The organism is Streptomyces sp. NPDC020996 (genome assembly GCF_040641355.1).
Taxonomy (GTDB): Bacteria; Actinomycetota; Actinomycetes; order Streptomycetales; family Streptomycetaceae; genus Streptomyces.
On record NZ_JBFADM010000006.1, the window covers coordinates 135,354 to 191,670 of the forward strand.

Here is a 56,317-nt window from a genome sequence, read left to right on the forward strand (position 1 = left end):
GCCTTCTTCGGCGCGGCGACCGCTTTCCGCGCGGGTTTCCTGCCGACCTTCACCGCGGCTTTCCCGGCGGCCTTCCCACTGGCCTTTCCGGTGGCCTTCCCAGTGGCCTTCTCGGGAGCCTTCCCACTGGCCTTCCCGGCGGCCTTCCCAGTGGCCTTCTCGGTGGGCTTTTCCATCGGCGCCCTTTTCGTCACCTTTGTCGCTTTCTTCGCATTGCCGGGGTCCTGTTCGCCCACAGCGGAATCACGAGATACGACCATCCGCCCAGCCCCCTTGGCCTGTGCTCTACCGGCGATTTGGACACCCGGTCAGCCTAGAGCCCGGCACCGGCATCCGCCCCGGACCCAGAAGATCAGCCCCCAATCGGACCCCTGCCGCCCACCCCGGGACCTGCGTGCGGCATCCTTGTGACAGATCACACTGTTTGGACCGTCCGGCAAAATGGGCACCACGGTCCCCTGGTACCAAGGGGGAACAAGATCCCCTGAGCAGGTCGACAAGGAGAGAACTCGTGGACGACGTTCTGCGGCGGAACCCGCTCTTCGCGGCGCTCGACGACGAGCAGGCCGCGGAGCTCCGCGCCTCCATGAGTGAGGTGACCCTGGCGCGGGGTGACTCACTCTTCCACGAGGGCGACCCCGGTGACCGGCTCTACGTGGTCACCGAGGGCAAGGTCAAGCTGCACCGCACCTCCCCCGACGGCCGAGAGAACATGCTCGCGGTGGTCGGCCCCGGCGAACTGATCGGCGAGCTGTCCCTGTTCGACCCGGGCCCCCGTACGGCCACGGCGACGGCGCTGACCGAGGTCAAGCTGCTCGGCCTCGGCCACGGGGACCTCCAGCCGTGGCTGAACGCCCGCCCCGAGGTGGCCGCCGCGCTGCTGCGCGCCGTCGCCCGGCGCCTGCGCAAGACCAACGACGCCATGTCCGACCTGGTGTTCTCGGACGTTCCGGGCCGTGTCGCGCGCGCCCTGCTCGACCTCTCCCGCCGCTTCGGCGTGCAGTCGGAGGAGGGCATCCACGTCGTGCACGACCTGACGCAGGAGGAGCTGGCGCAGCTGGTCGGCGCCTCGCGCGAGACGGTCAACAAGGCACTGGCCGACTTCGCACAGCGCGGATGGCTCCGCCTGGAGGCGCGGGCCGTGATCCTGCTGGACGTCGAGCGGCTGGCCAAGCGCTCCCGCTGACGCCAGCTGTCGGCTGTCGGCTGTCGGCTCCCGACCGTACGGTGCGGAAGGGCCCGTCTCTCCTGAGACGGGCCCTTCCGCGTGCACCCTGCTGTCCGGCTCAGGACTGACCGGATCAGGCGGGCTGGATCAGCCCGTGCTCCTCCAGGTACTCCAGCTGCGCCCGGACCGACAGCTCCGCCGCCGGCCACAGCGAGCGGTCCACGTCGGCGTACACGTGGGCGACCACCTCGGCGGGGGCGCGGTGGCCGTTCTCCACGGCCGTCTCGATCTGGGCCAGGCGGTGGGCGCGGTGCGCGAGGTAGTACTCCACCGCGCCCTGGGCGTCCTCCAGGACCGGGCCGTGGCCCGGCAGGACCGTGTGCACGCCGTCGTCGACCGTGAGCGACCGCAGGCGGCGCAGGGAGTCCAGGTAGTCGCCCAGACGGCCGTCGGGGTGCGCCACGACCGTCGTGCCGCGGCCCAGGACCGTGTCACCGGTCAGCACCGCCCGGTCCGCCGGGAGGTGGAAGCACAGGGAGTCGGAGGTGTGCCCGGGCGTGGGGACGACCCGCAGTTCCAGGCCGCCGACGACGACCACCTGCCCGGCCGCCAGCCCCTCCTCGCCCAGCCGCAGCGCCGGGTCGAGGGCCCGCACCTTGGTGCCGGTCAGCTCGGCGAAGCGCGCGGCGCCCTCGGCGTGGTCCGGGTGGCCGTGGGTCAGCAGGGTGAGCGCGACACGCCGGCCGGCCCGCTCGGCGGTCTCGACGACGTTGCGCAGGTGGCCGTCGTCCAGCGGGCCCGGGTCGATGACCACCGCGAGGTCGGAGTCCGGCTCGGCGAGGATCCAGGTGTTCGTGCCGTCGAGGGTCATCGCCGAGGCGTTGGGCGCCAGGACGTTGACGGCCCGGGCAGTGGCGGGGCCCGTGAGGACCCCGCCCCGCGGCTGGCCGGGAAGGGCGCTTGCGTCCGTCATGCGGAGGCTCCACCGGTCGTGTGGTCGGCCGGAAGGCCGCTCGGGATGTGCTTGGTGAACTCGTCGTGGCCCGGCCAGGACAGCTCGATCCGGCCGTCCAGCAGCCGGGCCCGCGCCAGCACGGGCGTCAGGTCCCGGCCGGGTGCGGCGGCGAGCGCCTCGGCGGCCGTGGCGTACGGCGCCAGCTGGCGCAGGGTCGCGATGGTGGGCGGCATCATCAGCAGCTCGCCCCGGTCGTAGGAGGAAGCGGCCTCCTCGGGCCGGATCCACACCGTGCGGTCGGCCTCCGTGGAGGCGTTGCGGGTGCGCTGACCGTGCGGCAGGGCGGCGACGAAGAAGAAGGTGTCGTAGCGGCGGGGCTCGAACTCGGGGGTGATCCAGCGGGTCCAGGCCCCGAGCAGGTCCGAGCGCAGCACCAGGCCGCGGCGGTCCAGGAACTCCGCGAAGGACAGCTCACGGGCGACCAGCGCGGCACGGTCGGCCTCCCAGTCGGGGCCGGTGGTGTCGCCGGCCACCGAGTCGGCGGTCTCACCGGCGAGCAGGACGCCGGCCTCCTCGTACGTCTCCCGCACGGCCGCGCAGACGATCGCCTGCGCCGCGGTATCGTCCACCCCGAGCCGGTCGGCCCACCACGCGCGCGTGGGGCCCGCCCAGCGGACGTGCCGCTCGTCGTCGCGCGGGTCGACGCCGCCGCCCGGATACGCGTACGCGCCCCCGGCGAAGGCCATGGAGGCGCGTCTGCGCAGCATGTGGACGGCGGGACCGGCGCCGGTGTCCTTCAGGAGCATGACGGTGGCCGCCCGCTTGGGGGCGGCGGGCGTGAGGGTGCCCTCCGCGAGCGCGCGGATGCGTTCCGGCCAGTCCTGCGGAAACCACTGCCCATTCGCCATGGCCGGAGGCTATCCCGTGACGCGCGATTGTTCGAGAGGTCCCCGAGGTCAGAGCACCGGCCGACGCTGTGCCCGCGCGGGACCACCGGCTACGGCACCGCACCCGCCGACCACGCACCGGCTCCGCGTCCACCGCGCACCGGCGACGCCGACCACGCACCTCCGCCTGCGTCCGCACCGGCCCCGCCGACCACGGCACCTCCGCCCACGTCCGCACCGGCCCCGCGGGCCACCGCACCGGCTCCGCCGGCTACGGCTCCAGCTCGACCAGGATCTCGACCTCCACCGGGGCGTCCAGCGGCAGCACCGCCACGCCCACCGCGCTGCGCGCGTGCACGCCCTTGTCGCCGAGGACCTCGCCGAGCAGCTCGCTCGCACCGTTGATCACGCCGGGCTGGCCGGTGAAGTCGGCGGCCGAGGCGACGAAGCCGACGACCTTCACCACGCGCGCGATGCGGTCCAGGTCACCGGTGACGGACTTCACGGCGGCCAGGGCGTTCAGCGCGCAGGTGCGGGCCAGGCCCTTGGCCTCCTCCGGGGTGACCTCGGCGCCGACCTTGCCGGTGACGGGCAGCTTGCCCTCCACCATCGGCAGCTGGCCGGACGTGTAGACGTACCCGCCGGACTGGACGGCCGGCTGGTAGGCGGCGAGCGGCGGGACGACCTCCGGCAGGGTCAGGCCGAGCTCGGCCAGCCTCGCCTCGACGGCGCCCACTACTGCTTCTCCCGCTTCAGGTAGGCCACGAGCTGCTCGGGGTTGTTCGGCCCGGGCACGACCTGGACGAGTTCCCAGCCGTCCTCGCCCCAGGTGTCCAGGATCTGCTTCGTGGCGTGGACGAGCAGTGGCACCGTTGCGTATTCCCACTTGGTCATGTGGGCGACTCTAGCCGTACCCGGGCGGGGGGCAGACGCCCGGCCACGGCCGCGTTGTCCACAGGCCGCCGCGTAGTCCGCGCACAGAATGGTTACGCTCGAATACGTGAGCAGGCTCCAGGTCGTCAGCGGTAAGGGCGGGACCGGAAAGACGACGGTCGCCGCCGCCCTCGCGCTGGCCCTCGCGACCGAGGGGAAGCGGACGCTTCTCGTCGAGGTCGAGGGCCGGCAGGGCATCGCGCAGCTCTTCGAGACGGAAGCGCTGCCTTATGAGGAGCGGAAGATCGCCGTCGCTCCCGGGGGCGGGGAGGTGTACGCCCTCGCCATAGATCCCGAACAGGCCCTCCTGGACTATCTCCAGATGTTCTACAAGCTGGGGAGCGCCGGGCGGGCCCTGAAGAAGCTCGGCGCGATCGACTTCGCCACCACCATCGCGCCGGGTGTGCGAGACGTGCTGCTGACCGGCAAGGCGTGCGAGGCGGTGCGCCGCCGCGACAAGCGCGGCCGGTTCGTCTACGACTACATCGTCATGGACGCGCCGCCCACCGGACGCATCACCCGCTTCCTGAACGTCAACGACGAGGTGGCGGGCCTGGCGAAGATCGGCCCGATACACAATCAGGCGCAGGCGGTGATGCGGGTGCTGAAGTCGGCGGAGACGGCCGTGCACCTGGTGACGCTGCTGGAGGAGATGCCGGTCCAGGAGACCGCCGACGGCATCTCCGAACTGCGTTCGGCGCGGCTGCCGGTGGGCCGGATCATGGTGAACATGGTGCGGCCGGAGGTGTTGGACGCGGCCGATCTGGAACTCGTACGGGGTGTGCCGCGCTCCTCCGTCGCGCGGTCGCTGTCCGCCGCCGGGCTGGGCGGGGCGCGCCGCGGCGGGAACGCGGAGAAGCTGGTGGACCCGCTGCTGCAACTGGCCGGGGAGTACGCCGAGCGGTATGCGCTGGAGCACGAACAGCGGGCCGCACTTGGTGAACTGGGCCTGCCGCTGCACGAACTGCCGCTGCTCGCCGAGGGCATGGACCTGGCGGGTCTGTACGAACTGGCAACCGAACTGCGGAATCAGGGGATCGCATGAGTCCGGACCCGGCCCACACCCCGAAGGGCACGCCCGACCCCGAGCGCGCGCCCGATCCTGAGGGCACGCCCGACCCCGACGGCTCCCGCGCTGCCGAGGGCGCGCGCCACCACCTCGCCCCCGCCCGCGTGCTCGACCTCGACCCGCTGCTCGACGACCCGCAGACGCGCATCGTGGTGTGCTGCGGCTCGGGCGGCGTCGGCAAGACCACCACCGCCGCGGCGCTGGGTCTCAGGGCCGCCGAGCGCGGCCGCAAGGTGGTCGTCCTGACCATCGACCCGGCCCGCCGGCTCGCCCAGTCCATGGGCATCGACTCCCTCGACAACACCCCGCGCCGCGTGAAGGGCGTCGACGGTGACGGCGAGCTGCACGCCATGATGCTCGACATGAAGCGCACGTTCGACGAGATCGTCGAGGCGCACACGGACCCCGAGCGGGCCGCCGCGATCCTGTCGAACCCCTTCTACCAGTCGCTCTCGGCGGGCTTCGCGGGCACGCAGGAGTACATGGCGATGGAGAAACTGGGCCAGCTCCGCGCGTTGGACGAGTGGGACCTGATCGTCGTCGACACGCCGCCGTCCCGCTCGGCGCTCGACTTCCTGGACGCGCCCAAGCGGCTGGGCTCGTTCCTGGACGGCAAGCTGATCCGGGTCCTGCTCGCGCCCGCCCGGGCCGGCGGCCGCGCGGGCATGAAGTTCCTGAACGTCGGGATGTCGATGATGACCGGCGTGCTGGGCAAGCTGCTGGGCGGCCAGCTGCTCAAGGACGTGCAGACGTTCGTGGCGGCGATGGACTCCATGTTCGGCGGTTTCCGCAAGCGCGCGGACGCCACCTACCAGTTGCTGCAGGCGCCCGGCACGGCGTTCCTGGTGGTCGCGGCCCCCGAGCGGGACGCCCTGCGGGAGGCCGCGTACTTCGTGGAACGGCTCGCGGCCGAGCGGATGCCGCTCGCGGGCCTGGTACTCAACCGGGTCCACGGCAGCGGCGCCGAACGGCTTTCGGCCGAGCGGGCGCTCGCCGCCGCGGAAAATCTTGTGGAGTCCCGCATTGTGGATCAGGACGGCGGGAAAGCAGTACTTCGTAACTCTCCCGACACGTACGGCAGTTCAGAATCTCCCGCTACGGCACCCGACGCGCCTGACGCGCCCGACGCCTCCGCATCCCCCACGGAGCAGGGCGAGGGGCAGGGCGTCGACCGGCTCACCGCGGGCCTGCTCAGGCTGCATGCCGAACGCATGCAGCTGATCGCCCGCGAGCAGCGCACGCGTGACCGGTTCACCGCGCTCCACCCCGAGGTGGCGGTGGCCGAAGTGGCCGCGCTCCCCGGTGACGTGCACGACCTGGCGGGGCTGCGGGACATCGGTGACCGGCTCGCGGCCGACCGGCCGGAGCCGCCCGAGCCCGCCGACGACTGATCCGGGGCCCTCAGCCGACCGCGCCGAGGAGTCCGTCCCCTCAGCGTTGCAGCGTCCGCCCCTTCAGCGTCCGCCCCTCCGGCGTCCGTCGCCTCAGTCGGTCGGGCGGGCCGAGGAACCCTCAGCCCACCGCCGCGTAGTTCTCGTACACCTGGTCGTCGTCGAGCGGGACGATGCCCGCACCGCGCTCGTACTCGCTACGAGCCGTCTCCAGCAGCCGGCGCCACGATGTGACGGTCGGCCGCCTGCGCAGCAGGGCGCGGCGCTCGCGCTCGGTCATGCCTCCCCACACACCGAACTCGACGCGGTTGTCGAGCGCGTCGGCCAGACATTCGGTGCGTACCGGGCATCCGGTGCACACCGCCTTGGCCCTGTTCTGCGCTGCTCCCTGAACGAACAGTTCATCCGGATCGGTAGTGCGGCAGGCAGCCTGCGCACTCCAGTCGGTTACCCAGCCCATACCGGCGCCGTCCTCTCCCGAATCGAGGCTCCCCCACGGCGGCAGCGGCATATTCACCGCCGCCAGTTGAGGACGTTACGGAAGGTGGGCACAGCGCAACACCCCCTTCGGGCCCAATCTTGAATGGCCCGAACGGACTATGCGCAAGCGGCAGATCACCCGGGGGAGTGACCTGGTGATATGCGTGATCATCCCGGCAAAGCAGGACAGTTCTGTCGAGTCACAACGGACGCCGAGTGACACACAAGGCGGATTCGGACACGCCCCCACCAGAAAGCCGGGGAACTTCCGGAACGATTCGGGGTCGCCGGACGTATTGATACGTGGCCCTACTGCTGTGACAGTTGAGAGCAGCTTAGGCCAACGCCTGTCCGCGTGTCCGGCGAATGGGAAGGTAGCGCCCTGCTTCGCGCTGCCGTCACGCGCCGGTCGCACGACTGCCGGGATGTCGCGATCCGGCGCGCACACGTCCCGCGGGCGCCCGCTCCGTCGGAAGGCCCAGAACTACGGATTAGGCTGCCCCCATGCCAAACAAGCGCTCGGGCGGTGGCCTGTCGGCAACGCAGCAGGCCGCCAAGTTCCTCGGTGTCAGTGTCCTCTCGGGAGCGGTGCTGGCCGGCATCGCGCTGCCCGCCGTCGGCACGCTGGGACTGGCGGCCAAGGGATCCGTGGAGAGCTTCGACGAGCTCCCGGCCAACCTGAAGACGCCGCCGCTGAGCCAGCGCACCACCATCCTCGACGCCGACGGCGGCCAGATCGCCACCGTCTACTCGCGCGACCGCACGGTGGTGAGCCTCAAGGACATCTCGCCGTACATGCAGAAGGCGATAGTCGCGATCGAGGACTCGCGCTACTACCAGCACGGCGCGGTCGACCTGAAGGGCATCCTGCGCGCCGTCAACAAGAACGCGCAGAGCGGCGGCGTCTCCGAAGGCGCCTCGACGCTCACCCAGCAGTACGTGAAGAACGTCTTCGTGGAGGAGGCAGGCGACGACCCGACGAAGGTCGCGCAGGCCACCCAGCAGACCCTCGGCCGCAAGATCAAGGAACTGAAGTACGCGATCCAGGTCGAGGAGGAGCTCGGCAAGAAGAAGATCCTCGAGAACTACCTGAACATCACGTTCTTCGGCGAGCAGGCCTACGGCGTCGAGGCCGCCTCCCAGCGTTACTTCTCCAAGCACGCCAAGGACCTGAAGCTGCAGGAGGCGGCGCTGCTCGCGGGCATCGTCCAGTCCCCGAGCCGCTACGACCCCGTCAACGACGAGGCGGAGGCCACCAAGCGCCGCAACACCGTGCTGCAGCGCATGGCCGAACTCGGCGACATCTCCCCGGCCCAGGCGGCCAAGGCGCAGAAGTCGCCGCTGGGCCTGAACCCCAGCCAGCCGAAGAACGGCTGCATCACCGCGGTCAAGGGCGCCGGCTTCTTCTGCGACTACGTGCGCGAGGTGTTCCTCAACGACCCGGTCTTCGGCAAGAGCCGGCAGGCCCGGGCGAAGGTCTGGAACCAGGGCGGGCTGACGATCCGCACGACGCTCGACCCGCAGTCCCAGGAGTCGGTGCAGGCCTCGCTCAAGAACCACGTCAACAAGAGCGACGCGGTGGCCGCCGCCGCCACCATCGTCGAGCCCGGCACCGGCAAGGTCCTGGCCATGGGCCAGTCCAAGCCGTACGGCTACAGCAAGAACGAGACCGAGATCAACTACTCGGTGGGCCACGGCATGGGCGGCTCCAACTACGGCTTCCCGACCGGTTCGACGTTCAAGCCCTTCGTCGCGGCGGCCGCGCTCGAGCAGGGGCGGCCGGCCACCCAGGAGTACTCGTCGCCGTACGAGATGCCGTACCCGGAGCCCGTGCAGACGTGCAGCGGCAAGCCCTGGATGAACCAGGGCGGTGAGACCGTCCCCAACGAGAGCAGGTCGGAGGTCGGCCCGTACCGGCTGAAGGAGGCGATGGCCAAGTCGGTCAACACCTACTTCGTGCAGATGGTCGCCGACATCGGCCTGTGCCCGGTGATGAAGATGACCGAGGGCCTGCACGTCGTGCAGGGCAGCGGCGACAAGCTCCCGGAGGTGCCCGCGATCGCCCTGGGCTCCAAGGGCATCGCCCCGCTGACGATGGCGAGCGCGTACGCCGCCTTCGCCTCCCGGGGCATGTACTGCACGCCCGTCGCCATCGAGTCGATCACCCAGAAGATCGGCGACCGGCAGAAGTCGCTGGACGTGCCGAAGTCGACGTGCTCGCGGGCGATGAGCGAGAAGACCGCGGACACGGTCAACACCCTGCTGCAGGGCGTGATCGACTCCGGTACGGGCCAGCAGGCGGGCCTCACCGACCGCGCCAACGCCGGTAAGACCGGTACCACGGACGAGCGCAAGAACGCCTGGTTCGTCGGCTACACGCCGAACCTGTCGGGCGCGGTCTGGGTCGGCAGCGCCAGCCAGCAGGTCAAGATGGTGAACATCAACATCGGCGGCGTCTACCACGACAAGGTCTACGGCGGCTCGGTCCCTGGCCCCATCTGGCGCGACGCGATGACCGGCGCCCTGTCGGGCAAGGAGGCCCCGTCCTTCAACCTCGTCGACATACCGGACCCCGACAGGGGCGACAAGGGCGGCCACGGCAACGACAACGGCGGCAACGACGGGAACAACGGCGACCAGGGGAACAACGACGGCGGTAACGACGGCTTCCTCGGCGGCCTGACGACCAACGGCGGCACGAACGGCGGCACCGACTTCCCCACGCCCACGATCACCCTGCCGGGCACCTTCTTCCAGGGCCAGACGAACGGAAACGGCAACGGGGGCGGACGCGGCTGACGCGGCCCTCCTCCGGAACGGCCGACGGCCCCCTCCTCCCGCACACGACCGTCCACCGGTCGTACGGGAAGAGGGGGCCGTCGGCTGTCACGCGACACGGAAGTGTGTCGTATGTGCCCCGTTCCGCGGGGCGGTCGTCGTCGCCCCGCGTGCTCAGCCGGCCAGCAGCTTCTTCACCGCGGCGGCGACGCGGCCGCCCTCGGCCTGCCCGGCGACCTTGGGGTTCACGATCTTCATGACGGCGCCCATGGCCCGCGGCCCCTCGGCACCGGCCGCCTTCGCCTCCGCGACGGCCTGGGCGACGATCGCGTCCAGCTCCTCGTCGCTGAGCGGCTTGGGCAGGTACGCGGCGAGCACCTCGCCCTCCGCCTTCTCCCGCTCGGCCGACTCGGCGCGACCACCCTGTGCGAAGGCCTCGGCGGCCTCGCGGCGCTTCTTCGCCTCCTTGGTGATCACCTTGAGCACCTCGTCGTCGGAGAGCTCGCGCTTCTCCTTGCCCGCGACCTCCTCCTTGGTGATCGCGGCGAGCGTCAGCCGGAGCGTCGAGGAGCGGAGCTCGTCGCGCTCCTTGATCGCGGCGTTGAGGTCTTCGTGCAGCTTCGACTTGAGCGTGGTGGTCATGACGCGATTGTCGCAGGTGCGTACGGCCCGACGCCCGCTGATTTCAGGGGCGGTGGGCCTGACGGGTGCCCCGGATCTGACACGATGGACGCATGCGCGCGCGATACGGAGTACCTCTGTCCATCGCGGCGGCTGGCGCCGCCGGTCTGGTGTACGCAGCGGGTTTTGAGGCCCGCTCCTTCCGCCTGCGACGGGTGACGATCCCCGTCCTGCCGTCCGGGATGCGCCCGCTGCGCGTGCTCCAGGTCTCCGACATCCACATGGTCGGCGGCCAGCGCAAGAAGCAGCGCTGGCTGCGCTCGCTGGCCGGCCTGCGCCCCGACTTCGTGATCAACACCGGCGACAACCTGTCCGACACGGAAGGCGTCCCGGAGGTCCTGGACGCCCTCGGCCCGCTGATGGAGTTCCCGGGCGCGTACGTCTTCGGCTCCAACGACTACTACGGCCCCATGTTCCGCAACCCCGCCCGCTACCTCGTCGAGAAGGTCCGCGGCCGGCACGGCCTGAACGGCAACCCGCCCGTCGTGGGCGTGGTCCACAACCCGTGGGAGGACCTGCGGGACGCCTTCGACGCGGCGGGCTGGCTGAACCTGACCAACACGCGCGGGCAGCTCAAGATCGAGGGCATGTCGGTCGAGCTGACGGGTCTGGACGACCCGCACATCAAGCGCGACCGCTACGCGCAGGTGGCCGGCGGCCCGTCGGGCGGGGCAGACTTCTCGATGGGCGTGGTGCACGCGCCGTACCTGCGGGTGCTGGACGCGTTCACGGCGGACGCCTACCCCCTGATCCTGGCCGGCCACACGCACGGCGGCCAGCTCTGCATCCCCTTCTACGGCGCCCTCGTCACCAACTGCGACCTGGACACCGACCGCGTGAAGGGCCTCTCCACGCACACCGCGGAGGGCCGCCGTTCCTACCTCCACGTCTCGGCGGGCTGCGGCACCAACCGCTACACCCCGGTCCGCTTCGCCTGCCCCCCGGAGGCGACGCTGCTGACGCTGGTGGGACGCGAGTAGCCCGTTCCGCCGACGACACGGCGGCACGACGGCACGGAGTGGATGTTGCGACTGTAACCCGGACACCCCGCCCAAATAGCCCCACACCCCACCATTGCCTAACTTGAGGGCATGACCGCCCCGATCCCCAAGGACATACCGGACCTGCCCGCGATCCCCGGCATGCCCGTGCCGCAGTCCTCCCTCGTCCCCGCGACAGCGGTGGTGACCCCCGTACGCCGCCCCCTGGTCGCCGCGTACCGCCTGCTGATCGCCCTGGCGGCGGCAGCGGCGGTCACGGTGGACCTGTGGTTCGGCAGCCCGGCACGGCTCCTGAGCCACTTCACGATCCAGAGCGAGATCCTGCTGGCCGTCGTCTTCACGCTCCAGGCCCGCCGAGCGTGGACGGCCCGCCACCCGCTCCCGTCGTCCTGGACGGGCGCGACGCTGCTCTACGTCACGATCGCGGGCTCGGTGTACCACCTGCTGCTGACGGACGCGGCGAGCCCGTTCTCGATGACGGGCACGACCCCGCTGACCGGCTGGCAGTGGACCGCGAACCAGATCCTGCACACGGCGATCCCCGCCGCGGTACTGCTGGACTGGCTGCTCCTCACACCCCCCGGCCGCCTGCACCTGCGCCAGACCGCCACGTGGATGCTCTACCCCCTGACCTACCTGGCCTTCTCCCTCGCCCGCGGCGAACTGCTCCCGGCCGGCACGCCGGCCCGCTACCTCTACCCCTTCCTCGACGTCGACGCCCACGGCTACCGCAGCGTCCTCGCCGACGCCCTCCTGTTCGGCCTCGCCTTCTGCACCCTCGCCGCCCTCCTCGTGGCCGTCGACCACACCCGCCCGGACCTGATCCGCCACCGCGGCAAAACCGGATTTCGTCTATAGCCACCGGTGGGCTAAAGTTAACGACGTCGCCGCGACGAGCAGGACTGCAGCGACACCGGGGTGTAGCGCAGCTTGGCAGCGCGCTTCGTTCGGGACGAAGAGGTCGTGGGTTCAAATCCCGCCACCCCGACGCCGTAGTACCAGGTCAGGGGCCTGATCCGCTTAGCGGGTCGGGCCCCTGGTTCGTTTTCTGTCGCTCTTGGGAGCCATTTGGGAGCGGACTTCGGGATCCGGCTGCCGAGCGACTCCCATTCCGCTCCCGCGGAGACGGCACGAGACGCATCAAGGGAAGCCGACGAGCACAGGAGCCGGTGAGGTCCGGCCACGACCTCCACCTCATGCCGTTTCGTGATCGTTGTCGCGGTCGCCTCCACTCCCTGGAACCCGCCCCCGACGAGGACCCCATCCGCGTCCTTGCCGCCCTGGCCGCCGCATTCCGGTCGGCGCCCGCATGCACCTCCTGCACCGCAGCCAAGCTACCTGCACGTGACAGTGATCACGATGCTCGAGGCGGCGACACGGGAAAACGAGAGGACTCATAGATCGTACGTTCGATACCTTGCCCTGCGACCGTCACTATCCGTCGCAGGGGGAACAACGTTGCGCATACGCAGGAGACTTGCGGCCCTCATATCCACCGCAGCTGTGGGCATAGCTCTGCCCCTCGCCGGAGCTGCGCCTGCACAGGCTGACGCCCCGAAGACCGCCTGCAACACGATGTACAGCGCCCAGATCACCTTCTGGGCCATGACCTGCAGCCGGCCAGGCCAGCCCACGATCGGAGGCTTCGCCACCTGGCGGAACGTACCGATCGCCTACGACCAGATCAGCACCAACGCGACTGTACAGACGTCGAATTACCTGCGTCTCACGCCCAACACTCAAGGCAACGAGTTCGGCCGGAACATCGAGATCGGCCTGTACGCCGAGAAGACCGGCAAGACCACGATGAAGTACGGGCCCCGCTGGACCGAACTCGGCAAGAACGGCGGACGCACCAAGGCCATCACCGCCGGGGTGAACCCCACCAAGCAGGACAAGCGCAACCACACCTACATGCTGGTCCGCCAGGCCACCGGGAACCAGTGGGACGTCCTGTACGACTTCAACACGGTGGGCAGCACCACCGACCAGCTCAAGGTCGTCGGAGGCAACACCAACCGCATCGACGTCGGACTTGAGGTCACGGGCCCGCAGTACACGAACGTCCCGGACATCGCCAGCCGCATGCAGTTCATGGACGGCAACAAGTCCTGGCACCAGGTAGCCACGAAGAACGTTGCCAAGGTGCTGTCGCTACCCACCTGCAGCAGCACGAACAAGCCGCCGTACTGCTTCAAGAGCAAGCTGACGGACAACACCGACTTCACCCAGTGGACGGCGAGCAAGCCGCGCAAGCCCGCGCCCTCCGTCACCCCCACACGGGCCGCGGCTGGGCTGTCGTCGTGGGCTTCCCTGCGGCAGTCAGAGGGCATACCGGCCGACGTCAACGGCGTCGACCAGAACGCTTTGTCGGCGTGCCTGGACCGGGACCCCGACAGCTGCCTCCAGAAAGTGCCCGGTCTGGCCGAGTGCGTACGCACTGCCGACGTGTGCAACGCCATCGCCCGGCATGCCAAGCCGCAGGCAACGACCGCCCGGGCCGACGACGACGCGCCCAGCGCAACATCCCTCCGCGAGCGTGCCGCGCGCTCCTTCGCCGTCGACCCGCAGCAGATCAGTCTGACCCGGTCGTCCACCACCGACGAACGCGCACTGAGCTCCGGCTCGGAGGCGACCTGGACCGTCACCTCCCGGCAGATGACCACCGGGCTGGAGCACGACCACCGGCTCTACCGGGGCTTCACGGCCGTGTACTCGGCCCGGACCGGCCAGCTCCTCGAGGCGTGCTGGGGCCAGATGTGCCCTTCCTGACCGGACGGAACCAGCAAATGCTCGCCCGCCCAGGACGTCGTAGGGAATCCCTGCCGACGCCTCCTCCAGACCCTGAGACTTCACCCGCTTCGCAAGGAGCATTCCGTATGCAATATGTCAACCACCGAATAGGACGCATGCGTTGGGCCCGCGCAGCGATAGCCGCCTGCACCGTGACCCTCCTGGCCACCACCGCGGCGACCGCCGCACCCAAGTCAGCGGATGACGCAGGGCACGCGGCCTCCGGACGTTTCGTCGCCGCGTCGTCCGTTCCCAAGTCGGAACTCCGGAACCTGAATCGCCCCGTACCGCTTGCGGCCTATCAGCGCTCGCACGGCGGACGCGGCCCACTCGCGCACGCGCTCCGGCGGACGCCCGCCGATGAACAGACGGACCTTCGCCAGCAGTGCGAACAGCAGGCTGCAGCCGCGAAGACCCAGGCCGGCTGGATCAAGAGCCGCTTCGAGAGCTGCCAGAAGAAGCCGTACGACCTGGTCCTGCGCGACAAGAACGGCACCGAAGCGATCGGCCGACTCTGGTTCGACATGTGGACCCTCGGTTTCTCCTACGACGGCAGCCGCAGGGTCGACTACGTGGCCAGCGTCGAGAACATCCGCGTCCAGACCGCGGGGACCGAGGACGCCACCAAATGGAGCATCAGCCAGTTCTTCCGGGACAGCGTCAACGCCAGCTCCAGTGACCCGAATCCGCAGGTCATCAAACCGGGCACGGAGAAACGGGACGAACTTCTCGGCGCCTGGGACACAAAACCCACGTGGACGCTCTCCTACACCTCGCCCGATCTGGGCCCCCAGTACAACAACGGCAACCAGCAGAAGGTCGCCGCCACCGTCTTTATGGATCTCACCGTCTCTTCGCCCAGCGTCTCCCCGTACCAAGAGGTCGATGCCTATCACTCCGCCATCCGCTTCGACTACGCCGGACCCGTTGCAGGCAAGTTCATGGGTACCGTCTTCACCGGAGCCCGCGTGCAGCTCGTCATGAGCCGCAAGGACTCCGCCGTGAAGGAGAGCGCACTACACATCTACGACGCCATGAAGCGCCCGGAACGCACCTTCCCGTCCTTCGCGGGCAAGACCGTTCCCGGAGAGAAAGAACCGCTTCACAGGCTGGTCAACAAGGACAAGCAGGACGCGAACCGGACCAAGTCCATCAAGGAGTGCAAGAAGGTGTGGGGCGACTACTCGGGAAGCGGGCTTGAATGCGACGAGTACCCCTTCGCCAGCACCAAGGAAGGCTCGACCAAGGGTGACAATCGCTATTCCGTCCGCCTGATCGACGGCAAGGACAACCGGGCCGGCGGTAAGCGGCTCGACGAGATGTACACCACCAACCGTGTCCTGGACGGCGACGCCTTCTACGTGAAGATCACCGGCTGACAGAGAGGTTCTCCCATGGCACTCCTCGGCGAACACAGCGTCACCGCACGGCCCGACCGCCGGGTCGTCGAGGTCTACGACGCCGACGCCTACCTCGGCGACGAAGCAGCCATGGAGGCAGCCGAGGTACAGGTGGTGGCGGGCAACGGCTACCACCTGTACCTGCTCAGCCTCCAGTCCGACATCGACGTACGGGTCGCCATCCGCATCTGGGACACAGTCCCCAAACCCCCCGCCGACGCCGAAGGCCACACCCCGCTCAGCATCGAGTCCGCTACCGGCGTCCTTGTCGTCAGTCAGCTGACGATGGGGCCCGCGGGCGAGGTGACCCTGCCACGCCCAGGCGTGTACGAGGGGTATGCATGGTGGTCCGGGCGGGAAGCGGCGTCCGCGTACTACGACGCAACCCTCGACAGCATCGCCGACGACTGGACCCCCGAGCAGATCCGAGCAGCCTGGGACCAATGCCCGGCCGATGAACGCTACGTCCTCGACTTGGCCTTCGTACGGGAACCTGCCGCCGAGGACGAGGAGGACGACGACTGACGGTCTGGGCTGACGGCAGCGAGCTCCGCTGCGCACTCCTTGTAAGCCGGGTGAGGGCCCTTGTCGGGACAGCGCCCCGCCGCTGCTCGCTGCGGCTGGACACCGAAGACCAGGGGAACAACACGTTGATCAACCCAGGCGCCGTCCTCGAGGTCGCCGGGGGCCGGTGGGCGGCCCTCTTCCGTGTCCACCGGGCTTCAGCAGCTCCGCGGTGTCGAGATGGTCGAGGGGCTCGGCGCGCATCGCGAGGCGGGCCATCGGGCCGTGGACAGCGGTGGCCCCGCGGCCTGCGCGCTACGACGTGACGCACCGAGTCCACTCGGCCGTGACGGCTGGACGCGCAAGGGCCCGGCGACGAGCCCGGTGTGGGCCGGTAGGCGGAAACGGTTACGGCAACCAGGGGATGCCGTAACGCGGCGAGGGCCGTTCCGCCCCGGCACGGCGGTAACCATATCCAGCGCTCCCAAGACGTCGCCTCCGAAGACGTTGCCATCGGGAGCAGCCGCCTTCCGGGACCCAGGGGAGTCACCCATGTTCACCCGCAGATCTTCCGCGCTCGCCGCGCAGGCCCTGTGCACCGCAGCTCTCGCGACAGTGCTGGCCAGCGCCACGCCGGCCTCGGCGCAGACGACCGTCGCCTGCAGCGAGAGCGCTCTGTCCACCGCGATCGCCAACGCCAACTCCACCGGCGACGACACCCTCCTCCTGGCGCCGGGCTGCGTCTATCCCCTGACCGCACCGCTGCCGACGATCACCGGCAATCTCGTCATCGACGGCAACCACAGCACCATCACCCGTTCGTCCGCTGCCCACTTCGGAATCCTCAGGGTGGGCTCGGGCGGCAACCTCACCATTCATGACGTGGCCCTCACGAACGGGGACGCGCCCGACTTCGGCGGCGGTATCGCGAACTACGGTCGACTGACCGTGATCCGCAGCATCATCCGCGACAACCACGCCAACTTCTCGGGTGGCATCGGCGGGGTGTCGGGGACGACGACGCGGATCGAGAGCAGTTCCATCACCGGCAACACCGCCAACGTCAACGGCGGCGGCGTCGCCAACGACGGCGACATGACCATCGTCGGCAGCCGGGTCATCGGCAACACCGCCGTCAGCGGCGTCGGCGGAGGCGCGGCCAACGACGGCACGCTGCAGATCGTGCGGAGCAACGTCAACGAGAACCGGGCCCGCCGCGCCGGAGGCGTCGCCAATGTGAGCGGTGGCAGCACCACCATCACCGACACCAACGTCAACAACAACACGGCCACCGTGGCCGCGCCGGGCGGTGTGCTGAACACTGGCGGAACCGTCGTACTGAACTCCAGCCGGGTCAGGGGCAACCAGCCCACCAACTGCGCCGGCAGCGACATCCCCGTCCCGAACTGCGTGGGCTGACGCAACCCCGGTCGCGGATTCGCGTCCGCCGCCCCGACAGAGTGACACCGGTCAGGTGCCCGACCCGCGGAAGCGGGCCGGGCACCTGACCGGTTCTTGTCGCTGCTCCGGGAGGAGACAACGGTCGTCGTCACACCGCGCCGGTGTCCGTCCGCGAGTCAGTGAGCCGGACGGTCGGTGCGGGTGCCGTGGGTTCTGGTGCGGGGCAGGCGCAGGGCCAGCAGGAGGCCGATGAGGGCCAGGGTGGCCATGCCCAGGGAGGCGGCGGTCAGGGCCTGGCCTCTGGCTCGGGTGTTGATGCGTACGAGTTCGTCGGCCGCGGTGCCCGTGATGCCCCGGGACTCAACCTTCGCGCGTACCTCGTCGTCGGAGGCGGCGGTGATCTGGACCTGGTGTTCGAGGGTCTGCTGGACGTACTGCTTCTGGCCGGAGGACAGGACCGTGCTGGCGTTCGTCCCCGCCTCGAAGGCGAACAGCAGCGAGGTGGTCATCAACGCGCCGGCGAGCGCGACTCCGAAGGAGCTGCCGAGGTAGCCGGCGGTGCGGCTGAGGCCCGTCACGTCGCTCACCTGCTCCGGCGGGGACGCCGACTGGACGAGGTCGGTCGCCGTCGTGGCCAGGCCCCGGCCGATGCCGACGAGGAGGAGACCCGGGGCCAGCGCCAGGCCGATGGCCGACAGATACTGCCGGTGCGGGTCGAACATGAAGGCGACTGCGACGCAGCCGGCGGCCATGGAGAGGAACGCCCAGATCTGGGCCGTGCGGTGGGTGATCCGGCCGTTCCCGACGAGTGCGGCGGCCACCGGGGCCGCCGCCGTCAGGCCCACCGGCACCGCGATCAGCGTGACCCCGCTGCCCAGCGCGTCGAACCCGGCCGTCGTCTGCAGGAAGACCGGCACCAGGAAGAGCATGCCGGTGGGCACCAGGATCTGCATGACCATGGTCAGGGTTCCGGCCCGGATCGTGCGGTTGCGCAGCACCGACAGCCGTACCAGCGGGTCCCTGCCGTGCTTGATCAGGTGCCGCTCCCATACGGCGAACACGACCAGGACCACCAGCCCGGCGCCGGCGAACAGGGGCACGGGGGACACCTGGCCGCGGTGCAGCACGGTGGCGCCGAAGACCTCGAAGTCCTCCCGGGCCTCGATCAGGCCGTAGCGGCTCCCCAGCAGGGTGGCGACGACCAGCAGCCCGAAGCCGGCGGCGGACAGCACCGCTCCCAGGACGTCGAAGCGCTGTCCGGGGCGCGCCGGGAAGCGCTCGGGGCTCACCTTCCGCCGCATGAGCACCAGCACGACCAGCGTGATGACCGTCTCCAGGAGGAACGACAGCCGCCAGTCGAGGTAAGTGGTGATCAGGCCCCCCAGCACGGGGCCGACCCCTGACGCGATGCCCGCGGTGATGCCCAGGGCCGACAGGACTTTCGTCCGGGTGGCTCCGGTGAAGGCCCCGGTCAGCATCGACACCAGCGCCGGGAGCATCAGCGCCACGCCGATCCCCTGCAGGAGGGACCAGCCGAACAGCATGAACCGCAGCGTCGGGCCGAGGGCGGTGATCAGTGCGCCCAGGGCGAAGATCTGGCCGCCGACGACGAAGGCCCGCGCGTAGCCGTGGCGTGCGCCGAGCTTGCTACCGGTGATCAGGCACGCGGCAACCACCAGCGCGTACAGGGACATCGCCGACTGCACGCCGGTCAGCGAGGTGTGCAGGTCCCTGACCATCGCCGACAACGCCACGTTCATGGCGGTCGAGGTGTAGTTGATCAGGAAGTTCTCGACGGAGAGCAGGACGAACAGCGTCCTGACGTCCTGTGCGGCTCCCGCGTCGGCCTCTGCGCCGGTCCGCCTCGCTCTCTTTCGCCGTTTCACGGTGCCCTTCTGTCGTCCGAGCATGGGGGCGGCGTCTCGCTCCGGTAGTCCAGGGTGCACGTCGTGCGCCGTTCGTTACCGCGGGACGCGCCAGCGTCGGCGTAGGCGTAGGCGTAGGCGTCGCACCGGGCGGCCGGCTGCCGGGCGTAGCCGTCGGCCCCGGGCCGAGGTGCGGCCTTCGGCGGGGTGTGCTGAGGTGAAGTGAGGTGAGGTGAGGTGACAGGTGCCGGACACGGGGACCCGGGACGAACCCACAGCCGCTTCCCGGAAGGGCTTCGCCCGTGCTGAGAGTGGGAACCTTCCTGACGCCCGCCGGCCGCGGCGGGCCGGGGGCGGCGCCCGCGCACCCGGAGGCCGACAGGATCCCGGCCGGCGACCACGCGCTGCTCATGGAACTGCTGGCGGATCTCACGGACGTCGAGTTCCGCCACGGTCTGGACATCGGCCGGTCCTGGATCCGCAACGGCAAGGTCCACTGCGGCGACGTCTGCCTCAACGACCTCGACCTGAACCTCTGGCACGCCTGGCTGTCCCGGGACCCCGGCTGCTACGCCATGGAGGCGCTGCGCACCCTCAGCCTCGACATCCCGGTGGTCCCCGATCCGGTGCGTTTCTCGACCGGCCTCGACAAGTACCGGGCGCACCTGCGGCTGTCCCGGGCCGGCCTCCCCGCGCCCGACACGATCCTGCTGGACCGGCGCGACACGGCCGCCGCCGCACCCGTCGTCGCGGAGTGGGGCCGTGCCCTGCTGAAGCCCAGGCGCGGGTCCTTCGGACAGGGGGTCCTGCTGATCGAGGACTTCGCCACCCTGCGCGACCTCGCGGACTACCTGGACAGCACCCTCGCGGCGACCACGGAGAGCACCTTCCTCCTGGAGCGCTTCTACCCCAACGACCCCGCGGACTGGACCGGCACCACCTTCGTCAACGGCACGCTCATGTACGGCTATCGCAAGCGCGGGCACCGTTTCGCCCGGCTGTCCGCGGACGCGGTGAAGGTGTACGACGCCGAGGGGGCCGGCGGCGAGGTGGACGGCTGCGAGGTTCCCCCGGCGCACGCCCGGCTCGCGCAGCGTGCCCAGCAGGCTCTGGGCCTGCCGCTGGTCGGCTTCGACCTGATCGTGTGCGACGGGCGGCCCGTCATCGTGGACGAGAACACCTTTCCCGGCCTCTACCCCGAACTGTTCGCCGCCGCCGGGCGATCGCTCGGCCGTGAACTCTTCGGTCTCGTCCACGACCTCGTCGACGTCGTCAAGGAGTCGAGGGAGTCGAGGGAATCGAGGGAGTCGAGGGAGTCGAGGGAGTCGAGGGAATCGAGGGAGTCGAGGGAGTCGAGGGAGCCGAAGGAGACATCGGGCGGCGTCCCGGTCAGGTCGACACTCCCATGACGATGCCCAGCAGGGTGAGCGCGAAGAAGGCCGTGCCCCACACCAGCGCCTGGCGAATGCAGCGGTACTTGGTCCAGGCGGTCTGCGACAGGGCCGCCAGCTGGCTCAGGTCCCGCGACACGGGGTCGGTACGACGGACCGTCCGTTCGAGGTGCGCGGCCGACATCGCCAGCCTCGTGTCGCCGAAGTAGTGGGTGCGGGACGCGCGGGGGTCTCCGAGCCGCGGGGTCACGGCCAGGCCGAGCAGGACGAGCGCCGGGGCGCAGGCGGCGCAGCCAGCCCAGAGGAGGAGTTGCGGGACGACCGGGTACTGCCGCGGGGCGATGACGCCGCTGCCGATCGCGCCGAGCAGGGCGGTCAGGGCGGCACCCAGGGAGGCCAGCATCAGGCCGGCCTTGTTGTCGGCCTTGACGAGTTCCTCGCGCGCCTCGGACAGCAGGACCCTGGCGAGTGCCGCGCCCCCGTCGGGCGCGCCCCCGTCGGACGCGGTGCGGGCGTCCGGGCTCGATGTCGGGGCCGGGTCTGGCGCTGGGGCCGGGGCCGGGGCTGGGGCCGTTCCGGTGTCGCCTTGCGGTGTGGTCATGCCTTCCCCGTCCTTTCCGTCGATGGCAGGCGGCTGCCCCGGCGTACGTGCGGGGCGGCCGCCGTGCTCACTGCTGTTCCCGGTACGTGCTCCTCGTGGTCGTGCCGTTCCTGGGGCGGTGGACGCCTCAGACCGTCGACGAGCGGCGGATCTCGTCCTCCAGTGCGTTCACCGCCTGCCGGACCCGGATGTTCATCTCCGCCGTGTGTTCGCGCAACGCCGCTTCCGACTCGGCGCGGTGGCGCCGGACCTTCTGCTCGATGGCGTCCTGGGCGATCTCGAGGTCCGCCATGACCCGGCGCTCGGCGAGCCGGATCTCCTCGCTGTGGATCTTGACGGCACTGTTGCTCTCGCTGGTGAGCATCCGGTCGTACGCCGTCTCGCCGCTCAGGTACTTCACCAGCACCGGCAGTGCGTCGAGGAGGACGAACAGCAGGCGGACGAGCCAGATGCCCATGAAGAGAACCGGGTTCCCGCTCGCCAGTTCGTCAAGCGCCCGGATTCTCTCCAGGACGCCGATCTCCTTCTGTTTGGCGCGTTCCTGGTCCAGCCGCTGCTGGATGCCGTCGGCCCGGGCCTTGAGGAACGCGCCGCGGGACGAGGTCAGTTGGGACTCGATCTTCGAGATGCGGCTGTTCATGCCGGCCAGCCGCTTCTCGTTCTCGCTGGTGCGGTGGGTGGTCCGGTAGTCCCGTGCCTTGTCCCGCAGGCGCTCGCATTCGGACGTCCGCTGGTAGAGGCCGGTGGCGGCGATGCGGATCAGCCGGCGGCACTCGTCCCGCACCTCGGAGTCGATGGCCTCCAGCCTGGTGGTGTCCTTGTCCACCCGCTTCTGCAGGGAATCGGCGTCCGAGCGCAGGGACGCCAGTTCCTCGGCCCGTTCGCCGGGCGTCGCGCCGAAGGAGAGGACGTATCCCTTGTCGCAGCCCTCCGGCGTCACCACCGTCATGGTGGACGGTACGGGGTTGCAGCGGACCAGGTTGGTGCGCAACTCGTCGATGACGCCGGTGCGTTCGTCGGCGATGCGCTCCTCGACCGCGGTCTGGAAGATGCGCAGCACGAGCGGCTCGGCGATCACCGCGCCGAGCATCAGGGCGATCAGCAGGCGCATGAGAAGCGGGCCGAGCCGTCGCCGCGCGTTCGGCTGCGGAGTGACCAGCCAGCGGTCGAGGTTGAGCACGAACAGCATCCAGATGGCCGTCGGTACGACGGCCGCGAAGGAGACCCTGCCGATCGCCTCGGTCGCGAAGTTCCACATGGAGAACGCGGCGATGACGGAGGTGCCGAGCACCACCCCGCCGAGTGCCGTGTACTTGCTCCGCTCGTACCTGATCCTGCCGAGCAGTTCCTCGTCCACGCCGGTCAGGGCGCGCAGCCGTCGCGCGGCGTCGAGGTCGAAGCCGGCGGACGGGCGGCGGACGGTGCTCCGGGGACGGGCGGTACTGGCGGTACTGGCGGTACGGGCGGCGGCCTTGTTCCCGCCCTCGCCGTCGCCGTCGCCGTCGCCATCGCCCGACCGGTAGTGCCCGGGACGGGCGGCGGCCACGCCGGGCACAGCCCCGCCGATCGTGGCCCCACCGGTCACGGCCCCGCCGGTCACGGCCCCGCCGTCCGTGGTGCGGCCGTCCACGGCGTCGAAGGTCGTGCCGGACGTCGTGTCCGAGGCCGTGACCGGGTTCGTCAGGAAGTCAGTCAACGAGATCGTCCTCGTCCATGACGAAGCCACCCCGCGGGTCCCGGGAGCCGCCCCGGCCCGGCGCCGTGCGGTCGGGGCGGGGCCGCCCCGACTCGACCATGCGGCCGTCGGCGCCGTCGCCGACGCCGGGCAGGCCGCGCCCGGCCTGCCCGGCCGGGCCACCCGTCTCCCGCAGTACCTGTTCCAGAACCTGGTGATAGTCGACGTAATCGCTGCCGCTCATCTGCCGCAGCAGCGTCAGCACCATGTCGCGGCGCATCTGCGCCTCCGCCGTCTCCCGTGCGTGCGCGTGCGCCCGGTCCGCCGTGTCGGCCTTGTCGCGGCGGGCCGACTCCTCGTCGGCGATCCGGTGGATACGGGCCGCCGCCTCGGTGACGTCGATCTCGTCCCGGACGATGCCGAAGGCGTCCACGTGGTCGGACCCCTGGGCGAGCAGTTCCGCGATCTGCAGCGCGTCCTGCGTCTCGAAGGCACGCTTGCCGCGCCGCAGTTCCCAGTCGCGCCGGGCGTCGCGCAGCTTCTGCTCCCAGTCCCGCAGGTCGTCCGAGGCGTGCACCTCGGCGCTGACGAACTCGACGCTCGTTCCCGCGACCCGCGGCGGCACTATCGCGCTGTAGGCGGTCATCCGGTGGGTGACCTCGGTCCGCACCGCGTTGACCTCCTCCACGCGGTGCCCGGCGCTCACCCTCGGCAGGTCGCTGTCGCCCATCAGGTAGGCGCGCAGCGGGACGGTGACGTCGATGATGCCCTGCCGGGCGATGACCGTCGGGTCGGTCACCTGGCAGGTGAACGACGCCCGCATCGTGAAGGTGTCCGCCTCGCTCACCGACGGGAGCTGTCGCTCCACCTCGACCAGGCGCGCCCGGGTGTCGACGAGGCTGACCGACGACGCCTCGAGCACGTCGGGGTGGGACGGGTCGAACACCATCCCCTCGGGGAAGGTGCGGTAGTTCCCGCCGACCCGGAAGACGTAGACCGCGCCGGGCGGCAGCGGCGGCACGTCCTCGCGGCGGCGGCGCCGAGACCACCAGGTGCCCTGGACGGTGGCCAGGACGTGCTCGGCGATGACCGGGTAGTTCACTTGCTTCGGCCTCCTCGGGAGGAAGGAAGGGGAGTGGTGGATATGAGGGACCCGGCGGAGCGCCGGGGGTCGGCCGGCGGCCGGCCGCGCAGTGATCCGAGGAGCACCTGCGCGAGCCGGCGGGCGCCGGGGATCGCGTAGTCGGGGTGGCGAAGGGCGACGGACAGGTGGTGGCACAGGGCCGCCCACTGGCGCCGGTTCATGGCGTTGCGCATGGCTTCGCCGAGTTCGCCCACCGCACCGGTGACGGACGGGTCGTCGCGCAGTTCCACGAGCGTTCGGCACAGCGCGCTGACCGCACGGCTCCGGTTGCCGCTGTGCAGGACGTCCGCCCACAGCGCGCCGAGGTGGCGGGCGCTGTCCGGGACGCCGCGCAGCAGTGCGGCGGTGACCGGCTCGGGGGCCTCCAGCCGCGTGGCTTCCAGGAGTTGGACGGCGATCCGCAGCGCGATCGAGCGGTCGCGGGAGCCCGGTGCCGTCCTCGCGATCACCGTCCGGACGTACCGGAGGGTGAACCGGGCGCGTTCCGGGTCCTGTTCGGCGGTCTGCAGCAGCAGGACCAGGGAGCGGCGGGACGCGAACGCGATCCGCTCGCCGCGCTGCGCCAGGAACCACAGGCAGTTGAGCGCCTGGCGGCGGTAGAGCGCGCCCAGGCGGCCGGTCAGCGCCATGGCCGCCGTGATGGCACGTGCGGGGCCGTTGTTGTCCTCCCAGCCGAGGACGATGCTCAGCGCCTGCGGGGCGAGATGCTCCGCGTCGCACATGAACTGGAGCGTCAGCGCGGCGGTGACCCGCTGGCTGCTGAAGCCGTCGGACCACACCTTCAGCAGGTTCTCGTCCACGTCGGCGAGCGCGTACCGGGCCAGCAGGGCGACTCCCCGGGCCACCTCCGTGCGGGTGTCCAGGTCGCCCAGCAGGGCCAGTTCGCCGAGCCACTTGCGCAGCGGGTACCAGAGTGCGTAGCCGTACAGGTCGTGCAGTTCGGCGATGACGAGTTCGCGGACGCGCGGCGAGGTGAAGACCAGCCGCCGCTCGCTGCGGACGCCGTCCCGGCCGGGGCCGGGGCGGTGTTCGGTGGTGACGATGCCCACCGCGCGGTCCCGCCAGCGGGCCCGGGACTGGTCGGCCACCGCGCCGGTCAGCAGGTCCTCGGGCGAGCCGTCCGGCTCCGCGACCGGCGTCTCACCGCTCTGCCGCCAGCTGCGCACATGGGCGGCGAGTGCGGCGCACTGCTCCTCGAACGTCCGCTCCGGGATGCCCTCGAGGAAGGCCAGGGCGGCGAGCGGAAGCAGGTCGTCCGCCGGCGGCTGTCTGCCGAACCACTCCCGGACCCGGTTCTGGTCCCCGTCCCGCAGCATGTCCAGGGCCGCCTCCGCGCCCCCGCGCGACAGGGCCACGGCCGCGGCGACGACGTCCGCCGGACGCCGCTGCTCGCCGACCCACCGCAGCAGTTCCCGCTCGGTGTCCGGTTCGACGGCGGTGAGCGGGAGCTGCCGTGCGCAGTGCTCGAACAGCGCCACCGGGTCCGGCGCCTGCCACGGCACGCAGTGGTCCCGCAGCGCCAGCCGCCGGCGGGTGGCGTCGCCCGCCGTGATCACCAGGTACGAGCCCCGGCGGCGCAGTTCCTCGCTCAGCCGCCCGATCGCGTACGCCTGTACGGCCTCGACGTGCAGCTCGCCGACGTAGTCGAGGATGACGTAGCCCTGTCCGCGCTTGAGGTTCGGCGAGGCGGCCAGCTCGGCGAGGGCGTTGGCGGGCGACAGGCTGCGCAGCTCGGCCCGGCCGCCCAGGACCTTCCTGAGCAGGGCGAGGGCGCCCGCGCCCCGGCCGCTGCCCTCCTGCGCGGTCAGCACCACGAGAGCGTTGCGGCGCAGCTTGCCGAACGCCTCGTCGAAGCAGGGCTGCGGCGGGACGTAGAACCGCAGGACCCGGTCCGTCTCGGCCGGCTCGATGACGCCGGGGGCGAGACCGGGCGACGTGGCGGCGCCGAACCCGAAGGCCGCCCCGGAGGCGTCGACGGCGCCGTAGAAGTTGTTGTTGACGAGCTGGTGGAAGCGGCGCAGGTCGTCGTAGCCACGGTCGTCCTCCGCCTGCTCGTCCGGCTGCTGACGGCTGTCGTGAGCCGCCTCCGGGCCGACGCCCGGGCCGGCGTCCGGGCCGTCGGGCGCCGCACCGGCCTCCCCGGCCTCCGATGCGGCGCCGGCGTCATCGGCATCGTCCGGCGCGGGCGGTGCGGGCGGCGCGGTGTCGTCGCCGGAGGCCGGTACCGGCGGGACGGGCGCTATGGGCGGGACGAGCGGTACGGCCGGCCCGGCGTCCGGGTCCCACATCTCAGCCACCGCCGCCTCCGAAGCCGAAGACGGCGCCCCGGGCGTCCACGTCGCCGGCGACGTTGGTGACGTTGATGTTGTCGGCCCGGTATTCGTTGCTGATCCCCGCACCGCCCGCGGCGGCCGGCCCCGACCGGTCCGCCGCGGGCTCCCCCGGTGCCGGGGCCGCGGGCTTCCCCCTCTCCGCGGCCCCGGGCTCGTGAGAGTCGGTGGTGCGCGCGCCGAGCACGGGCCCGGGCACCCGCAGCCACGCCTCCGCCTGGTACTCCTTCACCTGGACGGTGACGCGGGTGAAGTCCTCGGTGCGCAGGCTGGTGTGGCCGCCCTTCACCACCGAGCGGAAGACGTCGTCGGACAGCAGCAGCACCAGGTCGGCGCCGGGGTGCGCGGCCAGGGCGTCGTAGAGCGCGGGGGCGTTCAGCAGGCGCGCGGTCGCCACCACGGCCGATCCGGCGAAGCCGTTGTCGGCGAGCTCCACGAGCCCCTGGTGGATGACGACCCGCAGCCGCATCCGGGCCTCGGGGACCCGCTGGGCGTTGTACTCGCGCAGTTCGGCGGCGAGATGGCGGACGTAGTCGTCGACCAGTCGCGGTTCCGCGCCGTCCAGGGGGCGGACGGCGAGCTGTTCGTCGCCCTTGCGCTGGATCTGCCACTGCGCGCGGTCCAGGCCGGCGCTCCTGGCCGCGCGGTCCAGCAGCCGCGGCAGGTCGTGCTGGATCTCGGACTGCCTGCGGTCGTTGTTGCCGCCGTAGGCCTGCGCGTCCACGGCTATACAGGTGCAGGGGTGAAACCCGGGCCACTCAGCCACCCGATCATTCCTCTCTGGGCAGGCGTGCAAAGGGCAGACACTGCCCACGAAGTGCTGCCCGAGAGGCTAGGAGAGCCCGCGCGAAGTGATCCCGTAGCACTACGGGTTGTCGGCCACGACTTTGGCGAATTCAAGGAGTTTTGGAACGTCACAGATGGTTATGCTGCGGTAACTGCGCTCCACCAGCCCCATGGACGTCAGCAACGCCAGGTTCTTTTCGGCCGTGTTGAGAGCGAGTCCGGCGAGTGACGCGAGTTCCTTCTGGGTGAGCGTGATGCCGAGGTCGCACCGTGTGCCGTCGCCGTCCGGGACGGGCTGGGCGTAGGCCTGGGACAGCTCGGCGAGGACCCGGGCGAGCCGGGTCAGCGAGTCGTAGGCCCGGAAGTCGATCCGCCGCCGGTTGGCCCAGCGCAGCCGGGCGCACAGCATGTGGAGGATGGCCCGCATGGCGTCCGGGTGGCCGCTGAGGAAGGTCTCCAGCGCCCGCACCTGGATGATCCGCGCGGTCACGTCGCTGCAGGCGATGACCGTCCCGGACCTGGGGCGTTCCTCGAAGGCCGCCATCTCGCCGACCAGGTCGCCCGCGACCCGGACGGCGAGCAGCATGTCGTAACCGCTCTCCGCGCTGGCGACCACCTTCACGACCCCGCTCGTGATCAGCAGGACGTGCCGGCTCTCGTCGCCCTGTTGCAGCAGGGCGCGATGCGTCGGGTAGGTGATCGGGGTGCCCTCACGGAGGAGTTGTTCCCGTGTCCTGGCCTGTAACCGGCCGAGAAAAGTGGACGACGGCCACGCGCGATTCACCAGTACCCCCGACGCTTTCCCCCACGGCGCGGCAGACGCCGTTCACATGCCCGACCATGCTGCCGCCGTGTCGTGTACCGGAAAACAAAGTCGACGGAATGTGGCCTGTTTCCTTGCTTTGCAGCCGGATATGACCGAACACGGGCGCCGTGCGGAAAGAATCGATGCCATTCGCGATCACTACTGGCGGTGGCGGGGCGTGCGCTGGCGCGGTGGGAGCGTCAGCGTGACCTGCCGGACGAGCTGCTGGAAGCACGCCAGCGACGCGATCGCGGGCAGGGCAGCTCCGGTGACTCCGGTGAAGGTCCGGTCCGCCTGGGCCACGCACAGCGTCATCGCGACGGACGAGAACAGCAGCACGATCAGCCAGGAGTGCAGCGCCCGGCGCCGGTGCAGGGCGGTGCGCAGGATGGAGAGCGAGGCCACCGTCCAGGGTCCGTACACGAGGAGGGGCCACCAGGACACCGTCCCGCCGTTCGCGTCGGCCGTGATGCTCTGCAGCGGGCCGTAGGAGACGACCGCTCCGAGGACGTCGACCACCGCGACGATGACGGCGACGAAGGCGACGATCAGCAGGCTGCCGGTCTGCAGCAGCCTCGCCCGGCCGCTCTTCCGGTCCCGTGTCCTGCGGTGCCCGGCGGACGGCCGCCGGATCGGCGGCAACTGAGCGGTGATCTTGGCCAGGTTCTGCATCGGGTCGGCGAAGTCGCCGTCCGGTGCGGAGTCGTTGCGCGGGGGCGGCGCACCGGCCGGCTGCTCCCCCGGCACCGCCTCCTGCAGCAGATACGCGAGTTCCTCGACCGGGTCCCAGCCCGAGTCCGGGGGCACCAGCGACACCCCCGTGTGCAGGGTGTCGCCGGGACGGCCGGGCCAGACGGTGTCCGACTCATAGGTGCCCGCGTACGCATAGTCATCGGAATACCGTTCCCGCCACGGGAAGGAGGGATCGGCATAGTCGTGTTCCATGGATGAAAAACCAGCCCCGTTTACGCGCGGTCTGTGTGCCGACCTGAGTCCTTCTGGACGTTCCACCGCTCGTGGAGTTCCTTCTGGGCCGCCTCCAGCAGCGTCAGGAACTCGCTGAGCAGCGAGTCGACGACCGGAAGCTCGGTCCGCGCACCGGCGCCGGCCACGTCTGCCTGCCTCGCGCCGCGGTGAGGCAGGCCGTGGGGACTCACTTTCGTCATGTCCCGCTAACGCGGCTGCCTGTGCTCCAGATGCGCGGCAAAAGAGTGACATTGGGCGGGAAATCGCCAGTAAGAGATTTTCATCGTAAGACGTGTCATTCGGCCTCGACGGCCAACTCCGCCCACACCGTCTTGCCCACCGGCCGACGGGGCGCCGAGCCCCAGCGCACGGACAGGACGTCCACCAGCAGCAGTCCCCGGCCCGACTCGCCCTCGGGGCACGTCGAGGGCGGGGCCGCCGGAAGCCGCTTGCCGGCGGCCGCGTCCGACACCTCGACGCGGACCAGGCGCGCGGCCGCGTCCAGCGTGACCCGGAGGCCGAAGTCGTGTCCAGGGACCCGGCCGTGCCGCACGGCGTTCGCGGCGAGTTCGCCGACGACCAGCGCGACCGCGCACGAGAGGTCGCACTCCGGCGGGTACCCCCATTCCCCCATACGCCGGACGGCGAGCCGTCGGGCGAGTCGCGCGCCTCGCGGTGAGCACGCGAACTGCTCCGCGAAGCCCGTCGTCCGCCGGGGGTCCTCCGCCGGGGTGGTCGTTGTCGTCAGCACGGCCTGTCCGTCCTTGATCCTGTCGAGCCATACGTCCCGTGCGTACACGGATCGTCACGTTCCGTACTCAAGGGTCGTACGATCGCCCTACGCTCAACAGGTGACACAGGCTTACCTTTCAGGCCATAAGGAACGGAAGTGACGCTTTGGCCAACGGAATTGATCCCAGTGCGTCCATGGCGGCCCTGTTCGGCGCGCGGGTGCGCCGGCTCCGTACGGCGGCCGGCCTGACCCAGGCCGAACTCGGGGCGAAGACGCACGTCGTGAGCACCCGGATCACCCAGATCGAGCGGGCGTCCGGCGCGAAGCCCACGCTGGAGCTGGCGCGTGCGCTGGACGCTGCGCTCGGCGCCGACAACCTGCTGGTGGAGCTGTGGCCGTATGTGTACCGGGAGGCGTTTCCGGACTGGTCACGGAAGTTCATGGAGTACTCGGAGCGGGCGGTCACCATCCGGCAGTACGCGGCCCACGTGGTGCCGGGCCTGTTGCAGACGGAGGACTATGCGCGGGCGGTGCTGAAAGTCGGCCGAACGCTGGGCAGCGAAGAGCAGTTGGAGGAGCGGGTCGCCCTTCGTATGGGGCGACAGGAGCGGCTCGGTACGTCCGACCGGCCCGAGTTGTGGGTGGTCCTCGACGAGGCGGTGCTCCAGCGTCCTGTCGGTGGCCGGGCAGTCATGCGGGAACAGTTGGCGCGACTGCTCACGGCCGGAGCGGAGTCTCATCTCACCGTGCAGGTATTGCCGTTCGACCAGGGTGAGCACGATGTCATGGGTGGCTCGCTGACCGTGCTCACCATGCCGGACGGCTCGGACATCGCCTACACGGAAGGCGCGCACTACGGCCAACTCATCGAGGATCCAGACGAGGTGAAGGGTTTCGCGCTGGCCTACGATCGACTGCGGGCGGCAGCCCTGCCCCCGCTCATGTCACTCGACGTGATCCGATCAGTGATGGAGGACAACCACCGTGGAGCGAATGTCCCGTCCCGATCTGAACGGCGCCGCCTGGCGCAAGAGCAGTTACAGCAATCAGGAGGGGGGCGACTGCGTGGAGGTGGCCGACGGATTCCGGGAGGCCGTCGTCCCCGTCCGTGACAGCAAGGTCCCGCACGGCCCAGCACTGTGCTTCGACGCCGCCTCCTGGGGAGCGTTCATAGGCGAGTTGAAGGCCGGACGGCAGCCCTGACCCTCATGTCCCTCGACATGATCCGGTCCACGATGGAGGGCAACTACCGTGGCGCGAATCTCCCGTCCCGATCTGACCGGCGCCGCCTGGCGCAAGAGCAGCTACAGCAATCAAGCGGGGGGCGACTGCGTGGAGGTGGCCGACGGATTCCCGGGGGCCGTCGTCCCCGTCCGTGACAGCAAGGCCCCGCACGGCCCGGCGCTCTGCTTCGACGCCGCCTCCTGGGGAGCGTTCATAGGCGAGTTGAAGGCCGGGGGCCACCGCCCCTGAGGCACACGCGACGCGCACCCCGCCCATCGCGGGAGCGGTGGCGGGGTGCGTGGGGTTCACCGTGTGGTGAACGGGGACCGGCTCGTCACTTGGCCAGGAAGGCGAGCAGGGCGTCGGTGACCTCCTGGGCGTGGGTCCACAGCAGGCCGTGCGGGGCGCCTTCGATGACGGTGTAGTCGGCCTGCGGAAGCGCGCGGTGGAACGGCTCCGCGGTCGCCTCGATCGGCAGGATGCGGTCGGCGTTGCCGTGCAGGATCAGGGCCGGTACGTCGATCTTGGCGACGTCGGCGCGGAAGTCGGTGGTCCAGGTCGACACGCAGGCCAGCGAGGCGTACCAGGAGGCGCCGGCGGCGACGTTCCAGCTGTTGCGGACCGCCTCCTCGCTGATCCGGGTGCCGAGGTTCTCGTCCAGGTTGTAGAAGTCCTGGTAGAACGCGGTGAAGTAGGCGTAGCGGTCCGCGGTGACGGCCTGCTTGATGCCCTCGAACACGCCGCCGTCGACGCCTTCGGGGTTGTCGTCGGTCTTGAGCAGGAACGGTTCCAGGGAGGCGAGGAAGGCTGCCTTGGCGATCCGGGCGGAGCCGTAGGTGCCCAGGTAGCGGCCGACCTCACCGGTGCCCATGGAGAAGCCGACGAGCACGACGTCGTTCAGGTCGAGGGTCTCCAGGACGGTGTGGAGGTCGGCGGCGAAGGTGTCGTAGTCGTAGCCGGTGGTGGACTGGCTGGAGCGGCCGAAGCCGCGCCGGTCGTAGGTGATGACGCGGTAGCCGGCGTCGAGGAGGGCGGCCGCCTGCTTCTCCCAGGAGTGGCCGTCGAGCGGGTAGCCGTGGATCAGCACGACCGGCTGGCCGGTGCCGTGGTCCTCGTAGTACAGGTCGATCGGGGTGGAGTTCTCCTGGCCGACGGTGATGAAGCCCATGGTGGTGTCGCTGCCTTTCGGTGTGCGTGCGGTGGTGCGGCCTTTGCCGGCCCTGACCTGGTGCGGTGCGTTGTGCGGGTGGTGCGACACCAGGAAAGGTAGCACCCAATTGAGTTGTGTGCAATTGAGTTGTGCTCAATCAATTGGCGGGGCGGCGGGTGGCCGGGGCGGGCTCGGCGCCGTCCGGGGCCGGGCCGGCGGCGGTGGGCGTGGTGTCGCCGTTCTGGCCGCGGGTGGCGATCAGGGACCAGCCGATGGAGACGGTGATGGTGACGGCGATGACGCCGAGGGTCAGCGGGATGGGCAGCTTGCCGACGGGGGTCTCGGACAGGATGAGCTTGACGCCGGCGAAGGCGAGCAGAACCGCGAGCCCGTAGTGCAGGTAGGCGAAGCGGCGCAGGAGTCCGGCAAGGCAGAAGTACAGGCTGCGCAGGCCGAGGACGGCGAAGGCGTTGGCGGTCCACACGATGAAGGTGTTGGTCGTGATGGCCAGGACGGCGGCGACGGAGTCGACGGCGAAGATCAGGTCGGTGGCCTCGATCGCGACCAGCGCCACGAACAGCAGCGTGGCCACGCGGCGTCCGCTGATCGTCGTGAAGAAACGGCCGCCGTGGTACCGCGTATCGGTGGGGACGATCTTCTTGACCAGGCGGACGACGGGGTTGCGTTCGGGGCGGACTTCCGCGTCCTTGGAGACGGCCATCTTGTAGCCGGTCCAGATCAGGAACGCGCCGAACAGGTAGGCGGTCCAGAAGAACAGCTGGAGCAGCTCGGCGCCGACGAAGATGAACACCAGCCGGAAGGCGAGTGCGCCGATGACACCCCAGAACAGGACCTTGTGCTGGTAGGCGTCCGGAACGGCGAAGAAGGAGAAGACCAGCGCGAAGACGAAGACGTTGTCGATGGACAGCGCCTTTTCGATCAGGTAGCCGGCGTAGTAGGTGGACGACGCCTCTCCGCCCTGCCACAGGAGGAGGACCAGGCCGAAGGCCAGGCCGATGGCGATCCACACCGCGGACCAGACGGCCGCCTCCTTGAAGCCGATCACATGGTTGTCGCGGTGGGCGATGAGGTCGACGGCGAGCATGACGGCGATGACGAGGGTGACGGCGGCCCACACCCACAGCGGGACGGTGAACGACAGACCATTCATTGGTTGATCGGCCTCCTCGGACGAGGTCGAAAGGGAGGGGCAAGAAGGAGGGCGGGTGCCGGGCCCTGGCGGGTTCGGGTCACGGAGGGCGTGCCGGGCCCGGGCCGCCGGTTCGGTTCACATGGGCGCTCACCTCACGGTCATGCGGGCTGCCGGGCGGCGGCCGGGCCGCGCCGGGCGAGCGTCCACACGGTGCGCACCCCGGCGGGTGACAACTCGGCCGGTCCCAGGCCGGCACCGGCGACGGGAGCCGTCCAGCGGGCGGGGGCTACGGCGTAGACGAACGGGCCGCCGCGCGGGCGTGCGGCTTCGATCAGGCTGTGCGCGTCCAGCCCCGCCGGGCCCCGGCTGGAGGCCACCACCAGCGGCGAGTGATGCCGCGCCGCCAGGGCCAGCACCTCGCCCGCGGCCCCCGGCCTCATCCGCCCGGCGCCGTCGGCCGGGACTCGGTGGGCGACGGGGATGTAGCCGATGCCCGCGCGGCGCAGCCGGGGCAGTACCCGGTCCAGGACTCCCCGGTCCGTCCGCGCGTCCGCACGGGTCCCGGCGGGGATCTCCGGCGGTGCGGGCAGGACGGCGACCAGCAGCACCGGCGCCTTGTGGGCGGCGGCCAGGCGGACGGCGGCATCCACCACGGCGGCATCGTCGGGCCGGTCGGTGATCACAGCGGTCACCGGGTGCGGCAGGGAGAGGGGCAGTGCCGGGGCGCCGGTGGCCGCGGGGCGGGCCGGGGTCTCGGTGCGGGTGTGGGTGTGGATGTGGATGTGGGGGGACATCGGGACCCCCTTTCAGCGGGGTCGGAGGGGGGTGGGGTGCTTTCAGCGTCACCCGTTCGACCGATTGGCGTCAAGGTTTACATGAAATTTTTTTCGGCAATTGTTTTTCGTGAAATGATGTTGGACATGCGAAGTCGGCTTCGTATGATGAAGGTCATGAGCCAGCCCTCCAGCCCGCGCGGCGACCAGTGGACGTTCCTGACCAACCACGCCCGCGTCCTGATCACGCTCGCCCGCGACCCCGAATCCCGCCTGCGGGACGTAGCCGGTCTGATCGGCATCACCGAACGCGCCGTGCAGCTGATCGTCGCCGACCTCGAAGCGGCCGGATACCTCACCCGCACCCGCGTCGGCCGCCGCAACCGCTACACCATCGACCCCACCGTCGCCCTGCGCCACCCCGCTGAAGCCGACCACCCCGTCGGCGACCTCCTGACCACCTTCCTGCACCGCGAGGACACCCCGGCGACCCCGGTGAGCCTCTCCGAGTCCGTCGCCGCCCGTACGGGTCAGGGGGACGCGCGCCAGTCGTGACCCTCCTCCTACGATGAGGTCGATGACCAGTTCCCGTGCCGTTCGGCAGTCGGTGTGCCCGCCCTCGTGGCGGTGGCGGGGGCTGCTCGTGCTCGGGCTGCTGGCGGGGCTGCTCGGCATGCACGCCCTGGCGCCCGGGGGTGCCGTACCGGGGCAGGCGCACGAGGTGCAGAGACACCCGCAAGGCATGCACATGGCGGACGCGATGCTCATGTCCGGCGAGCACGCCCACGGCGGCTCCGGCGGCGGGTGCCATGTGCTGCACGCGGACCCGACCTGCGCGTCGGGGGCCGTGAGCACGGGGCCGGGGGCGCCCTCGCTCGCGCCCGACCGCACCGCGGCCGCCGCACACGCCGCCGTCCCGCGCCCCCGCGCGGCGACGGGGCCGGACGGCGGGCGCGCCCCGCCGTCACACGCCGAACTCCAAGTCCTGCGGATATAGAGCGCGTCGTCCGGCACCGCCCCGCCACCGTGCGGCGGCCCGGTGCTCCGGCACGGCTCAACCGACTTCAACCGCTCTGACTTCCGCAGGAGTTCACCCATGTCCAAAACCCCCCGCGTCTCCGTCCGCACGCGCGCCCGCCGCGTCGCGCTGATCGCGGCCGGCGCCACCGCCGCGCTCGCCCTCTCCGCATGCGGCAGCAGCAACGCTTCCGACCAGTCCGCCGGCCACTCCGCCAGTCACTCCGCCGCCGCGAGCAGCGGTCAGGCCACAGCCGGGGCGCACAACGCCCAGGACGTCGCCTTCGCGCAGGGCATGATCCCGCACCACCAGCAGGCCATCGAGATGGCGGGACTCGCCGCCGACCGGGCCTCCTCCGCCCAGGTCAAGGACCTCGCCGCGCGCATCGAGAAGGCGCAGGGGCCGGAGATCACCACCATGACCGGATGGCTGAAGTCCTGGGGCGAGGAGGTGCCCGCCTCCGACGACTCCATGTCCGCGATGCCCGGCATGACGCACGGTTCCATGCCCGGCATGATGAGCACCGACGACATGGACAAGCTGCGCGGCATGTCCGGCAAGTCCTTCGACACCATGTTCCTGACCATGATGGTCCAGCACCACGAAGGCGCGGTCACGATGGCGACCACCGAGCAGGACAAGGGCCGTTACGGTCCCGCCATCGCCATGGCCGGCGACATCATCACCACCCAGAAGGCCGAGATCGCCGAGATGAACAAGATGCTCGGCAAGAGCTGACGGCGACGGACGCAGGCGTCGGCGTCAGCTCTGGCGTCGGCGCAGGCGTCAGTTGTTCCACGTCTCGTCATACGGGTCCGCGGGCGTCGGCACCGGCCGGGCCGAGGTGACCCGGAAGAACGGGACGGGACCGCCGTTGACGGGGTCGCGGGTGCGTTCCGCGGTGTACGTGCCCGTGACCTCCAGCCACCTGTCGGGTTGCAGGACCGGCGGGATGCGGCCGGTCAGGCCGATCTTGACCGGCTGGGCGTCGGCGGCGCAGCAGTTGAGGGCCATGCGGACCAGGTAGGGGCGGCCGGCGTGGTCCAGGGCGACGAAGCCGGTCACCTTGATCTCGCGGCCGTCGAGCAGGCGGCCGTGGTCGTAGACCGCGCGGCTCGCGTAGTCGACGACGCTGAGGCGGAGGGGGCCGGTGGCCGGCAGGGAGTCGTAGCCGTACGGCTGTTGCAGCGCCGTGCCGGTGCGCATGGCGCTGTACGAGCCCAGGGCCGGGGGCGCGACCAGGATCAGGGCGAAGAGGGGCAGGACCAGCAGCCAGGAGATCCGGGGTTCGCGGTGGGCGTGCTCGTCGGCGTGCCGCTGCCCGTCTCCGGGCGCGTCCCCGGGTGCGTTCCGTTTCCCCCGCCGCCACTCGTACCAGGCCGTCGCCGTCGCCGCCGCGATCAGTACCGCGCCCGACAGCAGCAGCAGCGGTTGCAGGCCCGCCTTGACGTAGCGCAGGTACAGGTCGGTGAGGCCGGCGTGCAGCAGGGCCGCGCCGGTGAGGAACAGGACCGCCGCCTGTGCCTGCCGGTTCACAGCAGCACCGCCCCGGTCAGGACCGCTCCGGCGATCGCGAGGGCGAAGGTGGCGGGGGCGAAGCGCAGGGCGAAGCCGCGGCCGAACGTGCCCGCCTGCATCGCGAACAGCTTCAGGTCGATCATCGGTCCGACCACCAGGAACGCCAGCTTGGCGGTGAGCGAGAACTGGGTCAGCGACGCCGCCACGAACGCGTCCGCCTCCGAGCAGATCGACAGCAGCACGGCCAGCACCGCCAGCGCCAGCACCGCGACCAGCGGGTTGTCCGCCGCCGAGCGCAGCCAGCTCGCCGGGGCCACCGCCTTCAGCGTCGCCGCGGCCATCGCGCCGACCACCAGGAAACCGCCCGCGTGCATCACGTCGTGCCGGACCGAGCCCCAGAACGCCTCGCCCCTGCTCTGGCCGTCGTGGTGCGGTCGCCCCGGCGGGCGCAGCCAGTCCGTGCGGCCCAGGCGCTGCCACAGCCAGCCCATCGCGCAGGCCACGAGCAGGCTGGCGGCGAAACGGGCCAGGACCATTTCGGGGTTGCGGGGGAAGGCGACCGCCGTCGCCGTCAGCACGATCGGGTTGATCGCCGGGGCGGACAGCAGGAAGGCCAGCGCGGCGGCCGGGGTGACGCCCCGTCGGACCAGCGCGCCGGCGACCGGCACGGACGCGCACTCGCAGCCGGGCAGCACCGCGCCCGCCAGTCCGGCCACCGGGACCGCGAGCGCGGGGCGGGCGGGCAGCGCACGGGCGAAGAAGGACGGCGGCACGAACACGGCGATCGCCGCCGACAGCAGCACGCCGAGCACCAGGAAGGGCAGCGCCTGCACCAGCACGGCGACGAACACCGTCATCCAGCTCTGCATCACCGGGGCCGACAGCGCCCCGCGGACGGGGCCCTGCCCCAGCACCAGCAGGAGCAGAACCATGGTCAGCAGCAGCGGCGACCGCGATTCGGACCGCCGCGCCTCCGGGCGTTCGGCGTCCGCCTCCGCCTCCGCGTCCGGCGGTGCCGGCGGTGCCGGCGGTGCTGCTTTGGTGATGGCCATGGGCGGGGTACCTCCGGTGCTGCGGAAGGACGCGGTTTCCCTCTCCTCGCTTACGGCCGGGCAGTGGCGGCCGTTCAGCGGACCGGCCCGGCGCCAGCGGACCGGCCCGGCGCCAGCGGACCGGCCCGGCGACGGCGGACCGACCCGGCGCCGGTGGAACCTGCCCTGCCGGTAAGGCAGTCTGTCTGCTCGTGGGGAGCGTTCCGAATCAGGGTGGACCGGGCGCGGACGCCAGCGCGCACATGGTGGTGTGCGGGGACGACGGGCTGGCGCACCGGCTGGCCGCCGAACTCAGGGGTGTCTACGGCGAGCAGGTGACGCTGGTCGTGCCGCCCTCCGAACGCGGTGCGCGGCCGCGGACGGTGGGGCGGGCGCGGGCGACGACGGCCGCGCTGCTGGACCGGGTGAGCGCGGCCGTGAACCGGGCCGGCGGCAACGGCGAACCCGCCGACGGCGAGCGCGTCGTGGAGGCCGCCGAGCCGACCGAGTCCGCGCTCGGCGAGGCGGGCGTGGCACGGGCCGCCGCGCTGGCGCTGGTGTACGACGACGACGAGACCAACATCCGCGCCGCCCTCACCGCCCGGCGCCTCAACCCCAGGCTGCGGCTCGTACTGCGGCTCTACAACCGGCGGTTGGGGCAGCACATCGAGGAACTGCTCGACCAGGCGGCCGCGTTGGCCATCCGTGACGCGCACGGCGACGCGTCGACCACCGTGCTGTCCGACGCCGACACGGCGGCGCCCGCGCTGGTCGCCACCGCCGTCGCCGGCACCAGCAAGGTCGTACAGACCGACGGGCTGCTGCTGCGGGCCGTGGAACGGCAGCCGCCGGGGCCCGGGCAGACGGCCGATCCGGGGCTGGCCACGCTGGCGCTGCTGTCCGCCGAAGGCGGCGAGAGCGGCGAGGAGCAGGGGCCGCGGCTGCTGCCCGACGCGGCGGAGGTGCGGGACGCGACCGGACGCGGGACCGTCGTGCTGCAACAGGTGGCGTACGCCGGGCCGTCGCTGCCGCCCGCGCGCGGCGCGGTGCCGTTCGCGTCGCTGTTCTCGCGGCGGCTGCGGTGGTCGCTGGCGGGACTCGTGGGGTGCGTGGTCGCGCTGGCGGTGGCGCTGTCGGTGCTGACCGGGATGCATCCGCTGACCGCGGGCTATCTGACGCTGCTGGACCTGTTCGCCATCGACGATCCGGCCATCGGCCAGTCCGTCGGGCGGAAGATCCTGCAACTGCTGTCCGGACTGGTCGGGTTGCTGCTGCTGCCGGTGCTGCTGGCCGCGGTGCTGGAGGCGCTGGGCACCTTCCGGACCGCGTCCGCGCTGCGCAGGCCGCCGCGCGGGCTGGGCGGGCACGTGGTGCTGCTCGGGCTGGGGAAGATCGGCACGCGGGTGCTGACCCGGCTGCGGGAGCTGCAGATCCCCGTGGTGTGCGTCGAGGCCGACCCCGAGGCGCGGGGCCTGGCGACGGCGCGGCGGCTGCGGGTGCCGGTGGTGCTGGGGGACGTCACGCAGGAGGGCGTCCTGGAGGCCGCCAAGATCCACCGGGCGCACGCGCTGCTCTCGGTGACCAGTTCCGACACGACGAACCTGGAGGCCGCGCTGTACGCGCGGTCCGTGCGGCCCGACCTGCGCGTCGTGCTCCGACTGTACGACGACGACTTCGCGACCGCCGTGTACCGCACCCTGCGGGCCGCGCATCCGCGGGCGTCCACCCGCAGCCGCAGCGTGTCCCACCTGGCGGCGCCCGCTTTCGCCGCCGCGATGATGGGGCGGCAGATCCTCGGGGCCATACCGGTCGAACGGCGGGTGCTGCTGTTCGCGGCCGTGGACGTGGCCGGGCACCCGCAACTGGAGGGGAAGACGGTCGCGCAGGCGTTCCGGGCCGGGGCCTGGCGGGTGCTGGCACTGGACACGGCCCTCTCCGGCGGCCGCCGGGAGGAGCCCGCGGCCGAGGAGGCGTACGAGGACGTGCGCGGGCCGGGGGTGTCGGGGCTGGTGTGGGACCTGCCCGACACCTACGTCCTGCACGGCACGGACCGGGTGGTGCTGGCCGCCACCCGCCGCGGACTGGCGGAACTGCTGGGCCGACGCCCACCGGAACGCACACCCCCGGCAACCACCACGCCCCGGCCCCGCCCGTGACCGGACCCCCGCACCCGCCCCTGCCCGCGCCCCGGCCGCCCGGTGCGGCCCGACGGCCCGGCCCTGCTCGGCGCGCACCGGCCCCGGACGGACGCCGCGCGGGCCGGCGCCCACCGGTCACGTCGTCGGCCGCGCTCCCCCGCCGCCCCGCGCCGTTCGGCGTTCGGGCTCTCCCCAGAGCGCCCGGACGCATGGCTTCGCCCGCCGGAGGGGCGGGCCGTCGAGGCCGCGTGGCGGCAGCCGGACCGCCCGCACCTTGCCCCCGCCCGCCCGGTGCGGCCCGACGGCCGACGGCCCGCGGCCGGGCGCTCCTCGAAGCGCCCGAACGCGTGGCCTCACCCCGGCCGAGGGGCCGGCAGTCGCCGCTGTCGGCGTGTGGCGGCTGCCGGACCGCGAGTCGTCGGCGCCGGCCGGCGCGTCGGCCCGCGTCCCCCGGGGCCGGGTCACTTCAGGTGGCGTTCCGCGAACTCCAGTTCCAGGCGTACCTGCTTGATGCGTTCGTCCACCACCAGTGAGCCGTGACCGGCGTCGTAGCGGTACACCTCGTGGACCGCGCCGCGGGCCTCCAGGCGCTTGACGTAGTTCTCGATCTGGCGGATCGGGCAGCGTGGGTCGTTGACGCCGGCCGAGATGTAGACCGGGGCCTTGACCTGGTCGACGTAGGTGAGCGGGGAGGACGCCTCGAAGCGCTCGGGGACCTCTTCCGGGGTGCCGCCCAGCAGGGTGCGGTCCATCGCCTTCAGCGCTTCCATCTCGTCGTGGTACGCCGTGACGTAGTCGGCGACCGGCACCGCCGCGATGCCCAGCGCCCAGGCGTCGGGCTGGACGCCGAGGCCGAGGAGGGTGAGGTAGCCGCCCCAGGAACCGCCGGTGAGGATCAGCCGGGAGGGGTCGGCGAGACCGGAGTCCACCGCCCACTCCCGTACCGCCGCGATGTCCTCCAGCTCGATCAGGCCGACGCGGTGCTTCAGGGCGTCGGTCCAGGCGCGGCCGTAGCCCGTGGAACCGCGGTAGTTGACGCGGACCACCGCGTAGCCGTGGTCGACCCAGGCCGCCGGGGCGGCCGCGAAGGCGTCGCTGTCGTGCCAGGTCGGGCCGCCGTGGATGTCGAAGACCGTGGGCAGCGGGCCCGTCGCGCCGGCCGGCTTCTGCACCAGGGCGTGGATGCGGCCGCCGGGGCCCTCCACCCACACGTCCTCCACCGGCACCGAGCCCGGCGACTTCATGCCGGGCGGGTCGAGGACGACCCGGCCCGTCGTCGAGCGGACCGCCGGCGGCTCGGCGGCCGACGACCACAGGTACTCCACGCTGCCGTCGGGGCGGGCCGTCGCCCCGGACACCGAACCGGGCGGGGTCGGGACCTTCTCCAGCACGCGGCTCGCCAGGTCGTAGCGGAACAGTTCGCTGCGGGCCTCGAAGCTGTGGACGACGAGCAGCCCGGTGCCGTCCGGGTACCACTCGGCGCTCACGTCCCCGGGCAGCTCCAGGACCAGGTCGGTCTCCTCCCCGGTGGCCACGTCCCACACCAGGGGCTCCCAGCGGCCCCGGCGCTGGTGGCCGACGAGCAGGCGGGTGTCACCGGCGACCGGCGCGAAGCCCAGGACCTCCAGGCCCAGCTCCTCGGTGCCGCCCTTGGTGTCGTCGAGCTCGGCGACCGGTGTGCCGTCGGGGCGCAGGACGCGCAGCGCGGAGTGCATCGCGTCGCCGTGCTCGGTGTGCTCGACGGCGATCAGGGTGCCGTCGTGGGAGAGGTCGCCGACGCCCGCCGACTCGCGGTGCCGGTAGATCTGCACCGGCGGCTCACCCGTGCGCGCCAGGTGGATCGTGGTGCCGTCCTCGTCGGTGGAGCGGCCGACCACCGCGGTACGGCCGTCCCTGCCCAGGGCCAGGCCCGCGGGGTAGGAGGCGTCCAGGCCCGGTGTCGCGGGCTCGTCGGCGCCGCCGGTGAACGGCTGCCTGCGCCAGACGCCGAACTCGTCGCCGTCCTTGTCGTCGAACCACCAGATCCAGGCGCCGTCCGGGGAGAGCACGCCGTCCGTCGTGCCGTTCGGCCGGTCGGTGACCTGGCGCTGCTCGCCCGTGGAGCGGTCCCAGGCGTACAGCTCGTACGTCCCCGTCGCGTTCGACACGAACAGGGACCGGTCGGGCGCGTCCTCCGCCCAGTGCGGGAGCGACACCCGCGGCGCCCGGAAGCGCCTCTCCCAGTCCGGCATCTGCTCGATCGGTTCCTGCTGGTCCTGCTGGTCCCGCTGATCCGGCGCGGCCGACCCGTTGCTCTCAGTCATGGCCCCATACTGCCCGCCCGGCCCGGAAATCCGCTGGCCCGATCCTCAGCCTGTGGACAACTTGCACCGATCGCTTACCCGGACCGGCCCCGGACGGCCCGGACCGGTCCCGGACGGCCCGAACCGGCCGGCAGCGAACCCCCGCGGTTCGGCCGTGCGCGGCGGAGCCGTACCGTTGGAGGCGTGTACCGGTTTCTGCTGACGCCCCGCTGGTGGGGGATCAACGTCTTCGTGCTGCTCGCCATCCCCTTCTGCGTCTTCATGGGGTCGTGGCAGCTGAGCCGGTTCGAGGACCGGGTGCAGGACCACCGGGACGCGACCACGCAGGCCGCCCGGGCCGAGCGGGAGGCGCCCCGCCCGCTGGCCGAGCTGCTGCCGGTGACCAAGGCGACCTCCGGCAAGCAGGCCACCGCGACCGGGCGGTACGGCGAGCAGCTGCTGGTGCCGGGCCGCGAGCTGGACGGCAGGCAGGGCTTCTACGTACTGACCATGCTGCGCACCGACGGCGGCAAGGCGCTGCCCGTGGTGCGGGGCTGGCTGCCCGGCGCCGCGGACGCCGCCAAGGCGCCCCGCCCGCCGAAGGGCGAGGTCACCGTCACCGGCGCGCTCCAGGCGTCCGAGACGCCCGGCGACAACGGGGTCAGCGCGCAGGGCGGGCTGCCGGCCGGGCAGACCGCGGCGATCAGCTCGGCGTCGCTGGTGAACCTGGTGCCGTACGGCGTGTACGACGCCTGGGTCACCCTGCGCACGGCGGACTCCGGGATGAAGGCCGTGCCGGCGACGGCGCCGTCCGGCACGGGGCTGGACCTGAAGGCGTTCCAGAACCTCGGTTACACCGGCGAGTGGTTCGTCTTCGCCGGGTTCGTGGTGTTCATGTGGTTCCGGCTGCTGCGGCGCGAGCTGGAGTTCGCGCGGGACGCGGCGATGGGGCTGGCCCCGGAGGACGAGGAAGCGGGCGTGCCGGTGTGACCCGCGCCCGCTTCCCTCACCGGCATCGAGGACAATCCCCGCGCCGCGGAGTCCCGCGTCACGAGCCTGCCAGCAGCCCCGTGTAGTACACCGTCCCCGCGCAGGCGCCGGTCACCGTCGCCGAGACCGAGGGCGCCCCGGCCTGCGCCGTGTGGGTCACCACGACGCTGCCGTCCGCCGTGCCGTCCTCCGTGAGCAGCTGGGTCGTCACGCCGCTGCCCGTGCCGGTGGTCGTGGCGCCGGAGGTGCTGCCGACGTCCTGACTGGGGCTGGGGGCCGGCGAAGGGGCGCCGGTGTCGCCGCCGGTGGAACCGGAGGAGGGGCAGGTCTCCGAGGGCACCCAGGCGAACTTCACCGCGTAGGCGGCGCCGGGCTGGAGCACCAGCGTGGCGGCCTCGGTGGACGGGTCGGGCAGGCCCGTCGCCGCGTCCCCGGCCGCGTGCCGGGCGGTGCCGATCCGGGCGGGGTCCGCGGCGCCCAGCGCGCTCGCGCCCACCGAGCCGGGGCCGTCGACGGTGCAGGCGGCGGCGGAGCGGTTGACCACGCGGAAGCCGCCGTAGACCGTGCCCGTGGAGTCGGGGGCGGTGGCCGCGTCGGTGGTGGCGCCGAGCTGGTCGGAGGTGCACACCGGGGCGTCCGCCGGTTCGGTGGCCGCCGGGTCGGCGCCGGCGCTGCTGCCGCTGCCGGGGCCGGTGCCCTTGGTCTTGCCGTCGCCCCCGTCGCCGGCCTTGCCCTTGTCCGGGGTCTTGCCGGAGTCGCCGCCGGCCGAGCTGTGTCCGTCGTCGGTGTTCTTGCCCTGTCCGCTGCCGCCCTGTGCCTGCGAGGCCTGGCCGGCGACGGACGGGTTGACGTCGGACCCGGTGGAGTTGGAGACGTGTACCAGGGCCGGGACGGCCGTGCCGAGGAACAGGGCCGCGGCGGCCATGCCGACGGCGGCCTGCCGCTTGCGTGCCCGGCGTGCGGGCACCGCCCGCCGCAGGTGCTCCAGCGTGCCGTCGCGGGGCTCCACCGACTGCACAGCCTGGTGCAGCATGCTGCGCAGATCCAGCTCGTCCGAGTCGAGCCCGTCCAGGCTCTGTTCGTCGGGGCCGTCGTTCACAGTTCCGTTCCCAGCGTGCGATTGCGTGTCGTTGTGCGGGTGCTTCCCCGTCGGCTCGTGCCATGCGTAGGGCTCGTGGCGCTCGTGGGAGTCGCCTCCCCTGCCGTCGCGGTTCATGCCGGCGCCTCCATCGCGATGCGGAGGGCGGCGATGCCGCGTGAGCCGTACGCCTTGACCGAGCCGAGCGATATCCCGAGCGTCTCGGCGACCTGGGCCTCGGTCATGTCCGCGAAGTAGCGCAGCACCAGGACCTCGCGCTGACGGCGCTGCAGGCCCTTCATCGCCTTGATCAGGGAGTCGCGCTCCAGCTGGTCGTACGCGCCCTCCTCGGCGCTCGCCATGTCCGGCATCGGCTTCGACAGCAGCTTGAGGCCGAGGATGCGGCGGCGCAGGGCCGAGCGGGACAGGTTGACGACCGTCTGCCGCAGGTAGGCGAGCGTCTTCTCCGGGTCGCGGACGCGCTTGCGCGCCGAGTGCACCCGGATGAAGGCCTCCTGGACGACGTCCTCGCAGGAGGCGGTGTCGTCGAGCAGGAGCGCCGCGAGACCGAGCAGCGAGCGGTAGTGCGCCCGGTAGGTCTCGGTGAGGTGGTCGACGGTGGTACCGGCCGCCACGGTGTCGTCGGCGCCGTCACGCTGACTCGGGATGCGGGCGGGCCGCGCTGCGGGCATGCGGGCGATCACCGGCATGCCGCCGGGCGCACCGGCCGGCCGGGGCCGCAGGGGGCGCCGCGGCGGCCGCAGGGCCGCGGTGTGCGTCGCCGCGGGGATGTCGAGTACCTCTGCCACGTCTGTTGGACACGTTCACCGCCGTGAGGGTTGTACGTGCCGAGCGTCACTTTCGCTTCGGGCGGCTCCATCGGCCGCCCGTTTTCAGGCAGCACGGCTGACCGTGCGTCAAACGCCCTCATGCCTACCCGCTCTTCCCCTATAGCCTGAATGACCGCGGCGTCCCCACGCCCGGCCACGCATCCCGCACCCCTGAAGGGCGTTCGCAAAGACGCTCCCCGCCCTTCGCGCGGTTGCGAAGAGCGGGGAGGGAAATCTTCGGACGCCGAGGGCTCCCACTTCAAGTGGTCCGGACCATTGCCCGGCTCACATCGAACTCACAGATCCTACAAACCGATTCCGGAATGGCCAGGACTTTTCCGGCCCGCACCCGCGCGCACCGCAGGTGTGCCGCCCACCGGACGTCACGTCAGCTCCGCCGCCACCAGTTCCGCGATCTGCGCGGTGTTGAGCGCCGACCCCTTGCGGAGATTGTCGCCGCAAACGAAGAGTTCGAGCGCGGTGGGGTCGTCGAGGGCCCGGCGGACCCGGCCCACCCAGGTCGGGTCGGTGCCCACGACGTCGGCCGGCGTGGGGAACTCCCCGGCGGCCGGATCGTCGCAGAGGACGACCCCGGGGGCGGTGGCGAGGATCTCCCGCGCCTTGCCGACGGTGACCTCGCCCTCGAAACGGGCGTGCACCGTCAGCGAGTGCGTGGTGATCACCGGCACCCGCACACAGGTCACCGCGACCGGCAGGGCGGGCAGACCGAGGATCTTGCGGGTCTCGTCCCGCACCTTCATCTCCTCCGACGACCAGCCGTCCGCGCGCACCGAACCGGCCCACGGCACGACGTTCAGCGCGACCGGCTCCGGGAAGGGCCCGGTGTCGTCGCCGACGGCCCGCCGCACGTCCCCGGGGCTGGTGCCCAGCTCCGTGCCGGCGACCAGCGCGAGCTGCCGGCGCAGCGTCTCCACCCCGGCCCGCCCGGCCCCGCTGACCGCCTGGTACGAGGAGACGACCAGCTCGCGCAGCCCGAACTCGGCGTGCAGCGCGCCCAGTGCCACGATCATCGACAGGGTCGTGCAGTTGGGGTTGGCGATGATCCCGCGCGGGCGCCTGCGCACCGCGTGCGGATTGACCTCGGGCACGACCAGCGGCACCTCCGGGTCCATCCGGAAGGCGCCGGAGTTGTCGACCACCACCGCGCCCCGGGCGGCGGCGAGCGGCGCCCACCGCGCGGCGACCTCGTCCGGCACGTCGAACATGGCGACGTCGACGCCGTCGAAGACCTCCTCGGTGAGCGCGGTCACCTCGACCTGCTCGCCGCGCACGGCCAGCTTGCGGCCGGCCGAGCGGGGCGAGGCGACCAGGCGGATCTCACCCCAGATGTCCGCATGCTGGGACAGGATCTCGAGCATGACCGTGCCGACGGCCCCGGTCGCTCCCACGACCGCGAGCGTCGGCTTGCCGGTCGGCGCCATCAGCGGCCCGTGCCTCCGTAGACGACGGCCTCGTCGCTGTCGGAGTCGAGCCCGAAGGCGGTGTGCACGGCGCGGACGGCGTCGGGAACGTCGTCCTTGCGGGTCACCACCGAGATGCGGATCTCGGATGTCGAGATCAGCTCGATGTTCACGCCCGCGTCGGACAGCGCCTCGAAGAAGGACGCGGTGACGCCGGGGTTGGTCTTCATGCCCGCGCCGACCAGGGAGATCTTGCCGATCTGGTCGTCGTAGCGCAGCGACTCGAAGCCGATCGCGGTCTTCGCCCGCTTCAGCGCGTCGATGGCCTTGCGGCCCTCGGTCTTGGGCAGCGTGAAGGAGATGTCCGTCAGGCCGGTGGAGGCGGCGGACACGTTCTGCACGACCATGTCGATGTTGATCTCGGCGTCGGCGATCGCGCGGAAGATCGAGGCGGCCTCGCCCGGCTTGTCCGGCACACCGACGACCGTGATCTTGGCCTCGGAGGTGTCGTGCGCGACACCGGAGATGATGGCCTGCTCCACCTTCTTGTCCCCTTGCTCGATCGGCTCGCTGCTGACCCACGTGCCCTGGAGCCCGCTGAAGGAGGAGCGGACGTGGATCGGGATGTTGTAGCGGCGGGCGTACTCCACACACCGGTGGAGCAGCACCTTGGACCCGGAGCTGGCGAGCTCCAGCATGTCCTCGAAGGAGATCCAGTCGATCTTCTTCGCCTTCTTCACCACGCGCGGGTCGGCGGTGAACACGCCGTCGACGTCGGTGTAGATCTCGCACACCTCGGCGTCGAGGGCGGCCGCGAGCGCGACGGCGGTGGTGTCGGAACCGCCACGGCCGAGCGTGGTGATGTCCTTCTTGTCCGCGCTCACGCCCTGGAAGCCGGCGACGATGGCGATGTTGCCCTCGTCGAGGGCCGTGCGGATACGGCCGGGCGTGACGTCGATGATCCGGGCTTTGTTGTGGACCGAGTCGGTGATGACGCCTGCCTGGCTGCCGGTGAACGACTGGGCCTCGTGACCCAGGTTTTTGATCGCCATGGCCAGCAGTGCCATGGAGATACGCTCTCCCGCGGTCAGCAGCATGTCGAACTCGCGCCCGGCAGGCATCGGCGACACCTGCTCGGCGAGATCGATCAGCTCGTCCGTCGTGTCGCCCATCGCGGAAACGACCACGACCACCTGGTGGCCGTTCTTCTTCGCTTCCACGATCCGCTTGGCGACGCGCTTGATGCCCTCGGCATCGGCTACGGAGGAGCCTCCGTACTTCTGCACGACAAGGCCCACGTGCGCTCCTCGCTAGGTCTTCCTCTGTCGGCTCAGTCTAACGAGCGTCCGAAATTCCCTGCCGCGATATCGCATCGTGAGACATCCGGCCGCCCGTCCCGGACGGGCACCTGCCCAGGAGGGAGGGGAGCCACGCGACGAAGTGGGACCTGTCAGAAGTGGGACGTGTCACAAGGACGTGGCACCGGACGTGCTACGGGGCGTGTCGCCACGCGTGTCGCAGGACATGTCCCGGGGCTTGTCGCCACGCGTGTCGCAGGTGGTGCCGGACGTGTCGCAGCAGGTGCCGGACTTGTCGCAGGTGGTGCCGGACGTGTCGCAGGTGGTGCCGGGCGGGGGAGGCTACTTCAGCGGGCGCACGCCCAGGGGGCCGCCGATCTCCTCCGCCATCACCCTGCCGGCCTCGAACTCCAGCGTCTCGTCGCCCATGCCCTGGTCGGTGTCCAGGCCGTCCAGCTCCGCCAGGGGCTGGTCCAGGCGCACGTGGGCGAGGACGGAGTGCAGGGCACGCAGGGTCCCGGAGGCCGTGGCGCCCCAGTTGGAAAAGTAGGAGAACTGCCACCACCACAGGGCCTCGGTGACGCGGCCCGCGCGGTAGTGGGCCATGCCGTGGCGCAGGTCGGTGATGACGTCGGCCAGGTCGTCGGAGATGCGGGCCGGCACCGGGGCCTTGCGGGGCTCGTAGGGGTCGAAGACCTCCGAGTAGACGTCGACCGGGTCCAGCAGCCGGGCGAGGTTCTCGCGGAGCTCGTCCACGTCCGGTTCCGGGCCGAGGTCGGGCTCGTAGCGCTCCTCCGGCACGATGTCCTCGTGCGCGCCGAGCCGGCCGCCGGCCAGCAGCAGCTGGGAGACCTCCAGCAGGAGGAAGGGGACCGCCGAGCCCGGCTCGTCGCCCTTCGCGACCTCCGTGACGGCCACCAGGAAGCTCTCGACCTGATCGGCGATCTGGACCGCGAAGTCGTCCGGGTCGTGCGCCGTGGAGTGCAGCGTCGCGTCGGGCAGCGTGGCTTCGGACAGCGTCGCGCCGGACAGCGTGGCGTCAGTCATCTCAGACATCTAGGAGTCGTCTCCCCTCGAAGGCGCGTCCGAGGGTCACCTCGTCCGCGTATTCCAGGTCGCCACCCACCGGGAGGCCGCTGGCCAGGCGGGTGACCTTCAGGCCCATGGGCTTGATCATGCGGGCGAGGTAGGTGGCGGTCGCCTCGCCCTCCAGGTTCGGGTCCGTGGCCAGGATCAGCTCCGTGACCGTCCCGTCGGCCAGCCGCGCGAGGAGTTCCCGGATCCGCAGGTCGTCCGGGCCCACACCCTCGATGGGGCTGATCGCCCCGCCGAGGACGTGGTACCGGCCGCGGAACTCGCGGGTGCGCTCGATCGCCACGACGTCCTTGGGCTCCTCGACCACGCAGATCACCGACGGGTCGCGGCGGGCGTCACGGCAGATGTTGCACAGCTCCTCCTGCGCGACGTTGCCGCAGGCCGCGCAGAAGCGGACCTTCGCCTTGACCTCCATGAGCGCCTGCGCCAGCCGCCGTACGTCCGTCGGTTCCGCCTGCAGGATGTGGAAGGCGATCCGCTGGGCGCTCTTGGGACCCACGCCGGGCAGCCGCCCCAGCTCGTCGATGAGGTCCTGGACCACGCCTTCGTACAACGGACTGCCGTCCTTCCTGGGGTGCCTTACGGTACGTACGGTAGTTGGCCGCGGCCCCGGTTAGAAGGGCAGTCCGGGGATACCGCTGCCGCCGCCCAGGCCCTGGGCGAGCGGGCCGAGCTTCTGCTGCTGGAGCGTCTGCGCGTTCTCGTTGGCCGCGTGGACCGCCGCGACGATCAGGTCGGCGAGGGTCTCGGTGTCCTCCGGGTCCACCGCCTTCGGGTCGATCTTCAGGGCGCGGAGTTCTCCGGCGCCGGTGACCGTGGCCTTCACCAGACCGCCGCCGGCCTGGCCGTCGACCTCGGTCCGCGCCAGTTCCTCCTGCGCGTTCTGCAGGTCCTGCTGCATCTTCTGGGCCTGCTGCAGCAGTTGCTGCATGTTCGGCTGGCCACCACCGGGGATCACGATCAGCTCCTTGTCCGCACAGGGTCTTGCCGTCCGCCCCGAGCCTACGCGGTCCGCGCACGCACCGCCCCGGCACTCTTTCGGGTGAGTGGATTCCGAGTCCTATACCTGATCAAGACCCTCTTCCGGGCGGAAAGGAGGAGAAAGACGCCTCTTCGCCACCCATTGAGCGGTAGGAAGGGTCCGGCGCGTCAGCCACACGCGTCACGGCGTCAACGCGTTCAACGTGTTCAACGTGTTCAACGCGTCAACGGTGTCAGGCGACGTTCGCTCGGGACCGGCGGGTCCGGGACCGGCAGGGTCCGGGACCGGCGGGTTCGGATCAGTAGGGAGTGCCGGGTGGGTCAGCCGGAGATGCAGCCCGAGGGTCCGTCTCAGGACGAGCGGGACGAAGGGCCCGCCGGGCTGCGGCCGGGCGACCAGACCGGACGGCCCTTTCCCGTCGGGGACTGGGGGGAGCCCGCGGAGCGGCTGCACGAGCTGTACCGCTGGGCGGAGCGCGGCGCGCTGGAGACGGCGGCCTGGTACCTCGCCGACCGGGTCGGCAAGCGGCGGGCGGCGCGGGCGCTGCGGGCCGGCGCCGCGGCGGGCGCGGTCACCGGGGCCGCGCTGCCGCTGCTGGACCTGACCGGGTGGGCCGACGGGGCGGCCGTGTGGGGGTATCCGGCGCTGCTGCTGGCGGTGGCGTGCGTGGCCCTGGACCGGGTCTTCGGGTTCACCTCGGGCTGGATGCGGGACGTCGCGACCGCGCAGGCAGTGCAGCGGCGGCTTCAGGTGCTCCAGTTCGACTGGGCGTCGGAGAACGTGCGGGAGGTGCTCGGTCCGGCCGAGGGCACGGCGAGCGAGGCCGCCGAGCGGTGCCTGGGGGTGCTGCGCCGGTTCTCGGAGGACGTGGCGGAACTGGTGCGCACGGAGACGGCGGGCTGGATGGTGGAGTTCCGCACCGGCCCGGCGCCCATGAGCATCCAGTCGGCGGCCACGACCGGCGGGCGGCCGGAGCCGGTGAACGGCCACGCGCGCTTCCCGCTGCCGCCCGGAGCGGCGAGCGCCCGCCCCAACATGCCCCGCCAGCGCCCGCCCGAACCCCGCTGACGCGGAGCCGGGCGGCCGGCTGCGGGTGAGCCGGGCCCCGCGGGTGCGCCGACGGCCACAGGGCCGCCGCCCCGCGAGTGAGCCGGTCCCGCAGGTCAGCCGACCCGGCGGGTCAACTGGCTACCGCGGGTACGCCGACCACCCTCGCGGATGCGCCGGCCGACCGCGGCGGCACCGGTCACCGCGGCGCCACCGGGCCCTGCGGGTACGCCGGGCCCCACGGCTACGCCGGGCCCCACGGGTGCGCCGGTCACTGCGGGTGCGCCGGTCACTGCTTGGTGTACGTCAGTGACTCGCCGTTGCTCGTGTTCACGCGGTCCAGCGTGCCGTCCGGCCGCAGCGTGATCTCGGTGGCGCCGCCGGGTGAGCAGGAGCCGGAGTCGCCGCCGGAGGTCACGGTGGACGGGCCGATCTCCAGCGGTCCGCCGTCGGCCGGCTTCTCGCTGAGCGCGGCCTGGAACACGCAGTGGTAGTCGCCGCTGCTGGTGGGCCCGTCGGCGGTCAGGGACAGCACCGTGTCGCCCACCTCGCCCTGCTGGATGGTCAGACGCCGGGTGTGCTGGCCGTCGGCGTTGGTGATCGTGGCGGTCCAGGTGCCCAGGTAGCCGGCCGGGATCGTGCCGTCCGGCGAGGCGGAGTCGGATACGGAGGGGGACGGCGACGCGGTCGTCGGCGTGGGCGTGGGCGTGGTCGGGCCGGGCGTGGGGGACGCGCTGCTGGTGGGGGGCGGTGAGTGCTTGTCGTCGGCCTGGTCGTCGCCGCCGTTCAGGAGGGCGTAGACCGTGCCGCCGGCCCCGAGCGCGACCACCAGGGCGATCGCGACCAGGGCCGCGGTGGAGCGGCCGTTCCGGCGCGGGGGTTCCGGCGGGGCGCCCGCGCCGGAGCCCGACGACGGGCCGTACGGCGGAGTGGGACCGTACGGCGGAGTGGGCCCGTACGACGGGGTGGGCCCGTACGACGGAGTGGGCCCGTACGGCGGGGTGGAGCCGAGCGCGCCGTAGGCGCCCGGGGACTGCTGCGGGTAGCCGTAGGCGCCGGACTGCTGCTGGGGATGGCCGTAGGCGCCGGACTGCTGGGGGTAGCCGTAGCCGGGGGGCTGGGGGTGCTGCTGGGGCGCGCCGTAGGCGGGGTGCGCGGGCGCGGCCGGGGTCGTCCGGCCGGCGGCCATCGTCGGGAGGTGGTTCAGCGGCGCGCCGTCGCCCGGCCGTCCCGGCGGGGGCGGAACCGCGAACGGCCCCGGCTGCGACGCCGGCTGCGGCTGCGGCGTCGACTGTGGCTGCGACGCCGGCTGCGGCACCGGCGCCGGGCCGCTGTCGGCGCCGACAGCGGCGGCTGCTGCGGCTGCGGCGGCTGCGGCGGCTTCGCCCGCGGCGGCGGGAGCGGGCCCGGGGTCGGGCCCGGGGTCGGGGTCGGGGTCGGTGGTCGCGGGCTTGCGGAGCGAGATCTCCGCCGTCCGCTGCGGGTCCTCCGAGTCCAGCAACTGCACCGCGCGCCGCCCGAGTTGGGCGACCAGCGCGCCCGGCAGCCACGGATCCCGCGACCGCCCGTCCGAGACGGTGTCGTCGGCCCCGGTGCGGCTGAGGATCCGGTCCAGCGTCGGACGGGCCGCGGGGTCCTTCTTCAGGCAGTCCCGCACCAGGTCGGCGATCCCCTCGGGCACGCCCTCCAGGTCCGGCTCCTCCTCGGCGATGCGGAACATCAGGGCGTGCACCCCGCTGTTGGCGGCGCCGAAGGGGAGGCGGCCGGTGGCGGCGTAGGCCAGCACGGACCCGAGGCAGAAGACGTCGCAGGCCGGGGTGATCCGGTCGCCGCGCACCTGCTCGGGCGCCATGAAGCCGGGCGAGCCGACGAGCGCGCCGGTGCGGGTGAGCCCGCCGTCGGTCACGGTCTCCATGGCCCGCGCGATGCCGAAGTCGATGACCCGGGGCCCGTCGATGGTCACCAGCACGTTGGACGGCTTCAGGTCGCGGTGGACGATCCCGGCGGCGTGGATGTCCTGCAGCGCGTGCGCGAGCCCGGCGGCGAGGATGCGCACCGACCGCTCGGGCAGCGCCCCGTGGTCGTGCCCGACGACCTGCTGGAGGCTCGGCCCGGCGACGTAGCCGGTGGCGACCCACGGCACGGGCGCCTCGGTGTCGGCGTCCAGCACCGGCGCCGTCCAGTGGCCGCCGACCTGCCGCGCGGCCTGCACCTCCTGCCGGAAGCGGGCCCGGAACTCCTCCTGCGCGGCCAGTTCCTCGCGCACCAGCTTCACGGCGACGGTACGCCCCCGGTCCGACCGCGCCAGATACACGTACCCCATGCCGCCGGCGCCGAGCCGCGCCAGCAGCCGGTACGCGCCTATCCGCTGCGGATCCCCCGCCTGCAGCTTCTCCATCGCAGGCCCTCCCCCGTGCCGCCCCTGTGCAACGGCCCCCACGATAGTGCGGCCGTCCCGGGCGGTGGGGCTGGGCCGTCTCTACGGTTCCGTAACAGGAGTGCCGAGCCGGTCGAGCACCTCGGACAGCCGTTCCAGCGCCCGTACCGCGTCGGCGAGGTCGGCCTGCCCGAAGGCCTCCGCCAGCCGGTCGGCGAAGGCCGCGTGGCCGGGACCGATCCGCCCGACCGCCGCCCGCCCCGCCTCGGTGGGCGCGAGGAGCTTGGCGCGGCGGTGGGCGGGGTTGGGCCGGTACTCGGCGAGTCCCCGCTCGACGAGCAGGTCGGCGACGCGCTGGACGCTCTGCCGGGTGATGCCCATCGCGCGGGCGATCCCGGAGACGGGCAGCGGCTCGGCGAGGACCGCGCCGAGCACCTGCCACCAGGCGGTGGTGAGCCCGGCCGGCCGCGCCAGTTCCTCGGCGACGGCGAGGAACTGGCCGTTGAGCCGGAACACCCCGAGGGCGCCGCGGCTGAGCAGTTCCTGGCGCTCCCGGCTCACCGGGCACCGGCCCGCTGCAGCACGGCGTACGCCTCCGGGTCGGAGTCGTGGTAAAGCCGGTACCAGGCGTCCAGGACCTCGCCCTCGTACACCCCGAGCAGCCGCAGGATCTCGCGGGCGAAGGCGACCGGCTCGGTGGGCCCGGCGGTGACCAGGCCGCCGTCGGTGACGGCGTCGGCGTCGACGTACCGCCCGCCGCCGCGGTAGCCGGTGGCGGCGAGGTAGAAGGACACCGCGCTGGTGTGCCCGCGCTGGTCGAGCAGCCCCTCGCGGGCGAGCCCGGCGGTGGCCCCGCAGATCGCGGCGACGGGCACCCCGGCGTCGAGGAACTCCCGCGCCTTGCGCGCGAAGGGCGCGAGCCGGTCGCCCGCGTCCCACAGGTCGGCGCCCGGCAGGATCAGCAGCGAGCTGCCGGACGGCCGTACGTCGTCCAGGACCAGGTCGGGGCGGACGGCCAGCCCCCCGATGCTGCGCACGGTGTCCGCCGAGGCGCCGACCGTCCGCACCTGGTACCCGGCACGGGCGAGTGAAGCGGTCGCGTACCCGGTCTCCCAGTCGGCGAGGGTGTCGTAGACGGCGAGGTGTACGGGGTGACGGTTCACGGGTCCTCCTCGGCACGATGACGCACGATGACACGGCCAATCCTGACAGCAGGCTGTCATTTACGCAGCATGCTGTCAAAAGAGAGCGCGGGCCCCGTCGACAGACTGTCGCGCCGTCCCGCCGACCCGGGGACAGAACGCCGATGTCGCCTTCCCCTCCCGGGCGCCTACGCTCGCCGGCATGACCCCTCAGCCAAACCCCGAGGCCGGCGCGGCCGTGAAGGCCGCGGACCGTGCGCACGTGTTCCACTCCTGGTCCGCGCAGGAACTCATCGACCCGCTCGCCGTCGCCGGCGCCGAGGGCTCGTACTTCTGGGACTACGACGGCAAGCGCTACCTGGACTTCACCAGCGGGCTCGTCTACACGAACATCGGCTACCAGCACCCGAAGGTCGTCGCCGCGATCCAGGAGCAGGCCGCGCGGATGACCACGTTCGCGCCCGCCTTCGCCGTGGAGTCCCGCTCCGAGGCCGCCCGGCTGATCGCCGAGCGGACGCCGGGGGACCTGGACAAGATCTTCTTCACCAACGGCGGCGCCGACGCCGTGGAGCACGCGGTGCGCATGGCACGGCTGCACACCGGACGGGCCAAGGTGCTGTCGGCGTACCGCTCGTACCACGGAGGCACCCAGCAGGCCGTCAACATCACCGGCGACCCCCGGCGCTGGGCCTCCGACAGCGCCACCGCCGGCGTCGTGCACTTCTGGGCGCCCTACCTGTACCGCTCCCGCTTCTACGCGGAGACCGAGGAGCAGGAGTGCGCGCGGGCGCTCGAGCACCTGGAGACGACCATCGGCTTCGAGGGGCCCGGCACCATCGCCGCGATCATCCTCGAGACCATCCCCGGCACGGCCGGGATCATGGTCCCGCCGCCCGGCTACCTGGCCGGGGTGCGGGAGCTGTGCGACAAGTACGGGATCGTGTTCATCCTGGACGAGGTCATGGCCGGCTTCGGGCGGACCGGCGAGTGGTTCGCGGCCGACCTCTTCGGTGTCGTCCCCGACCTGATGACCTTCGCCAAGGGCGTCAACAGCGGATACGTGCCGCTGGGCGGCGTCGCCATCTCCGGCGCGATAGCGGAGACCTTCGGCAAGCGGGCCTACCCGGGCGGCCTGACCTACTCCGGTCACCCGCTGGCCTGCGCGGCCGCCGTCGCGACGATCAACGCCATGGCGGAGGAGGGCGTCGTGGAGAACGCCCGCAAGCTGGGCGCGTCCGTCGTCGGCCCCGCCCTGCGCGAGCTGGCCGACCGGCACCCCAGCGTCGGCGAGGTCCGCGGCACCGGCATGTTCTGGGCGGTCGAGCTGGTGAAGAACCGGGAGACGCGCGAGCCGCTGGTGCCGTACAACGCGGCCGGCGAGGCGAACGCCCCGATGGCCGCCTTCGCCGCCGCCGCGAAGAAGCACGGCATCTGGCCCTTCGTGAACATGAACCGCACCCACGTCGTGCCGCCGCTGAACACGAGCGAGGCCGAGCTGAAGGAGGGGCTGGCGGCGCTGGACGCCGCGCTGTCCGTGGCCGACGAGTACACGGTCTAGCGGGCCTGCCCGGACTTTCCCGTCACCGGCCGCCCACAGCCGGGCGTCCGCCACAACCCGGGGAATCCGAACGCGTAAGGTGGCGTGCTCGTAAAGGTATACGAGCACGTGCGCGAGCACGCCACCCGACCGCGACGAGGAGACGCCCGACCCATGCCCCCCAGCAGCGGCAGCGGCGCCGTCACCCGGAGCACCCTGCGGCAGCAGATAGCCGACGCGCTCCGCGACGAGGTGCTGGCGGGACGGCTCCAGCCGGGGCAGGAGTTCACGGTCAAGGAGATCGCCGAGCAGTACGGGGTCTCCGCGACTCCCGTCCGCGAGGCCCTGGTCGACCTGGCCGCGCAGGGACTCCTCGACGCCGACCAGCACCGCGGATTCCACGTCCACGAGTACTCCGTGACGGACTACCGCGGCATCGTCGAGGCCCGCGGCCTGGTCACCGACGGCATGTTCGACGCGATCGAGCGCGGCCACG

General features: G+C 71.8%; 55 protein-coding genes and 1 tRNA gene (2 of these 56 only partly in view). 23 read left to right on the forward strand and 33 right to left on the reverse strand.

From position 1 onward, the window contains the following. Positions 1–176 carry the 5' end (the start) of an endonuclease III gene (gene nth / locus AB0G63_RS06960; RefSeq protein ID WP_360745449.1) on the reverse strand. Its footprint begins 832 nt before the window's first position, so the window shows 176 of its 1,008 coding nt (coding positions 1–176); its start codon is at positions 174–176; the stop codon falls past the left edge of the window. A gap of 335 nt (positions 177–511) precedes the next feature. Here nth and AB0G63_RS06965 point away from each other — a divergent pair, with 335 nt between their 5' ends. After that, complete coding sequence (locus AB0G63_RS06965; protein ID WP_029382547.1) at positions 512–1,186, forward strand: Crp/Fnr family transcriptional regulator; 675 nt, start codon at positions 512–514, stop codon at positions 1,184–1,186. Positions 1,187–1,301: 115 nt separating this feature from the next. Here the strand turns inward: AB0G63_RS06965 and AB0G63_RS06970 are convergent, their stop codons facing one another. The 4 genes from AB0G63_RS06970 to AB0G63_RS06985 form a co-directional block, all read right to left on the reverse strand. Beyond that, positions 1,302–2,141, reverse strand: coding sequence for an MBL fold metallo-hydrolase (locus AB0G63_RS06970; RefSeq protein WP_360745453.1), 840 nt, complete (start codon positions 2,139–2,141; stop codon positions 1,302–1,304). Then, entirely contained in the window at positions 2,138–3,031 is an 894-nt protein-coding gene (locus AB0G63_RS06975; RefSeq protein ID WP_360745456.1) for an NUDIX hydrolase, read from the reverse strand. Before AB0G63_RS06975 ends, AB0G63_RS06970 begins: the two co-directional genes overlap by 4 nt. A gap of 250 nt (positions 3,032–3,281) precedes the next feature. Beyond that, entirely contained in the window at positions 3,282–3,746 is a 465-nt protein-coding gene (locus tag AB0G63_RS06980; protein ID WP_360745458.1) for a RidA family protein, read from the reverse strand. Next, a complete protein-coding gene (locus tag AB0G63_RS06985; protein WP_003991873.1) occupies positions 3,746–3,904 on the reverse strand; it encodes a DUF4177 domain-containing protein in 159 nt (52 codons plus the stop codon). Before AB0G63_RS06985 ends, AB0G63_RS06980 begins: the two co-directional genes overlap by 1 nt. Positions 3,905–4,010: 106 nt before the next feature. Between AB0G63_RS06985 and AB0G63_RS06990 the strand changes: the two genes are divergently transcribed. Both AB0G63_RS06990 and AB0G63_RS06995 read left to right on the forward strand, forming a co-directional pair. Continuing rightward, positions 4,011–4,988, forward strand: coding sequence for an ArsA-related P-loop ATPase (locus AB0G63_RS06990; protein ID WP_360745461.1), 978 nt, complete (start codon positions 4,011–4,013; stop codon positions 4,986–4,988). Then, complete coding sequence (locus tag AB0G63_RS06995; RefSeq protein ID WP_360745464.1) at positions 4,985–6,403, forward strand: ArsA family ATPase; 1,419 nt, start codon at positions 4,985–4,987, stop codon at positions 6,401–6,403. Before AB0G63_RS06990 ends, AB0G63_RS06995 begins: the two co-directional genes overlap by 4 nt. Before the next feature lie 121 nt (positions 6,404–6,524). On the opposite strand, the gene wblA is transcribed toward AB0G63_RS06995, so the two are convergent. Continuing rightward, complete coding sequence (gene wblA, locus AB0G63_RS07000; protein WP_324787120.1) at positions 6,525–6,863, reverse strand: transcriptional regulator WblA; 339 nt, start codon at positions 6,861–6,863, stop codon at positions 6,525–6,527. Between the two features lie 524 nt (positions 6,864–7,387). Here wblA and AB0G63_RS07005 point away from each other — a divergent pair. Continuing rightward, positions 7,388–9,682, forward strand: a complete 2,295-nt coding sequence (locus AB0G63_RS07005; RefSeq protein WP_360745467.1) for a transglycosylase domain-containing protein — start codon at positions 7,388–7,390, stop codon at positions 9,680–9,682. 153 nt (positions 9,683–9,835) lie between these two features. Here the strand turns inward: AB0G63_RS07005 and AB0G63_RS07010 are convergent, their stop codons facing one another. Then, positions 9,836–10,303 (reverse strand): GatB/YqeY domain-containing protein, encoded by a 468-nt coding sequence (locus tag AB0G63_RS07010; RefSeq protein ID WP_360745470.1) that lies wholly within the window; start codon positions 10,301–10,303, stop codon positions 9,836–9,838. A gap of 92 nt (positions 10,304–10,395) precedes the next feature. Between AB0G63_RS07010 and AB0G63_RS07015 the strand changes: the two genes are divergently transcribed. The 7 genes from AB0G63_RS07015 to AB0G63_RS07045 all read left to right on the forward strand — a co-directional run bounded on the left by AB0G63_RS07015 (position 10,396) and on the right by AB0G63_RS07045 (position 17,459). Next, the gene (locus AB0G63_RS07015) at positions 10,396–11,322 is read left to right on the forward strand and encodes a metallophosphoesterase (protein WP_360745473.1); all 927 of its coding nucleotides are present in this window, start codon (positions 10,396–10,398) and stop codon (positions 11,320–11,322) included. 111 nt (positions 11,323–11,433) lie between these two features. Then, positions 11,434–12,201 (forward strand): Pr6Pr family membrane protein, encoded by a 768-nt coding sequence (locus AB0G63_RS07020; RefSeq protein WP_360745476.1) that lies wholly within the window; start codon positions 11,434–11,436, stop codon positions 12,199–12,201. Positions 12,202–12,257: 56 nt separating this feature from the next. Further along, positions 12,258–12,331, forward strand: a tRNA-Pro gene (locus AB0G63_RS07025). A 587-nt stretch (positions 12,332–12,918) separates the two neighbouring features. Further along, the gene (locus tag AB0G63_RS07030) at positions 12,919–14,115 is read left to right on the forward strand and encodes a hypothetical protein (protein WP_360745479.1); all 1,197 of its coding nucleotides are present in this window, start codon (positions 12,919–12,921) and stop codon (positions 14,113–14,115) included. A gap of 107 nt (positions 14,116–14,222) precedes the next feature. Beyond that, complete coding sequence (locus AB0G63_RS07035) at positions 14,223–15,515, forward strand: NucA/NucB deoxyribonuclease domain-containing protein (protein WP_360745481.1); 1,293 nt, start codon at positions 14,223–14,225, stop codon at positions 15,513–15,515. Between the two features lie 15 nt (positions 15,516–15,530). Beyond that, positions 15,531–16,061 (forward strand): hypothetical protein, encoded by a 531-nt coding sequence (locus AB0G63_RS07040; protein WP_360745484.1) that lies wholly within the window; start codon positions 15,531–15,533, stop codon positions 16,059–16,061. 531 nt (positions 16,062–16,592) lie between these two features. Beyond that, positions 16,593–17,459 carry a hypothetical protein gene (locus AB0G63_RS07045; RefSeq protein ID WP_360745487.1) on the forward strand — a complete coding sequence of 289 codons (867 nt, stop codon included), beginning with the start codon at positions 16,593–16,595 and terminating at the stop codon, positions 17,457–17,459. A gap of 158 nt (positions 17,460–17,617) precedes the next feature. Here the strand turns inward: AB0G63_RS07045 and AB0G63_RS07050 are convergent, their stop codons facing one another. Next, on the reverse strand, positions 17,618–19,327 hold the full coding sequence (locus AB0G63_RS07050; protein ID WP_360745490.1) for an MFS transporter: 1,710 nt from the start codon (positions 19,325–19,327) through the stop codon (positions 17,618–17,620). A gap of 281 nt (positions 19,328–19,608) precedes the next feature. Here AB0G63_RS07050 and AB0G63_RS07055 point away from each other — a divergent pair, with 281 nt between their 5' ends. Beyond that, positions 19,609–20,715, forward strand: a complete 1,107-nt coding sequence (locus AB0G63_RS07055) for a hypothetical protein (protein ID WP_360745493.1) — start codon at positions 19,609–19,611, stop codon at positions 20,713–20,715. Here AB0G63_RS07055 and AB0G63_RS07060 read toward each other — a convergent pair. From AB0G63_RS07060 to AB0G63_RS07100, 9 genes are all read right to left on the reverse strand, one after another. Next, complete coding sequence (locus AB0G63_RS07060; RefSeq protein WP_360745496.1) at positions 20,696–21,298, reverse strand: Pycsar system effector family protein; 603 nt, start codon at positions 21,296–21,298, stop codon at positions 20,696–20,698. The two genes, AB0G63_RS07055 and AB0G63_RS07060, sit on opposite strands and share 20 nt — an antisense overlap. 127 nt (positions 21,299–21,425) lie before the next feature. Next, positions 21,426–22,994 carry a DUF4407 domain-containing protein gene (locus AB0G63_RS07065; protein ID WP_360745499.1) on the reverse strand — a complete coding sequence of 523 codons (1,569 nt, stop codon included), beginning with the start codon at positions 22,992–22,994 and terminating at the stop codon, positions 21,426–21,428. Then, positions 22,987–24,075 (reverse strand): hypothetical protein, encoded by a 1,089-nt coding sequence (locus tag AB0G63_RS07070; RefSeq protein ID WP_360745501.1) that lies wholly within the window; start codon positions 24,073–24,075, stop codon positions 22,987–22,989. The genes AB0G63_RS07065 and AB0G63_RS07070 overlap by 8 nt, the downstream gene beginning before the upstream one ends. Further along, positions 24,072–26,405, reverse strand: coding sequence for a hypothetical protein (locus AB0G63_RS07075; protein ID WP_360745746.1), 2,334 nt, complete (start codon positions 26,403–26,405; stop codon positions 24,072–24,074). The genes AB0G63_RS07070 and AB0G63_RS07075 overlap by 4 nt, the downstream gene beginning before the upstream one ends. A 1-nt stretch (position 26,406) precedes the next feature. Further along, on the reverse strand, positions 26,407–27,171 hold the full coding sequence (locus AB0G63_RS07080; protein WP_360745504.1) for a hypothetical protein: 765 nt from the start codon (positions 27,169–27,171) through the stop codon (positions 26,407–26,409). A 141-nt stretch (positions 27,172–27,312) separates the two neighbouring features. Continuing rightward, positions 27,313–28,017, reverse strand: a complete 705-nt coding sequence (locus tag AB0G63_RS07085) for a Crp/Fnr family transcriptional regulator (RefSeq protein WP_360745507.1) — start codon at positions 28,015–28,017, stop codon at positions 27,313–27,315. 180 nt (positions 28,018–28,197) lie between these two features. Next, positions 28,198–28,983 carry a DUF2637 domain-containing protein gene (locus tag AB0G63_RS07090; protein ID WP_360745510.1) on the reverse strand — a complete coding sequence of 262 codons (786 nt, stop codon included), beginning with the start codon at positions 28,981–28,983 and terminating at the stop codon, positions 28,198–28,200. A 20-nt stretch (positions 28,984–29,003) separates the two neighbouring features. Further along, entirely contained in the window at positions 29,004–29,150 is a 147-nt protein-coding gene (locus AB0G63_RS07095) for a hypothetical protein (RefSeq protein WP_351890786.1), read from the reverse strand. A 149-nt stretch (positions 29,151–29,299) separates the two neighbouring features. Beyond that, a complete protein-coding gene (locus tag AB0G63_RS07100; RefSeq protein WP_360745513.1) occupies positions 29,300–29,755 on the reverse strand; it encodes an ATP-binding protein in 456 nt (151 codons plus the stop codon). 176 nt (positions 29,756–29,931) lie between these two features. Between AB0G63_RS07100 and AB0G63_RS07105 the strand changes: the two genes are divergently transcribed. The 3 genes from AB0G63_RS07105 to AB0G63_RS07115 are packed head-to-tail and all read left to right on the forward strand — an operon-like array spanning position 29,932 to position 31,210. After that, positions 29,932–30,849 carry a helix-turn-helix transcriptional regulator gene (locus AB0G63_RS07105; RefSeq protein ID WP_360745516.1) on the forward strand — a complete coding sequence of 306 codons (918 nt, stop codon included), beginning with the start codon at positions 29,932–29,934 and terminating at the stop codon, positions 30,847–30,849. Further along, positions 30,809–30,940: a DUF397 domain-containing protein gene (locus AB0G63_RS07110; protein WP_360745519.1), complete on the forward strand. Its 132-nt coding sequence runs from the start codon at positions 30,809–30,811 to the stop codon at positions 30,938–30,940. The genes AB0G63_RS07105 and AB0G63_RS07110 overlap by 41 nt, the downstream gene beginning before the upstream one ends. A gap of 48 nt (positions 30,941–30,988) precedes the next feature. Further along, on the forward strand, positions 30,989–31,210 hold the full coding sequence (locus AB0G63_RS07115; RefSeq protein WP_360745522.1) for a DUF397 domain-containing protein: 222 nt from the start codon (positions 30,989–30,991) through the stop codon (positions 31,208–31,210). A gap of 85 nt (positions 31,211–31,295) precedes the next feature. Here the strand turns inward: AB0G63_RS07115 and AB0G63_RS07120 are convergent, their stop codons facing one another. The 3 genes from AB0G63_RS07120 to AB0G63_RS07130 all read right to left on the reverse strand — a co-directional run bounded on the left by AB0G63_RS07120 (position 31,296) and on the right by AB0G63_RS07130 (position 34,058). Next, on the reverse strand, positions 31,296–32,129 hold the full coding sequence (locus AB0G63_RS07120; protein WP_360745524.1) for an alpha/beta hydrolase: 834 nt from the start codon (positions 32,127–32,129) through the stop codon (positions 31,296–31,298). A gap of 139 nt (positions 32,130–32,268) precedes the next feature. Beyond that, complete coding sequence (locus AB0G63_RS07125; protein WP_360745527.1) at positions 32,269–33,282, reverse strand: TerC family protein; 1,014 nt, start codon at positions 33,280–33,282, stop codon at positions 32,269–32,271. Positions 33,283–33,422: 140 nt separating this feature from the next. Then, the gene (locus tag AB0G63_RS07130) at positions 33,423–34,058 is read right to left on the reverse strand and encodes a universal stress protein (RefSeq protein ID WP_360745530.1); all 636 of its coding nucleotides are present in this window, start codon (positions 34,056–34,058) and stop codon (positions 33,423–33,425) included. Between the two features lie 156 nt (positions 34,059–34,214). Here AB0G63_RS07130 and AB0G63_RS07135 point away from each other — a divergent pair, with 156 nt between their 5' ends. The 3 genes from AB0G63_RS07135 to AB0G63_RS07145 all read left to right on the forward strand — a co-directional run bounded on the left by AB0G63_RS07135 (position 34,215) and on the right by AB0G63_RS07145 (position 35,793). Continuing rightward, a complete protein-coding gene (locus tag AB0G63_RS07135) occupies positions 34,215–34,592 on the forward strand; it encodes a transcriptional regulator (RefSeq protein WP_360745533.1) in 378 nt (125 codons plus the stop codon). Positions 34,593–34,614: 22 nt separating this feature from the next. Continuing rightward, positions 34,615–35,034 carry a DUF6153 family protein gene (locus AB0G63_RS07140; protein ID WP_360745536.1) on the forward strand — a complete coding sequence of 140 codons (420 nt, stop codon included), beginning with the start codon at positions 34,615–34,617 and terminating at the stop codon, positions 35,032–35,034. Positions 35,035–35,133: 99 nt separating this feature from the next. Next, positions 35,134–35,793 (forward strand): DUF305 domain-containing protein, encoded by a 660-nt coding sequence (locus tag AB0G63_RS07145; protein ID WP_360745539.1) that lies wholly within the window; start codon positions 35,134–35,136, stop codon positions 35,791–35,793. A gap of 48 nt (positions 35,794–35,841) precedes the next feature. Here the strand turns inward: AB0G63_RS07145 and AB0G63_RS07150 are convergent, their stop codons facing one another. Continuing rightward, complete coding sequence (locus AB0G63_RS07150) at positions 35,842–36,591, reverse strand: TIGR03943 family protein (protein WP_360745542.1); 750 nt, start codon at positions 36,589–36,591, stop codon at positions 35,842–35,844. Next, the gene (locus tag AB0G63_RS07155; RefSeq protein WP_360745545.1) at positions 36,588–37,625 is read right to left on the reverse strand and encodes a permease; all 1,038 of its coding nucleotides are present in this window, start codon (positions 37,623–37,625) and stop codon (positions 36,588–36,590) included. Before AB0G63_RS07155 ends, AB0G63_RS07150 begins: the two co-directional genes overlap by 4 nt. A gap of 242 nt (positions 37,626–37,867) precedes the next feature. Between AB0G63_RS07155 and AB0G63_RS07160 the strand changes: the two genes are divergently transcribed. Beyond that, a complete protein-coding gene (locus tag AB0G63_RS07160) occupies positions 37,868–39,760 on the forward strand; it encodes an NAD(P)-binding protein (RefSeq protein ID WP_360745749.1) in 1,893 nt (630 codons plus the stop codon). A gap of 443 nt (positions 39,761–40,203) precedes the next feature. Here the strand turns inward: AB0G63_RS07160 and AB0G63_RS07165 are convergent, their stop codons facing one another. Further along, the gene (locus tag AB0G63_RS07165) at positions 40,204–42,045 is read right to left on the reverse strand and encodes a prolyl oligopeptidase family serine peptidase (protein WP_360745548.1); all 1,842 of its coding nucleotides are present in this window, start codon (positions 42,043–42,045) and stop codon (positions 40,204–40,206) included. Positions 42,046–42,228: 183 nt separating this feature from the next. Between AB0G63_RS07165 and AB0G63_RS07170 the strand changes: the two genes are divergently transcribed. Beyond that, entirely contained in the window at positions 42,229–43,014 is a 786-nt protein-coding gene (locus AB0G63_RS07170; protein ID WP_360745551.1) for an SURF1 family protein, read from the forward strand. A gap of 58 nt (positions 43,015–43,072) precedes the next feature. Here AB0G63_RS07170 and AB0G63_RS07175 read toward each other — a convergent pair whose 3' ends face one another. The 7 genes from AB0G63_RS07175 to AB0G63_RS07205 all read right to left on the reverse strand — a co-directional run bounded on the left by AB0G63_RS07175 (position 43,073) and on the right by AB0G63_RS07205 (position 49,694). After that, on the reverse strand, positions 43,073–44,113 hold the full coding sequence (locus AB0G63_RS07175) for a hypothetical protein (RefSeq protein WP_360745554.1): 1,041 nt from the start codon (positions 44,111–44,113) through the stop codon (positions 43,073–43,075). A gap of 113 nt (positions 44,114–44,226) precedes the next feature. Beyond that, on the reverse strand, positions 44,227–44,802 hold the full coding sequence (locus tag AB0G63_RS07180; protein WP_360745752.1) for a SigE family RNA polymerase sigma factor: 576 nt from the start codon (positions 44,800–44,802) through the stop codon (positions 44,227–44,229). A gap of 503 nt (positions 44,803–45,305) precedes the next feature. After that, positions 45,306–46,364, reverse strand: a complete 1,059-nt coding sequence (locus tag AB0G63_RS07185) for an aspartate-semialdehyde dehydrogenase (RefSeq protein ID WP_360745557.1) — start codon at positions 46,362–46,364, stop codon at positions 45,306–45,308. Continuing rightward, positions 46,364–47,641 (reverse strand): aspartate kinase, encoded by a 1,278-nt coding sequence (locus tag AB0G63_RS07190; RefSeq protein ID WP_360745560.1) that lies wholly within the window; start codon positions 47,639–47,641, stop codon positions 46,364–46,366. Before AB0G63_RS07190 ends, AB0G63_RS07185 begins: the two co-directional genes overlap by 1 nt. A 342-nt stretch (positions 47,642–47,983) precedes the next feature. Then, positions 47,984–48,643: a DUF5063 domain-containing protein gene (locus AB0G63_RS07195; RefSeq protein ID WP_360745754.1), complete on the reverse strand. Its 660-nt coding sequence runs from the start codon at positions 48,641–48,643 to the stop codon at positions 47,984–47,986. 46 nt (positions 48,644–48,689) lie between these two features. Further along, positions 48,690–49,289 (reverse strand): recombination mediator RecR, encoded by a 600-nt coding sequence (gene recR / locus AB0G63_RS07200; protein WP_360745563.1) that lies wholly within the window; start codon positions 49,287–49,289, stop codon positions 48,690–48,692. A gap of 60 nt (positions 49,290–49,349) precedes the next feature. After that, the gene (locus AB0G63_RS07205; protein WP_324789863.1) at positions 49,350–49,694 is read right to left on the reverse strand and encodes a YbaB/EbfC family nucleoid-associated protein; all 345 of its coding nucleotides are present in this window, start codon (positions 49,692–49,694) and stop codon (positions 49,350–49,352) included. Positions 49,695–50,033: 339 nt separating this feature from the next. Between AB0G63_RS07205 and AB0G63_RS07210 the strand changes: the two genes are divergently transcribed. Next, entirely contained in the window at positions 50,034–50,786 is a 753-nt protein-coding gene (locus tag AB0G63_RS07210) for an SLATT domain-containing protein (RefSeq protein ID WP_360745567.1), read from the forward strand. A gap of 268 nt (positions 50,787–51,054) precedes the next feature. On the opposite strand, the gene AB0G63_RS07215 is transcribed toward AB0G63_RS07210, so the two are convergent. The 3 genes from AB0G63_RS07215 to AB0G63_RS07225 all read right to left on the reverse strand — a co-directional run bounded on the left by AB0G63_RS07215 (position 51,055) and on the right by AB0G63_RS07225 (position 54,305). Beyond that, a complete protein-coding gene (locus tag AB0G63_RS07215; protein WP_360745570.1) occupies positions 51,055–53,163 on the reverse strand; it encodes a protein kinase in 2,109 nt (702 codons plus the stop codon). Positions 53,164–53,244: 81 nt separating this feature from the next. Continuing rightward, positions 53,245–53,703, reverse strand: coding sequence for a helix-turn-helix domain-containing protein (locus AB0G63_RS07220; RefSeq protein ID WP_360745573.1), 459 nt, complete (start codon positions 53,701–53,703; stop codon positions 53,245–53,247). Further along, positions 53,700–54,305 (reverse strand): DJ-1/PfpI family protein, encoded by a 606-nt coding sequence (locus tag AB0G63_RS07225; RefSeq protein ID WP_360745576.1) that lies wholly within the window; start codon positions 54,303–54,305, stop codon positions 53,700–53,702. Before AB0G63_RS07225 ends, AB0G63_RS07220 begins: the two co-directional genes overlap by 4 nt. A 181-nt stretch (positions 54,306–54,486) precedes the next feature. On the opposite strand from AB0G63_RS07225, the gene AB0G63_RS07230 reads away from it, so the two are divergent. Continuing rightward, positions 54,487–55,842 carry an aspartate aminotransferase family protein gene (locus AB0G63_RS07230; RefSeq protein ID WP_360745579.1) on the forward strand — a complete coding sequence of 452 codons (1,356 nt, stop codon included), beginning with the start codon at positions 54,487–54,489 and terminating at the stop codon, positions 55,840–55,842. Positions 55,843–55,995: 153 nt separating this feature from the next. Beyond that, positions 55,996–56,317: the 5' end (the start) of a GntR family transcriptional regulator gene (locus AB0G63_RS07235; protein ID WP_360745583.1), read on the forward strand. 380 nt of this gene lie beyond the right edge of the window; the window shows 322 of its 702 coding nt (coding positions 1–322); its start codon is at positions 55,996–55,998; its stop codon lies beyond the right edge, outside the window.

Bases quoted from the DNA above. Each gene is read 5' to 3' on its own strand.
- AB0G63_RS06970 (WP_360745453.1), bottom strand. From the start codon at position 2,141: ATGACGGACGCAAGCGCCCTTCCCGGCCAGCCGCGGGGCGGGGTCCTC.
- AB0G63_RS07020 (WP_360745476.1), top strand. From the start codon at position 11,434: ATGACCGCCCCGATCCCCAAGGACATACCGGACCTGCCCGCGATCCCC.
- AB0G63_RS07135 (WP_360745533.1), top strand. From the start codon at position 34,215: ATGAGCCAGCCCTCCAGCCCGCGCGGCGACCAGTGGACGTTCCTGACC.
- AB0G63_RS07215 (WP_360745570.1), bottom strand. From the start codon at position 53,163: ATGGAGAAGCTGCAGGCGGGGGATCCGCAGCGGATAGGCGCGTACCGG.
- AB0G63_RS06985 (WP_003991873.1), bottom strand. From the start codon at position 3,904: ATGACCAAGTGGGAATACGCAACGGTGCCACTGCTCGTCCACGCCACG.
- AB0G63_RS07035 (WP_360745481.1), top strand. From the start codon at position 14,223: ATGCAATATGTCAACCACCGAATAGGACGCATGCGTTGGGCCCGCGCA.
- AB0G63_RS07165 (WP_360745548.1), bottom strand. From the start codon at position 42,045: ATGACTGAGAGCAACGGGTCGGCCGCGCCGGATCAGCGGGACCAGCAG.
- AB0G63_RS07045 (WP_360745487.1), top strand. From the start codon at position 16,593: ATGTTCACCCGCAGATCTTCCGCGCTCGCCGCGCAGGCCCTGTGCACC.
- AB0G63_RS07010 (WP_360745470.1), bottom strand. From the start codon at position 10,303: ATGACCACCACGCTCAAGTCGAAGCTGCACGAAGACCTCAACGCCGCG.
- AB0G63_RS07075 (WP_360745746.1), bottom strand. From the start codon at position 26,405: ATGTGGGACCCGGACGCCGGGCCGGCCGTACCGCTCGTCCCGCCCATA.
- AB0G63_RS07145 (WP_360745539.1), top strand. From the start codon at position 35,134: ATGTCCAAAACCCCCCGCGTCTCCGTCCGCACGCGCGCCCGCCGCGTC.
- AB0G63_RS07155 (WP_360745545.1), bottom strand. From the start codon at position 37,625: ATGGCCATCACCAAAGCAGCACCGCCGGCACCGCCGGCACCGCCGGAC.
- AB0G63_RS07105 (WP_360745516.1), top strand. From the start codon at position 29,932: ATGGCGGCCCTGTTCGGCGCGCGGGTGCGCCGGCTCCGTACGGCGGCC.
- AB0G63_RS07030 (WP_360745479.1), top strand. From the start codon at position 12,919: ATGTACAGCGCCCAGATCACCTTCTGGGCCATGACCTGCAGCCGGCCA.
- AB0G63_RS07060 (WP_360745496.1), bottom strand. From the start codon at position 21,298: ATGACCACACCGCAAGGCGACACCGGAACGGCCCCAGCCCCGGCCCCG.
- wblA (WP_324787120.1), bottom strand. From the start codon at position 6,863: ATGGGCTGGGTAACCGACTGGAGTGCGCAGGCTGCCTGCCGCACTACC.
- AB0G63_RS07185 (WP_360745557.1), bottom strand. From the start codon at position 46,364: ATGGCGCCGACCGGCAAGCCGACGCTCGCGGTCGTGGGAGCGACCGGG.
- AB0G63_RS07140 (WP_360745536.1), top strand. From the start codon at position 34,615: ATGACCAGTTCCCGTGCCGTTCGGCAGTCGGTGTGCCCGCCCTCGTGG.
- AB0G63_RS07015 (WP_360745473.1), top strand. From the start codon at position 10,396: ATGCGCGCGCGATACGGAGTACCTCTGTCCATCGCGGCGGCTGGCGCC.
- AB0G63_RS07090 (WP_360745510.1), bottom strand. From the start codon at position 28,983: ATGGAACACGACTATGCCGATCCCTCCTTCCCGTGGCGGGAACGGTAT.
- AB0G63_RS07230 (WP_360745579.1), top strand. From the start codon at position 54,487: ATGACCCCTCAGCCAAACCCCGAGGCCGGCGCGGCCGTGAAGGCCGCG.
- AB0G63_RS07005 (WP_360745467.1), top strand. From the start codon at position 7,388: ATGCCAAACAAGCGCTCGGGCGGTGGCCTGTCGGCAACGCAGCAGGCC.
- AB0G63_RS07160 (WP_360745749.1), top strand. From the start codon at position 37,868: ATGGTGGTGTGCGGGGACGACGGGCTGGCGCACCGGCTGGCCGCCGAA.
- AB0G63_RS07180 (WP_360745752.1), bottom strand. From the start codon at position 44,802: ATGCCGGTGATCGCCCGCATGCCCGCAGCGCGGCCCGCCCGCATCCCG.
- AB0G63_RS06995 (WP_360745464.1), top strand. From the start codon at position 4,985: ATGAGTCCGGACCCGGCCCACACCCCGAAGGGCACGCCCGACCCCGAG.
- AB0G63_RS07120 (WP_360745524.1), bottom strand. From the start codon at position 32,129: ATGGGCTTCATCACCGTCGGCCAGGAGAACTCCACCCCGATCGACCTG.
- AB0G63_RS07130 (WP_360745530.1), bottom strand. From the start codon at position 34,058: ATGTCCCCCCACATCCACATCCACACCCACACCCGCACCGAGACCCCG.
- AB0G63_RS07040 (WP_360745484.1), top strand. From the start codon at position 15,531: ATGGCACTCCTCGGCGAACACAGCGTCACCGCACGGCCCGACCGCCGG.
- AB0G63_RS07125 (WP_360745527.1), bottom strand. From the start codon at position 33,282: ATGAATGGTCTGTCGTTCACCGTCCCGCTGTGGGTGTGGGCCGCCGTC.
- AB0G63_RS06975 (WP_360745456.1), bottom strand. From the start codon at position 3,031: ATGGCGAATGGGCAGTGGTTTCCGCAGGACTGGCCGGAACGCATCCGC.